This window comes from Mesorhizobium sp. WSM4976 (genome assembly GCF_029625685.1).
Taxonomy (GTDB): domain Bacteria; phylum Pseudomonadota; class Alphaproteobacteria; order Rhizobiales; family Rhizobiaceae; genus Mesorhizobium.
This window is the reverse complement of the sequence record NZ_JARTVT010000021.1, coordinates 1-55,708: the sequence shown is the minus strand read 5'-3', so window position 1 is coordinate 55,708 and position 55,708 is coordinate 1. Positions and strand designations below refer to the sequence as shown.

Annotated in this window: 54 protein-coding genes, 3 pseudogenes and 1 riboswitch (1 of these 58 cut by a window edge); of the genes and pseudogenes, 26 read left to right on the top strand and 31 right to left on the bottom strand. The window is 64.4% G+C overall.

The genetic code is table 11. The features are described 5' to 3' along the window. The 4 genes from P9272_RS24235 to rpmB all read right to left on the bottom strand — a co-directional run. Window positions 1-1,449, bottom strand: the 5' portion of a protein-coding gene (locus P9272_RS24235) for a GtrA family protein (protein WP_278162486.1). Its footprint begins 327 nt before the window's first position; 1,449 of the gene's 1,776 nt are visible here — the first part of the coding sequence; its start codon is at window positions 1,447-1,449; the stop codon falls past the left edge of the window. 85 nt (window positions 1,450-1,534) lie between these two features. Beyond that, a complete protein-coding gene (locus P9272_RS24230) occupies window positions 1,535-2,209 on the bottom strand; it encodes a hypothetical protein (RefSeq protein WP_278162485.1) in 675 nt (224 codons plus the stop codon). An 85-nt stretch (window positions 2,210-2,294) separates the two neighbouring features. Continuing rightward, window positions 2,295-2,981, bottom strand: coding sequence for a queuosine precursor transporter (locus tag P9272_RS24225; protein WP_278162484.1), 687 nt, complete (start codon window positions 2,979-2,981; stop codon window positions 2,295-2,297). Between the two features lie 110 nt (window positions 2,982-3,091). Then, window positions 3,092-3,388, bottom strand: coding sequence for a 50S ribosomal protein L28 (gene rpmB / locus P9272_RS24220; RefSeq protein WP_040989302.1), 297 nt, complete (start codon window positions 3,386-3,388; stop codon window positions 3,092-3,094). 257 nt (window positions 3,389-3,645) lie between these two features. Between rpmB and P9272_RS24215 the strand changes: the two genes are divergently transcribed. From P9272_RS24215 to P9272_RS24205, 3 genes are read left to right on the top strand one after another with little or no spacing between them, the layout of a single operon-like run. Further along, complete coding sequence (locus P9272_RS24215) at window positions 3,646-4,437, top strand: DUF3108 domain-containing protein (RefSeq protein WP_278162483.1); 792 nt, start codon at window positions 3,646-3,648, stop codon at window positions 4,435-4,437. Between the two features lie 32 nt (window positions 4,438-4,469). Continuing rightward, a complete protein-coding gene (locus P9272_RS24210; protein ID WP_278162482.1) occupies window positions 4,470-5,357 on the top strand; it encodes an EamA family transporter in 888 nt (295 codons plus the stop codon). Beyond that, on the top strand, window positions 5,354-6,025 hold the full coding sequence (locus P9272_RS24205; RefSeq protein ID WP_278162481.1) for a lysoplasmalogenase family protein: 672 nt from the start codon (window positions 5,354-5,356) through the stop codon (window positions 6,023-6,025). The genes P9272_RS24210 and P9272_RS24205 overlap by 4 nt, the downstream gene beginning before the upstream one ends. Here the strand turns inward: P9272_RS24205 and P9272_RS24200 are convergent. Continuing rightward, window positions 6,022-6,456, bottom strand: a complete 435-nt coding sequence (locus P9272_RS24200; protein ID WP_128259834.1) for a cupin domain-containing protein — start codon at window positions 6,454-6,456, stop codon at window positions 6,022-6,024. The genes P9272_RS24205 and P9272_RS24200 overlap by 4 nt on opposite strands. A 65-nt stretch (window positions 6,457-6,521) precedes the next feature. Next, complete coding sequence (gene gloB, locus P9272_RS24195) at window positions 6,522-7,289, bottom strand: hydroxyacylglutathione hydrolase (RefSeq protein ID WP_128259833.1); 768 nt, start codon at window positions 7,287-7,289, stop codon at window positions 6,522-6,524. A gap of 118 nt (window positions 7,290-7,407) precedes the next feature. On the opposite strand from gloB, the gene P9272_RS24190 reads away from it, so the two are divergent. The 3 genes from P9272_RS24190 (at window position 7,408) to P9272_RS24180 (ending at window position 10,968) form a co-directional block, all read left to right on the top strand. Beyond that, window positions 7,408-8,184: a methyltransferase domain-containing protein gene (locus P9272_RS24190; RefSeq protein ID WP_128259864.1), complete on the top strand. Its 777-nt coding sequence runs from the start codon at window positions 7,408-7,410 to the stop codon at window positions 8,182-8,184. 101 nt (window positions 8,185-8,285) lie between these two features. Further along, a complete protein-coding gene (locus P9272_RS24185; protein WP_278162479.1) occupies window positions 8,286-10,109 on the top strand; it encodes an ABC transporter ATP-binding protein/permease in 1,824 nt (607 codons plus the stop codon). Window positions 10,110-10,167: 58 nt separating this feature from the next. After that, complete coding sequence (locus P9272_RS24180) at window positions 10,168-10,968, top strand: DUF1194 domain-containing protein (protein WP_278162478.1); 801 nt, start codon at window positions 10,168-10,170, stop codon at window positions 10,966-10,968. Between the two features lie 104 nt (window positions 10,969-11,072). Here P9272_RS24180 and P9272_RS24175 read toward each other — a convergent pair whose 3' ends face one another. Next, window positions 11,073-12,002, bottom strand: a complete 930-nt coding sequence (locus tag P9272_RS24175) for a glycosyltransferase family A protein (RefSeq protein ID WP_278162477.1) — start codon at window positions 12,000-12,002, stop codon at window positions 11,073-11,075. A 324-nt stretch (window positions 12,003-12,326) separates the two neighbouring features. On the opposite strand from P9272_RS24175, the pseudogene P9272_RS24170 reads away from it, so the two are divergent. Next, a pseudogene (locus P9272_RS24170) lies at window positions 12,327-12,647 on the top strand (DUF1330 domain-containing protein). Between the two features lie 17 nt (window positions 12,648-12,664). Here P9272_RS24170 and P9272_RS24165 read toward each other — a convergent pair. The 3 genes from P9272_RS24165 to P9272_RS24155 form a co-directional block, all read right to left on the bottom strand. Beyond that, on the bottom strand, window positions 12,665-13,657 hold the full coding sequence (locus P9272_RS24165; protein WP_278162476.1) for a glycosyltransferase: 993 nt from the start codon (window positions 13,655-13,657) through the stop codon (window positions 12,665-12,667). A 224-nt stretch (window positions 13,658-13,881) separates the two neighbouring features. Beyond that, entirely contained in the window at window positions 13,882-14,496 is a 615-nt protein-coding gene (metW, locus tag P9272_RS24160; protein WP_128259828.1) for a methionine biosynthesis protein MetW, read from the bottom strand. A gap of 91 nt (window positions 14,497-14,587) precedes the next feature. Continuing rightward, window positions 14,588-15,757 carry a homoserine O-acetyltransferase gene (locus P9272_RS24155; protein ID WP_278162475.1) on the bottom strand — a complete coding sequence of 390 codons (1,170 nt, stop codon included), beginning with the start codon at window positions 15,755-15,757 and terminating at the stop codon, window positions 14,588-14,590. A 95-nt stretch (window positions 15,758-15,852) separates the two neighbouring features. Further along, window positions 15,853-15,930: riboswitch (SAM riboswitch) on the bottom strand. 147 nt (window positions 15,931-16,077) lie between these two features. Here P9272_RS24155 and hisC point away from each other — a divergent pair. Beyond that, complete coding sequence (gene hisC, locus P9272_RS24150; protein ID WP_128259826.1) at window positions 16,078-17,181, top strand: histidinol-phosphate transaminase; 1,104 nt, start codon at window positions 16,078-16,080, stop codon at window positions 17,179-17,181. A gap of 5 nt (window positions 17,182-17,186) precedes the next feature. Beyond that, a complete protein-coding gene (locus P9272_RS24145; protein WP_278162474.1) occupies window positions 17,187-18,122 on the top strand; it encodes a prephenate/arogenate dehydrogenase family protein in 936 nt (311 codons plus the stop codon). 322 nt (window positions 18,123-18,444) lie between these two features. On the opposite strand, the gene P9272_RS24140 is transcribed toward P9272_RS24145, so the two are convergent. Further along, window positions 18,445-19,380 (bottom strand): sugar kinase, encoded by a 936-nt coding sequence (locus tag P9272_RS24140; RefSeq protein ID WP_278162473.1) that lies wholly within the window; start codon window positions 19,378-19,380, stop codon window positions 18,445-18,447. Window positions 19,381-19,387: 7 nt separating this feature from the next. Continuing rightward, window positions 19,388-20,386 (bottom strand): DUF2125 domain-containing protein, encoded by a 999-nt coding sequence (locus tag P9272_RS24135; RefSeq protein WP_278162472.1) that lies wholly within the window; start codon window positions 20,384-20,386, stop codon window positions 19,388-19,390. A 119-nt stretch (window positions 20,387-20,505) separates the two neighbouring features. On the opposite strand from P9272_RS24135, the gene P9272_RS24130 reads away from it, so the two are divergent. The 3 genes from P9272_RS24130 to P9272_RS24120 all read left to right on the top strand — a co-directional run bounded on the left by P9272_RS24130 (window position 20,506) and on the right by P9272_RS24120 (window position 22,789). After that, window positions 20,506-21,027: a gamma-glutamylcyclotransferase gene (locus P9272_RS24130; protein ID WP_128259822.1), complete on the top strand. Its 522-nt coding sequence runs from the start codon at window positions 20,506-20,508 to the stop codon at window positions 21,025-21,027. A gap of 116 nt (window positions 21,028-21,143) precedes the next feature. Continuing rightward, a complete protein-coding gene (locus P9272_RS24125) occupies window positions 21,144-22,091 on the top strand; it encodes an aldo/keto reductase (RefSeq protein WP_278162471.1) in 948 nt (315 codons plus the stop codon). Between the two features lie 77 nt (window positions 22,092-22,168). Further along, window positions 22,169-22,789 carry a LysE family translocator gene (locus P9272_RS24120; protein ID WP_278162470.1) on the top strand — a complete coding sequence of 207 codons (621 nt, stop codon included), beginning with the start codon at window positions 22,169-22,171 and terminating at the stop codon, window positions 22,787-22,789. A 4-nt stretch (window positions 22,790-22,793) separates the two neighbouring features. On the opposite strand, the gene P9272_RS24115 is transcribed toward P9272_RS24120, so the two are convergent. Both P9272_RS24115 and P9272_RS24110 read right to left on the bottom strand, forming a co-directional pair. Further along, window positions 22,794-23,588, bottom strand: a complete 795-nt coding sequence (locus tag P9272_RS24115) for a 1-acyl-sn-glycerol-3-phosphate acyltransferase (protein ID WP_128259819.1) — start codon at window positions 23,586-23,588, stop codon at window positions 22,794-22,796. A gap of 81 nt (window positions 23,589-23,669) precedes the next feature. Further along, complete coding sequence (locus tag P9272_RS24110) at window positions 23,670-24,572, bottom strand: LysR family transcriptional regulator (protein ID WP_128259818.1); 903 nt, start codon at window positions 24,570-24,572, stop codon at window positions 23,670-23,672. 101 nt (window positions 24,573-24,673) lie between these two features. Between P9272_RS24110 and P9272_RS24105 the strand changes: the two genes are divergently transcribed. Further along, window positions 24,674-25,294, top strand: a complete 621-nt coding sequence (locus P9272_RS24105; RefSeq protein ID WP_278162468.1) for a pyridoxamine 5'-phosphate oxidase family protein — start codon at window positions 24,674-24,676, stop codon at window positions 25,292-25,294. Here the strand turns inward: P9272_RS24105 and P9272_RS24100 are convergent. The 3 genes from P9272_RS24100 to ftsE form a co-directional block, all read right to left on the bottom strand. Then, a complete protein-coding gene (locus tag P9272_RS24100) occupies window positions 25,291-26,019 on the bottom strand; it encodes a YdcF family protein (protein WP_278162467.1) in 729 nt (242 codons plus the stop codon). The genes P9272_RS24105 and P9272_RS24100 overlap by 4 nt on opposite strands. Window positions 26,020-26,175: 156 nt before the next feature. Next, on the bottom strand, window positions 26,176-27,168 hold the full coding sequence (locus P9272_RS24095; RefSeq protein ID WP_278162466.1) for an ABC transporter permease: 993 nt from the start codon (window positions 27,166-27,168) through the stop codon (window positions 26,176-26,178). After that, complete coding sequence (gene ftsE / locus P9272_RS24090; RefSeq protein WP_095816884.1) at window positions 27,161-27,820, bottom strand: cell division ATP-binding protein FtsE; 660 nt, start codon at window positions 27,818-27,820, stop codon at window positions 27,161-27,163. The genes P9272_RS24095 and ftsE overlap by 8 nt, the downstream gene beginning before the upstream one ends. Before the next feature lie 283 nt (window positions 27,821-28,103). On the opposite strand from ftsE, the gene P9272_RS24085 reads away from it, so the two are divergent. The 3 genes from P9272_RS24085 to P9272_RS24075 all read left to right on the top strand — a co-directional run bounded on the left by P9272_RS24085 (window position 28,104) and on the right by P9272_RS24075 (window position 29,915). Further along, a complete protein-coding gene (locus P9272_RS24085) occupies window positions 28,104-28,739 on the top strand; it encodes a hypothetical protein (protein ID WP_278162464.1) in 636 nt (211 codons plus the stop codon). A 178-nt stretch (window positions 28,740-28,917) separates the two neighbouring features. Continuing rightward, the gene (gene hpt / locus P9272_RS24080; protein ID WP_128259813.1) at window positions 28,918-29,460 is read left to right on the top strand and encodes a hypoxanthine phosphoribosyltransferase; all 543 of its coding nucleotides are present in this window, start codon (window positions 28,918-28,920) and stop codon (window positions 29,458-29,460) included. An 83-nt stretch (window positions 29,461-29,543) separates the two neighbouring features. Further along, a complete protein-coding gene (locus tag P9272_RS24075) occupies window positions 29,544-29,915 on the top strand; it encodes a response regulator (RefSeq protein ID WP_278162463.1) in 372 nt (123 codons plus the stop codon). Here P9272_RS24075 and P9272_RS24070 read toward each other — a convergent pair. After that, window positions 29,898-30,851: a DMT family transporter gene (locus P9272_RS24070; protein ID WP_278162542.1), complete on the bottom strand. Its 954-nt coding sequence runs from the start codon at window positions 30,849-30,851 to the stop codon at window positions 29,898-29,900. The genes P9272_RS24075 and P9272_RS24070 overlap by 18 nt on opposite strands. Before the next feature lie 263 nt (window positions 30,852-31,114). Between P9272_RS24070 and P9272_RS24065 the strand changes: the two genes are divergently transcribed. Continuing rightward, window positions 31,115-31,999: a LysR substrate-binding domain-containing protein gene (locus tag P9272_RS24065; protein WP_278162462.1), complete on the top strand. Its 885-nt coding sequence runs from the start codon at window positions 31,115-31,117 to the stop codon at window positions 31,997-31,999. A gap of 101 nt (window positions 32,000-32,100) precedes the next feature. Here the strand turns inward: P9272_RS24065 and P9272_RS24060 are convergent, their stop codons facing one another. The 6 genes from P9272_RS24060 to argH form a co-directional block, all read right to left on the bottom strand. After that, on the bottom strand, window positions 32,101-32,466 hold the full coding sequence (locus tag P9272_RS24060; RefSeq protein ID WP_278162460.1) for a glyoxalase superfamily protein: 366 nt from the start codon (window positions 32,464-32,466) through the stop codon (window positions 32,101-32,103). Between the two features lie 36 nt (window positions 32,467-32,502). Further along, window positions 32,503-35,091 carry a TIGR02302 family protein gene (locus tag P9272_RS24055; protein ID WP_278162459.1) on the bottom strand — a complete coding sequence of 863 codons (2,589 nt, stop codon included), beginning with the start codon at window positions 35,089-35,091 and terminating at the stop codon, window positions 32,503-32,505. Between the two features lie 112 nt (window positions 35,092-35,203). Next, window positions 35,204-36,145, bottom strand: coding sequence for a threonine/serine dehydratase (locus P9272_RS24050; protein ID WP_278162458.1), 942 nt, complete (start codon window positions 36,143-36,145; stop codon window positions 35,204-35,206). 29 nt (window positions 36,146-36,174) lie between these two features. Further along, complete coding sequence (lysA, locus tag P9272_RS24045) at window positions 36,175-37,443, bottom strand: diaminopimelate decarboxylase (protein ID WP_278162457.1); 1,269 nt, start codon at window positions 37,441-37,443, stop codon at window positions 36,175-36,177. 55 nt (window positions 37,444-37,498) lie between these two features. Beyond that, complete coding sequence (locus P9272_RS24040) at window positions 37,499-37,705, bottom strand: lipoprotein (RefSeq protein ID WP_128259808.1); 207 nt, start codon at window positions 37,703-37,705, stop codon at window positions 37,499-37,501. Between the two features lie 74 nt (window positions 37,706-37,779). Further along, window positions 37,780-39,180 carry an argininosuccinate lyase gene (argH, locus tag P9272_RS24035; protein WP_278162456.1) on the bottom strand — a complete coding sequence of 467 codons (1,401 nt, stop codon included), beginning with the start codon at window positions 39,178-39,180 and terminating at the stop codon, window positions 37,780-37,782. Between the two features lie 32 nt (window positions 39,181-39,212). Here argH and P9272_RS24030 point away from each other — a divergent pair, with 32 nt between their 5' ends. After that, window positions 39,213-39,896 carry a TlpA disulfide reductase family protein gene (locus P9272_RS24030; protein ID WP_278162455.1) on the top strand — a complete coding sequence of 228 codons (684 nt, stop codon included), beginning with the start codon at window positions 39,213-39,215 and terminating at the stop codon, window positions 39,894-39,896. A gap of 21 nt (window positions 39,897-39,917) precedes the next feature. Here P9272_RS24030 and P9272_RS24025 read toward each other — a convergent pair whose 3' ends face one another. Further along, window positions 39,918-40,958 (bottom strand): endonuclease/exonuclease/phosphatase family protein, encoded by a 1,041-nt coding sequence (locus P9272_RS24025; protein ID WP_278162454.1) that lies wholly within the window; start codon window positions 40,956-40,958, stop codon window positions 39,918-39,920. Between the two features lie 250 nt (window positions 40,959-41,208). Between P9272_RS24025 and P9272_RS24020 the strand changes: the two genes are divergently transcribed. From P9272_RS24020 to P9272_RS24000, 5 genes are all read left to right on the top strand, one after another. Beyond that, a complete protein-coding gene (locus tag P9272_RS24020) occupies window positions 41,209-42,561 on the top strand; it encodes an extracellular solute-binding protein (protein WP_128259804.1) in 1,353 nt (450 codons plus the stop codon). A gap of 165 nt (window positions 42,562-42,726) precedes the next feature. Continuing rightward, window positions 42,727-43,611, top strand: coding sequence for an ABC transporter permease subunit (locus tag P9272_RS24015; protein ID WP_128259803.1), 885 nt, complete (start codon window positions 42,727-42,729; stop codon window positions 43,609-43,611). Window positions 43,612-43,619: 8 nt separating this feature from the next. Further along, a complete protein-coding gene (locus tag P9272_RS24010) occupies window positions 43,620-44,534 on the top strand; it encodes an ABC transporter permease subunit (protein WP_128259802.1) in 915 nt (304 codons plus the stop codon). A 10-nt stretch (window positions 44,535-44,544) separates the two neighbouring features. Then, window positions 44,545-45,651 carry a sn-glycerol-3-phosphate ABC transporter ATP-binding protein UgpC gene (gene ugpC / locus P9272_RS24005; protein ID WP_278162453.1) on the top strand — a complete coding sequence of 369 codons (1,107 nt, stop codon included), beginning with the start codon at window positions 44,545-44,547 and terminating at the stop codon, window positions 45,649-45,651. A 46-nt stretch (window positions 45,652-45,697) separates the two neighbouring features. Continuing rightward, window positions 45,698-46,495, top strand: a complete 798-nt coding sequence (locus P9272_RS24000; RefSeq protein WP_128259800.1) for a phosphodiesterase — start codon at window positions 45,698-45,700, stop codon at window positions 46,493-46,495. Between the two features lies 1 nt (window position 46,496). On the opposite strand, the pseudogene P9272_RS23995 reads toward P9272_RS24000, so the two are convergent. From P9272_RS23995 to P9272_RS23975, 5 genes and pseudogenes are all read right to left on the bottom strand, one after another. Continuing rightward, a pseudogene (locus P9272_RS23995) lies at window positions 46,497-46,894 on the bottom strand (type II toxin-antitoxin system VapC family toxin). Beyond that, window positions 46,891-47,167 (bottom strand): annotated as a pseudogene (locus P9272_RS23990) (AbrB/MazE/SpoVT family DNA-binding domain-containing protein). The pseudogenes P9272_RS23995 and P9272_RS23990 overlap by 4 nt, the downstream one beginning before the upstream one ends. Before the next feature lie 53 nt (window positions 47,168-47,220). Beyond that, on the bottom strand, window positions 47,221-48,303 hold the full coding sequence (locus P9272_RS23985; protein ID WP_278162452.1) for an ABC transporter ATP-binding protein: 1,083 nt from the start codon (window positions 48,301-48,303) through the stop codon (window positions 47,221-47,223). Next, a complete protein-coding gene (locus tag P9272_RS23980) occupies window positions 48,300-49,874 on the bottom strand; it encodes an iron ABC transporter permease (RefSeq protein ID WP_278162451.1) in 1,575 nt (524 codons plus the stop codon). The genes P9272_RS23985 and P9272_RS23980 overlap by 4 nt, the downstream gene beginning before the upstream one ends. 160 nt (window positions 49,875-50,034) lie before the next feature. After that, window positions 50,035-51,039, bottom strand: coding sequence for an iron ABC transporter substrate-binding protein (locus P9272_RS23975; RefSeq protein WP_278162450.1), 1,005 nt, complete (start codon window positions 51,037-51,039; stop codon window positions 50,035-50,037). Window positions 51,040-51,244: 205 nt separating this feature from the next. Between P9272_RS23975 and P9272_RS23970 the strand changes: the two genes are divergently transcribed. The 3 genes from P9272_RS23970 (at window position 51,245) to P9272_RS23960 (ending at window position 54,533) form a co-directional block, all read left to right on the top strand. Further along, window positions 51,245-51,781 carry a sigma-70 family RNA polymerase sigma factor gene (locus tag P9272_RS23970; protein WP_278162449.1) on the top strand — a complete coding sequence of 179 codons (537 nt, stop codon included), beginning with the start codon at window positions 51,245-51,247 and terminating at the stop codon, window positions 51,779-51,781. Between the two features lies 1 nt (window position 51,782). Beyond that, window positions 51,783-52,421 (top strand): NrsF family protein, encoded by a 639-nt coding sequence (locus tag P9272_RS23965; protein WP_128259793.1) that lies wholly within the window; start codon window positions 51,783-51,785, stop codon window positions 52,419-52,421. Between the two features lie 150 nt (window positions 52,422-52,571). Beyond that, window positions 52,572-54,533 (top strand): PAS domain S-box protein, encoded by a 1,962-nt coding sequence (locus P9272_RS23960; protein WP_278162448.1) that lies wholly within the window; start codon window positions 52,572-52,574, stop codon window positions 54,531-54,533. Between the two features lie 18 nt (window positions 54,534-54,551). Here the strand turns inward: P9272_RS23960 and P9272_RS23955 are convergent, their stop codons facing one another. Continuing rightward, window positions 54,552-55,430, bottom strand: a complete 879-nt coding sequence (locus P9272_RS23955; RefSeq protein WP_278162447.1) for a 3-hydroxybutyryl-CoA dehydrogenase — start codon at window positions 55,428-55,430, stop codon at window positions 54,552-54,554. Window positions 55,431-55,708: the final 278 nt, after the last annotated feature.

Here is a 55,708-nt window from a genome sequence, read left to right as displayed (position 1 = left end):
CGTCGCGGGCAGGGCGGCCAGATCCTGGAAGTCGGCCGGCTTGCCGCAGGTCACGGCATGGTCGGGATCAGAATTGATCCGCTGCGGCGCCTTCTGGATAACGGATTGCGCCGCCACCGCGACCCCGGCCCAGGTCGCATTGAGCGAGACCAGCCACGCCATGACAATGCCCATGGAGATGCGCCATGAGGGCGCGGTGCTTGCCCTGTAACGGATCTTCGCGATCCAGGCCGAGAGCGGCAGCACGGCGAAGGCAACCGAGAAGGTCGAGCCGCGCACCTGCCAGAGGCTGACGCCGAAGGCGACGACAAGCAGGATGGCGGCGAGCATCTCCTCGCGGCGCAGGCGACGGCTTCGCAGCTGAAAGCCGATCAGCAGCATGGCGATGAAGGGCGTCACATAGCGCGCCGCCATCAGCTTTGGCTGGTGGATGGCGACGCTCCAGAAGGGCTGCGCTTCGACCACGTCGGCCAGCCAATAGGTGCGAATGCGTTCGTCCATGCCCGCATAGGGTGACCCCAGGCATTGCGGGAAGAACACGACCGCCACGGCCGCGACCATCACCGCCAGCGCCAGCATCGAGACAAGCCTGGCCCTCGCCGTCGACGTGGGCAACGCGCCGGCGATCGCGAGGCCGAAGCCGGAAAGTGCCGCAACCGCGAACTGGAAGGATGAGAAGGCGTCACACTGAGCGACGCCCCAGTCGGACGGCCGGATGGTCGCCACGAAGACCATCAAGGCGATGCCGGCAAATCCAAGGCCGAAGCCTCGCGCGGTGGCGCGCTCCTTATCGTCGAGGACGAACAGGACCGCCGCGCAGATGCCGAGCGTCGCCACATAGGGAGCGGTCTCCATACCGACAGTGAGCGTCAAGCCGGCGCAAATGCCTGAAAGCAGGGCGGCAGGCCGCCAGGAGGGCGCTTCCATCAGCAGCCAGAGGCCGGCCGCCGTCAGCAGCAGCTGGACATTGTGATGATCAATCACGCCGGGGCTGTAGATCACCAGGTAGAACAGCGCTGCCGTCGACAGGATGAGCGAGGGCATCGCGACGTCGGCGCCGGCGTAGCGCCGCGAGGCGCGCATGAGCACGAATATGGTCAGTCCATAGAGCGCGGTCGGCCAGATGATCTGCGCGGCGCGTTCGGCGGTGGCGGTGCTGGCGCCCAGCGCATCGAAGGCCATGACAAGCAATGCGAGCGGCGCATCCACGAGCCGGGACCAGTGCATGAGGAAGCCGCCCGCCGTGCCCATCCTGTATTGATGGAGATCGAACCAGCCCTGGCCGGCAAGCAGGTCGCGGACCTCGACCAGCCGCAGCATGCTGTCATTGTCCGCGCCATAATCGCGAAGCGAGGGGAAACCGGAGACAACGTTGATCGTCAGCACCACCAGGGTGGCGCATGCCGCAAGCAGGAGATCATTTTTCCAACCGGTGGCGCGCACGGTCATGGTGGTTGCAATGCCTTGGGAGCCTCCGCGATCCTCCACCATCAGCCGTAACAAAGCGTAAAGCGGCCGTGGCAATCCTGTCGGCTCAGGGCCCTTTGGCTGCAATCCAGATCATGTGGCGCGCGCCGCGCTTGCCGTGGGCGCGCGTGTTGACCTCCTCGACCGCGAAGCCTGCCTGCTTCAGTCGCCGGGTGAAGCCGCTGTCCGGCCCCTGCGACCAGACCGCCAGCACGCCGCCTGGCTTCAATGCGGCACGCGCGGCGGCCAGCCCGGCCGCGTCATAGAGTGAGTCATTGCCCCTGTAGACGATGCCCTCGGGACCATTGTCGACGTCGAGCAGGATGGCGTCCCAAGCGGCTTTCTGCGCCCTTATCAGCTGGCCGACATCGCCCTCGCGAACGGTGACGCGAGGATCGTCGAGGCAGCCGCCGAAGATCGTCGACATCGGGCCGCGCGCCCAGGCGACGACCGCTGGGACAAGCTCCGCGACCGTGACGGCGGCGTCCTCCTCGAGCGCGGCGAGAGCGGCGCGCAAGGTGAAGCCCATGCCGAGCCCGCCGATGAGAATGCCTGGCCGCTTGCGTTCGGCGATTCGCTCGCAGGAAAACCTGGCGAGCGCCTCCTCCGAGCCGCTGAGGCGGCTGTTCATCAGCTCGTTGGCGCCGAGCATGATCGAAAACTCAGTGCCGCGCTGCTTCAGGCGCAGTTCTTGGCCGCCATCGGGCGTGCGGGCTGAATCGAGCTGAACCCAGGGGATCACGGCCTGGTTCCGCTTCTCGGGATCATGCTCTCTCGTTCTGTTTGGAGCATGACCTTCTCCAAAAACCGGTTCCCACTTTTTGGGATCATGCACTGGCCGCCAATGCCGGCTGGCTCCAGCGAGCGGCAAGCAGCCGGTAGGGGATCAGCGCCACCACGGCGATGATCAGCTTGACCGAAAGGTCGCCAAGCGCCCAGGAGACCCAGCGCATCGTCTCGACCGGCAGCACCCCCATCAGCGGCGCTGACTCCAGCGCGAAACCGTCATTGGGGCCGGCAAAGGCGAAGGCGGCGGAAAAGGCGACGCCGAAGAAGACGACCGTGTCGAACACCGAGCCGACCAGCGTGCCGACGATCGGCGCGCGCCACCAGCTCTGCCGGCGCAGCCGGTTGAAGACGGTGACGTCGAGCAATTGTGCGGTGAGGAAGGCGGCGCCGGAAGCGGCCGCGATGCGCACCAGCCGGTCAGCGGCGGTCTCGAACTCGATCAGGCCATGACGGAACAGGAAGGGCGGGACCAGGATCGAGCAGGTCACCGCGGTCATGAAGCCGACGAACACAACCTTGCGCGCTACGGCCGGGCCGTAGCGGCGGTTGGCGAGGTCGGTGACCAGGAAGGAGAAAGGATAGGTGAAGGCGCCCCAGGTCAGCAGGTCCGCCAGCGACAGGCCGCCGACCTGGCCCTGCATCGGGAACTGCACGAGGATATTCGACGCCACGACGACAAGCGCCATGGCGGCCACGAAGGGCAGGTATCGCGTCAGGAAGTTCATTTTTTTATCCTGGGTAATGGAACCAGCCGAACGTCGTGCCGACGCTCGCTCTTATTCGGGCAACGGATATGGCCGGTGCCCGAGGCGGTCGTCCCCGCCCGAACGCTGCTTTAAGCGGCGGACTGCTCGGCAAGCTTCTTGGCAATCTGCTTCTTCAGCAGACGAGCGCGCTGCGACAATTCCTTGACGTCGGCCTTGACCAGGAAGGCGTCGAGGCCGCCGCGATGCTCGACCGAACGCAGCGCGTTGGCCGAAATGCGCAGCCGAACGTTCTGGTTCAGCGCTTCGGAAATCAGCGTCACATTGACCAGGTTCGGCAGGAAGCGACGCTTGGTCTTGTTGTTGGCGTGGCTCACATTGTTGCCGGTCTGGACTGCCTTGGCAGTGAGTTCGCAGGTGCGGGACATTTGTCTAACCTTCAGTTTCTAAACCTGCCAAACCATTCTGCCCGCGCCAGGCGGCGCGCGGTCTCGGTCAGGCGGCCTTTGGAAAAGTTGGCGTTCCATAGTGGCATTTCACCACTGCGTCAAGCTCCGGCACGTCGCCGGCTGTCTGTCGCGCTCCATATAAAGGCCGGATTTCACACTATAAGCCCTTCGCGAAGGGATATGCCAGGCTGGAGCCGTTGCGTTCCGGCCGAACCGCCAGGGATTCGCCAGCCGCCATGCTCCGTCCATCTCACGCATTCGCCGCCCTTCTTGCCCTTGCCGTGCCGGCAACAAGCTTCGCCGCCACGGCCCCGCAATCCTTCAAGGGCGAATATACGGTGTCCTATCTCGGCCTGTCGATCGCCAGGGCGACCTTTTCCAGCCGCTATGTGGGCGATACCTACGCCATCGACGGCACCGTCTCCGCCGCCGGGCTCGGCAGGCTGTTCGACGACACGAAAGGCACAATTTCGTCGAAAGGCATCATTTCCGACAAGCGGATGACGCCGCAGGTGTTCAGGGCCGATTACACGTCCGGCAAGAAGGCCTCGATGGTCGACATCCGCTTCAGCAACGGCGCGGTCTCCTCCACGCAAGTCGTTCCCGCTCCAGGCAAGCGCGATCCGAAGAGCTGGGTGCCGATCGGCGACGGAGACCTGAAATCGGTGCTCGATCCAATGGCCGCGACCGTCATCCACGCCGACAGCCTGGACAAGGTCTGCGGACGCACGGTCAAGTTCTATGATGGCGAGATGCGCGCCGACCTGACCTTGACCTATGCCTCCAAGGGCTCGATCTCGGTGCCCGGCTACAAGGGCGATACGGTGACCTGCAAGATGGGCTTCGAGCCGGTGGCTGGCTATCGCAAGGGGCGCAAGGCGCTGAATTACCTCAAGGACAAGAGCCGCATGCTGGTGACGTTTGCACCGGTCGGTCAATCCGGCGTATATGCCCCGATCCGCGCCACGGTCGGGACCCAGATCGGTCCGCTGACCATCAGCGCCGGCCGGTTCGAAGCGGCAAATTAGGTCAGGCGCCGCCGTGCGCCGGCGGGGGAGATATGGGGCGCGCAACACTGATCGGGTTTTCGGCGGTCGCCATGTGGGCGTTGCTGGCGTTGCTCACCGACGCTTCCGGGCAGGTGCCGCCTTTCCTGCTGTCGGCCATCACCTTCGCCATCGGCACCTGCGTCGGCCTGGCTGCGCGGCTGGTGATGCCGGCGCCCGACCGCAGCGAGAAGATCCCGCCACAGGTCTGGGTAATCGGCATAGCCGGCCTGTTCGGCTACCATTTCTTCTATTTCACGGCGCTGCGCAACGCACCGGCGGTCGAGGCGAGCCTGATCGCCTATCTGTGGCCGTTGCTGATCGTGCTGGGTTCCGCGCTGATGCCGGGCGAGCGGCTGGCCTGGAACCATGTCGTCGGCGCGCTGCTTGGCCTTGCCGGCACTTTCCTGATCGTCACCAAGGGCGGCGGGCTGGCCTTCGATGCGCGTTATGCCTTCGGCTACGCGATGGCCGCCGTCTGCGCGCTGTTGTGGTCGTCCTATTCACTTCTGTCGCGGCGGTTCCCGTCGGTGCCGACCTCGATCGTCACCTGGTTCTGCTTGGCGACGTCTGTGCTGTCGCTGGCCTGTCATTTTCTGCTTGAGAAGACCGTGCTGCCCGACGGCCCCAGACAGTGGCTGGCGGTCATCGGGCTCGGCCTGATGCCCGTCGGCGCAGCCTTCTATGCCTGGGACATCGGCGTCAAGCGCGGCAATATCCAGGTGCTGGGCGCCGCGAGCTATGCGGCGCCGCTGCTCTCGACGCTGGTGCTGATCGCTGCCGGTGTCGCAGAGCCGTCGTTGCGTATCCTCGCTGCCTGCGTGCTCATCACCGGGGGTGCCGCGCTTGCCGCGAAGTCGCTGCTGATGCGCAAGCCGGTGGAAAAAGAGGTCAACGCATGATGCCATTTCCCGGCGGCATCGAGGCCAACGCCAACGCGACGCTTCTGTTCTCGTTCGTCGCGGCCGCGATCTACGCCTTTGCGCTCGACATGCCGCCGAAATGGACGCGCACGGCGGCAAAGACGCTTGCCGTCGCCTTGCTGGCCGTGCTTGCCGCCATGCAGGGCGGTCCGCTGCTGCTTGTCGCGGCGCTGGGCTTGAGCGCTATCGGCGACGCCTTCCTGTCACGCGACGGCGAAAAGGCCTTTCTCGGCGGGTTGACGAGCTTCCTCGCCGGGCACGTCGCCTATGTGGCGCTGTTTGCGCGGTCAGGCGGCGGGCTCCGACTGTTGGGCGCCGAATCCTGGCGAGGCGCGATCGCGCTGGCCATGGCCGCGTTCAGCGTCGTCATGCTTGCCGCGCTCTGGCGCCGCGTCGGTCCGCAACTGCGCATCCCGATCGCCGTCTATGTCGCGGCGATCCTCGCCATGGGCATTTCAGCGCTCACCACGGGCAGCGCTTGGGTCATCGCCGGCGCGGTGCTGTTCATCGCTTCGGACGGGTTGCTGGCGACCGAGCGCTTCCTGCTCGCGGCGATCTCGCCGCAGCGCCTTTGGATGCGCTATGCGGTCTGGATGCTCTATTACGTCGCCCAGCTGGCGATCACGCTGGGTTTTCTGCCGAGTTAGGCATTCTCTGGCTGCCAGTCCGGCTCGGCCAGTTCGAAGGCGGCAAAATCGAAGCCCGGCGCCACGGTGCAGCCGACCAGCGTCCATTCACCTAAGCTGCGCGCCGACTGCCAACAGCCGGCCGGCACGACGATCTGCGGCCGCTCGCCCGCGGCAAGGGCTGCGCCCAGAACCTGCTCGATGACCCCGCTTGCGCCTTCCTCATGCATCGACAGCGCCAGCGGCGCGCCGGCATAGAAGTGCCAGACCTCGGCCGCGTCCTTCACCCGATGCCATGCCGAAAGCTGGCCTTGCTCGAGCAGGAAATAGATCGCGGTCGAATGACCGCGCGGGCCACCCCCGGCGTCGCGAAACGTCTCGGCGTACCAGCCGCCCTCGGGGTGCGGCTCGAGGCCAAGCGTTGCGATGATCTCGGCGGCGCTGGTCGTCATTCGCATTCTTTGCGTTGATGCAAGTGATTACCCCAAAACCGCTGCACAGTTTCGGGCGACATGGCTCAAAAATTATCCTTGCGCTTGCGGATTTCGGCAAACACCTCGGCGTCGCTGGCTTTCTCCATGCCGAGATGCTTGCGGATCGCCGGGTCGTGCCAGCGCAGGAACGGGTTGGTCGACAGTTCCTCGCCGATGGTCGTCGGCAGCGTCGGCTTGTTGTCGGCGCGCAGCGCCTCGATCCTGGCCGCGCGCTGCCTGAGCAGCGGGTTGCCCGGGTCGATCGTCACCGCGAAGCGGGCATTGGCCAAAGTGTATTCGTGCCCGCAATAGATGGCGGTTTGCGCGGGCAGCGCCGCCAGCTTCTTCAGCGATTCATACATCACCGGCGGCTTGCATTCGAACAGGCGGCCGCAACCCAACGCGAACAAGGTGTCGGCGGTGAAGGCCACTTTCGAGGCCGGCAGGTGGTAGGAAACATGGCCGGCGGTATGGCCGGGCGTCTCGATGACCTCGATCCGTTCCTCGCCAAGCCGCACGACCGAGCCTTGGCCGACCGTCTCGTCGATACCGGGAATCTTAGCCTTCTCGGCTTCCGGGCCGATGATGCGCAGCTTGAAGCGCTCCTTGAGCGCCAGATTGGCCTCGACGTGATCGGCATGATGGTGCGTGGTGAGGATCAATGTCGGCGTCCAGCCGGTGCGCTTGATCGCCGCCAGGATCGGCGCTTCTTCCGGCGCGTCGATGATCGCCGTCTCTCCGCTTTTGGGATCGTGAACCAGCACGCCGAAATTGTCGGTGCGGCACGTGAACTGCTCGATCTCGACGGCCATGGCATCTTTCTCCATTTATCGCCGCAGACATAGGGCGACCGGCTGCCGATGTCATCCGCGTTCATCGAACTTGGCGCCTTTGTTGAACTTGGCATTTATCGCGGCTACCGTCCCGCGCATGCATTCGGACATCGTCGACCTGCGCTCCTTCTATTCGTCCATGCTCGGCCGCCTGGCCGAGCATTCGATCACCATGGCGCTGTCGTCCATATGGACAACCGTGCCCAACGAGCGACTGGTCGGGCTTGGCTACACGCTGCCGTGGCTGGAACGCTTCGGCACCGATGCAGAGCGTGTCTTCGCTTTCATGCCGGCGACGCAGGGCGCGGTGGTGTGGCCGGCGACCGGGCCGGCGGCGACTGCACTGGTGTTCGATGAGGAACTGCCGCTGGTCGATTCCTGCATCGATCGCGTGCTGCTCGTGCATTCGCTCGAACATGCCGAAAACCCGCGCGAGACGCTGAACGAGATCTGGCGCGTGCTGTCGCCTGCGGGCAGGGTCGTCATCGTCGTGCCCAACCGGCGCGGCGTCTGGGCCCGCTTCGAGCACACGCCCTTCGGCAACGGCCGGCCGTTCTCGCGCGGCCAGCTGACCGAGTTGCTGCGCGAGGCGAACTTCACCCCGGCGACGTGGAGCGATGCGTTGTTCTTCCCGCCGTCGCCACGGCGTTTCGTCATGCGGTTCCACAATGTGCTGGAGCGGGCCGGCCGCCGGTTCTGGCCGATCTTTTCGGGTGTCATCATCGTCGAGGCGCAGAAACGGCTCTACCAGGGCGTGCCGGTCGCGCAGCGCGCCTCGCGCCGCGTCTTCGTGCCGGTCTTCTCGCCCCAGGGCGCGACGCGGCTTGGACGCAAGTCGACCGTCGCTGCCGCCCGACGGGTGACGCGTTCGTGATCAGAACCGCGCCTTGTCCTTTACCCCCACCGCCACCCTATCTGAGGGAAAGCTTCGCGGCGCGGCTTCGCTAGTCGCGTCCGAAATCAGGGATTTCCTTTATGGCTGACCAAATGGACTACGAGCCAGGCGCCGAGCAGGCTACGTTCTCGATCGAGACCAGCAGCCTTTCCGACCAGCTGACCACGATACGCCTGGCGCTGAAGACCTCGCCCGTGCGCTGGCCGCTTGCCTGGGTCTGCGTCGGCATCGTCGCCGTCATCATAGCGACCTCGATCGGGCAGGTTCTGCTCAACCGATGGAACCAGCCTTTCTACGATGCGCTGGCGCGGCGTGATCTGGCGGGCTTCCTGCACCAACTGATGATCTTTGCGGAAATCGCCGGCAGCCTGCTGGTGCTCAATATCGGCCAGACCTGGCTCAACCAGATGATCCGGCTGAGGCTGCGCGAGGCGCTGACGCTCGACCTCATCGATGAATGGATGCGGCCGGCCCGGGCCTTCCGGCTCACCCATGCCGGCGCCATCGGTGTCAATCCCGATCAGCGCATGCAGCAGGATGCCGCCCATCTGTCGGATTTGTCGACCGACCTTGGCGTCGGCCTGCTGCAGTCCTTCATTCTGCTGGCGTCCTTTATCGGCGTGCTCTGGCAGCTCTCTTCCGGCTTCGTCTTCCACATCGGCGGCCATTCGATCGCCATACCGGGCTACATGGTCTGGGCCGCGATCCTCTATGCCGGCATCGCGTCCTGGCTGAGCTGGTTGGTGGGCCGGCCGCTGATACGCTTCAACAGCGACCGTTACACCCGCGAGGCGGAGCTGCGCTCCTCGATGGTCCGGGTCAACGAGAATGTCGATGCGATCGCGCTTGCCCATGGCGAGGCCGATGCCAGGCGCCAGCTTGAGCTCGACCTCGGCACCGTGCTTGGCGCCATGCGGCGTATCTACAGCGCCCAGATCAACCTTTCCTGGGTCACCGAAGGCTATGGCTGGATCACCGTGGTGGCCCCGATCCTGGTGGCGGCGCCGGTCTATTTTGCGGGCGACATCAGCTTCGGCGGGCTGATGATGGCGGTGGGCGCCTTCAACCAGGTGAATTCCTCACTGCGCTGGTTCATCAACAATATCGGCGCTATCGCCGACTGGCGGGCAACGCTGATGCGCGTCGCCGACTTCCGCATCGCGCTTGGTGAAACGGACATCCTGCACGACAAGGAAAAGCGGATCGAGTTTGGCGAGAATCCGGACGGCAAGCTGACATTCGACAAGCTTGAAGTCGCCTCGCCCGACGGCTGCACCAGGCTTGCCGAGACGAGTGTCGAAGTCCATCCGGGCGAGCATGTCATGATCACCGGCGATCCGCGCGCCGGCAAGACGCTGTTCTTCCGCGCCCTTGCCGGCCTGTGGCCCTGGGGAGGGGGCCGCATCGGCATGCCCGACGGGGAGAAGCCATTCTTCGTACCGCGCACGCCTTATTTCCCGCTCGGTTCGCTGCGCGATGTGCTGAACCACGCCGAGGGCGCCAAGATCGACGACTCCGAGATCAAGGCCGTGCTCGGCGAGGTTGGCTTGGAGCGCCTGTCATCCCAGCTCGATCGCTCGGCTCGCTGGGAGCGTGAGCTGGCGGACGACGAACAGCGCCTGCTGGCTTTTGCACGGCTGGCGCTGCGCAAGCCGAAATGGGTTATCATCGACGAGGCGCTGGATACGTTGGACGGCGCGACGCTGCGGCGCGTACTGGCGATGTTGCAGGCCAGGTTACCGGATGCCGCAATCCTCAATATCGGGCGCGGCCTGCACAACACCCAGTTCTTTCCGAGGGCGTTCACCATCGTCAAGGACAGCGGCGGCTCGGCGCTCAAGCCGGCGCGCGTCCGCGCCGGGGCAATCGAACCGCCGCCCCAGGCGGCGCGCCGCAAGAAATAGCTATATTTTGCCGCGATCGCCGGGAAGAATCGCCGGCGTCGACAGAACGCCTGCAGCCATGCTTGAGATGCTCAGCCTGCTTGCCTGTTTCGCCTGCGCCGAGGCGGCTTCGTTGCGCGCGCCTGACGGCGGCACGCCGGTCGACGTGGAGCTGGTGCTTGCCGTCGACATCTCCCAGTCGATGGATGAGGAGGAGTTCGCGCTGCAGCGCGCCGGTTATGTCGAGGCGCTGCGCCATCGCGATTTCATCAACGCGGTGCGTTCGGGGACGAACGGCCGCATCGCAATTGCCTATTTTGAATGGGCAGGAGTGGTGCGCGACGACGGCGTCATTGCCTGGCAGGTCATTGACGGCGAGGACAGCGCCAACGCTTTCGCCGACAAGATTGCCTCCCGGCCGTTCCGGAGCTTTCGCAGCACCTCGATCTCTGGCGCGCTGGGCTTCGGCACCGGGCTTCTGGAGAAAAACGCCTTTTCGGCGCCGCGCCGGGTCATCGACATATCGGGCGACGGCCCCAACAATGCCGGACTGCCGGTCGCCGCGACCCGCGACGCCGCTTTGGCCAAAGGCATCGTCATAAACGGCCTGCCGATTCTGATCAGCCCATCGCCGAGCGTCGGCCATCTGGACAGCTACTATGCCGACTGCGTGACCGGCGGCCCAGGATCCTTCGTGCTACCGATCCATGCGGCATCGGAGTTCTCGACAGCCATCCGTCGTAAATTCATCCAGGAGGTGAGCGGTCTCACCGACGCCAGGCCCATGCACGTCGACGCTACGGCACCCGTCGATTGCCTGTCGGGGGAGCGCTTGCGGCAGCGCTTCTCCGATCCCTATTTCCCCCAACTCGACAGATAGAGGACACGAGAGCAATTCCAGGAAAAGTGTGAAGCGGTTTTCCGTTCGGAATTGCGTAAAACGAGATAGGGCATTTCTCCGTTTCCGTGAAACGGTGCAACGCACTAAACCGCCCGGGCACCGTATTTGGCGCGGAACTCGTCGTAACAGTCGCGCCGCCAACGGCGGCCGACGACATAGCCGCGTACGAGTTCGGCCGGCGAGTAGCCCAGCGACTTGGACGACCGGTTGGCATGGTAGCCTGAAAACGCCTGGGGCAACCTGCCCTTGAGGAGATCGGCGATGATCTGCCGCGCAATCATATAAGGCGGAACGTCGGGATAGCGGTCGGCGATATAGGGATGCTTGTCGATCAGATTGGCATAGGCCTCGACATAGCCGTCGCGGCGGCCGGAGATCGAATTCTCCGAATTGTACTTCTTCCAGTCGATGTCCTCGGACAGCAAGGCGCCGCTACGCTGGGAAAAGCGCAACAGCAATTCGCGGTCTTGCATGCGCGCGATGTCGCTGTCGTAGCCGCCGATCGCAAGCAGCGATTCGCGCCTCGCTGTGATCGCCGAGCCGGCGATGAAAATGGTCTGCGAGACCAGGGCTCGCTGCAGCGTGCTTTTGTCGAGAAAAGCGCCACGATTGATGCATTTGGTGCTGCGGTTCCCCTTCAGCGACAGGAACGAACTGATCAGCACCTCGAGCGAGGAGTTCTCGTCAAAGTGCGCCAGCGTCCGCTCCAGCCGGTCCGGCAGATAAACATCGTCCGAATCGAGGAAAGTCACCACAGGCGCCCGGGCGCGCTCTATTCCCGCATTGCGCGCTGCATTGGCGCCGCGCCATTTGGCGCCGACATAGATGAGCCTGCGGTCGCGGATTTCCGCAAGAGCGGCGGCCGTTCCGTCCGTCGAGCCATCGTCGACCACAATGTGCTCGAAGCGGGTCAGCGTCTGCGCCAGAACGCTTTCCGCCGCGCGCACGACCTGGCTGCGCCGATTGTGCGTCGGCGTTATCACCGAGATCAGCGGAGCGTCCTGGCCCGACATCGGGCTGCCACCATCGGTCGGATCTGGGCGTTTGTCGGATGGTCTGACGGCTATCTTCCTGTCCCACCTTTGATTTGCGGCCAACGCTACAAAAAAGCCACCTTTGTGTCACGCGAGGCCGGCCGAGTAATGCCGAAACCGGGGCCTTTTCCGCACTCATTGCGGTTTGATGGCAACTAAATCGACTTATCGGATCCGACAGCAGGGTCCAAGAGGACGGCTTTGTTCCGATGACGTCCGAGGTAATCGACTGGACTACCTGGATTTTTGCATGGTGATCCCACGAAGCCGCCGTTCGGCTTCAACCGATGAAGGAACAGGATCATGACCGCTTACGCCGTTGCCCATATGTGCCAACTCACGCCGGGCCCCTGGATCGTCGAGTATCTAGAGAAGATAGACGCCACTCTGGCGCCGTTTGGCGGGCGTTTCGTCGTCCATGGCGGCGATGTCGAGGTCGTCGAAAACAGCTGACCCGGGCACCTGATCGTCGTCCAATTCCCGGACAGGCACCATGTGCGGGACTGGTACAATTCGCCGGCCTATCGAGCGATTCTTGCGCTGCGCACAGGGAATTCGAACTCCGATGTGATCTTCGTTGACGGCGTCGAGCATCCGCACAAGGCCACGGACGTGCTTGGCTAAGCAGGCAGGGTCGATGTCTAGGTATGCCCGACGTAGTCCGGTATCATTTCGGGCCGGTCGCGAACGAGGCCGGTCGCGAGGCCGAAATGGCCGAAAAACGCCAGCGTGTAGAAAGCCAGGCCGACCATCGTTGCAAACGGGATCTGCCACAGCGGCATGCCGGTTTCGAACGCGAGGCTCGTCACACGTCGGATAGTGCGCCACGACATTGTTCCCCAGCGTGTGAATGATTTGACCACACGCCAGGCCCGTTTGGGGGAATGGAGCTCGGTATATTTGCGGTCGGCATCCCTGCCGGTCACCAGCGCGCGCCAACAAAAGAAACGCCATCCCCGTGGCGGGTAATGATAGACTCGCGCGCCAGCATGGACGATTTCGTGGCCCTCGCGCCGTAGCTGATGCATCAGCAAGGTGCAGGAAACCTTGAAGCCGTTGTTTGGCGGGAAGGGATGGCTGGCAATCCAGTCGCCCCGGAAGGCGACGTTGTTGGCGTTGATCGCCCGTTTCGCGGCGAATTTCTCATCTCCCCGAGCCATAGGGAAGAACCAGATCAAGGCGAAGGTTCGCGTGAAGAAGTCATCGTAGAAAAGATAGGTATAGCCATTGACGCAAACGGTCGCGGGGTTCCGAAATGGGTCGAGCAAAATCGAGAGCCAGCGCGGTTCCGGAACCGTATCGGAGTCCATGAAGATCACGACATCTGCGTCGGTCGCCCGGATGCCGTTGTTCTTAAGCTCATAGTAGCGGCCGCCGGGACAGGCCGCCAAGCGGAGCTCGGCCACCTCTTCCAGCCGGGGTGCTTGGCTGTTGATATGACTTTGCAGTGACTGCGCGTCTGCGTCGTATCCGGCGTGCGAAATAATCACTTTCGGCCTTGCGAAGCCGGACGCCGAAACGGAAGCAATTTCATTCGCCAAGGCGGTGAGCCCCACGCGGATCTCATCCCACTCGATCGTCGTGGCGTTCTCCATCTCGATGACGATCGAATAAGTTGGAAGAGTGCCGGTCATTGCTGTCTTTACAAGGCTGCCTGAGTTCAGGTCAGTATAGCTGCCACTGCTCGCTGTCAAATGACAGAGGCGGCAATATTTTGTCGCCTTCATCAATGTTCAGGGGCTAGTGAGTTTCATCGTTTCACGGAAACAATGGAACTCCCTATCTTCATTTTTGCGCAATTCCTCACAGAAAACTGCCCACACCTTGCTCGAATTGCTCTAGTGAGCCTCGACCGCCGCTAGCGCCTGAGCAGAAACACTGCCTGCTGGCCGAAGAAGTTCCAGAACCACCAAGGCATCGACAAGCCGATCTTCTGGCCGTTGGCGTCGAGCGCGGTTGCCTTCTCGACGGTCGCGCCAAGCTCCTCGCACAGGTTGACGAAGTCGCGGATGGTGCAAAAGTGGATATTAGGCGTGTCGTACCAGGAGTAGGGCAGGTCCTTGGTCACCGGCATCCTGCCCTTGATCAGCAGCGAAAAGCGCACGCGCCAGTGACCGAAATTGGGGAAGGAGACGATGGCGCGATTGCCGATCCGAAGCAGCTCGTCCAGCACCACTTTCGGATTGCGCGTCGCCTGCAGCGTCTGCGACAGCACGACGAAGTCGAAGCCCTTGTCGGGGTAGAATGCGAGATCCTTATCGGCATCGCCCTGGATGACGGAAAGGCCGCGCGCCACGCATTCATTGACGCCGCGCTGCGACAGTTCCATCCCGCGGCCGTCGACCTGCTTGGTCTCCTGCAACAGTTCCAGAAGCACGCCGTCGCCCGAGCCGACATCGAGGACGCGCGAATTGGCCGGGATGAGGTTGGTGACGACGTCGAGGTCGACGCGCTGGGCGCGGTTGACGCTCATGGGGACACCTCCGGACTTTGTTTTGATGCATGCCGTTGTCCCGAATCCACAGCGCAGCTCCGGACGAAATGCCCTAGCGATCGCCGGCCGCTCATGCGCCGAGCCCCCTGGCGCGGGCGGCCGAGGCGATGAAGCCGTTGATGGCCGCGAACAGCTCCGGCTCGTCGAGCAGGAAGGCGTCGTGGCCGCGGTCGGTCTCGATCTCGACGAAGGAGACGGAAGCGCCCGCCGCGTTCAAGGCATGCACGATCGATCGGCTCTCCTCGGTCGGGAACAGCCAGTCGCTGGTGAAGGAGACGAGGCAGAAACGCGTCCTGGTGCCGGCGAAGGCGTCCGCGAGGCGTCCGCCATGATCGGCGGCAAGGTCGAAATAATCCATCGCGCGGGTGAGATAGAGATAGGAATTGGCGTCGAAGCGGTCGACGAAGGTCATGCCCTGGTGGCGCAGATAGCTCTCGATCTGGAAATCGGCGTCGAAGCCGAAGGTGAGCGCCTCCCGGTCCTGCAGGTTGCGGCCGAACTTGCGGTGGAGCGCCGCTTCCGAAAGATAGGTGATGTGGGCGGCCATGCGCGCGACGGCGAGCCCCTTTTCCGGGCGCTTGCCGAACTCGAGATATTTGCCGCCATGCCAGTCCGGATCGGCCATGACCGCCTGCCGGCCGACCTCGTGAAAGGCGATGTTCTGCGAGGAATGGCGAGCGCCGGTGGCGATCGGCAAGGCGCAGAACACGCGCTCCGGATAGCTTGCGGCCCATTCCAGCACCTGCATGCCGCCCATCGAGCCCCCGAGCACGCAAAAGAGCTTTTCGATGCCGAAATGGTCGATCAGCATCGCCTGCGCGCGAACCATGTCGCGGATGGTGATGATCGGCAGGTCGAGCCCGTAAGGCTTGCCCGTCGCGGCATTGGTGGACGCCGGGCCGGTTGAGCCGAGACAGCCTCCGATCACGTTGGAGCAGATGACGAAGAAGCGGTTGGTGTCGATGATCTTGCCGGGGCCGATCAGCACCTCCCACCAGCCCGGCTTGCCGGTCACCGGATTGGCGTTGGCAACGTGCTGGTCGCCGGTCAGCGCATGGCAGACGAGGATGGCGTTGGAGCGCGCGTCGTTCAAGCTGCCGTAGGTCTGGTAGGCGATCTGGAATGGCGAAAGCAAAGCGCCGGCGTCGAGCTTCAGCGGCTTGTCGGCGCCGAACTGCAGCACCGGGCTCGACGGATGGTCGGCCTCGTCGTTGGTTCTTGCAGCACGCTGAGCGGCCATGTCCGTCCTCATCCTGTCCCGCGTCGGTTTGTCACGAGGCGATGTCCGGCCGGCGGCGGACAATAAAAAACCGGCTTGCCGTCGCAAAAGCCGGTTACAGGTTGCAAACGGCCCTTTAGCGAGTTGTTTAACGTGGCTGCAAGCCGACCGGCCAAATCACCACGGAAGTCTGGCTGACCTTCTAGGACCAGAGCCGCTGTTCGTCAACGGGTAGCCTCCTTGCGGGCGATACGCATGCGCCAGGCGCCGGCACTCGACATTCCAGCTCGTGGCCTGTATTTCCGCTGCGGCCTTCAAAGCCTTCTCGACGGATTTGTGACATGAAGCAGGATCAGCCCCGTCCGACGCCCCGCGTGGGCATCATGGACATCGAGGCCTATGTGCCGGGAAAAAGCACCGCGCCCGCCGGCGTGACGAAAGTCTACAAGCTGTCGTCGAACGAAAACCCGCTCGGACCCTCGCCGAAGGCGATCGAGGCGGCGCGCGAGGTGGCGGCGAAGCTCGACGTCTATCCCGATGGCACGGCGCGGCGGCTGCGCGAGGCGATCGCCGAGGTGCATGGGCTGAACGCGGCGAACATCATCTGCTCCAACGGCTCGGACGAGATCCTGGGGCTTCTGGCGCAGACCTATCTGGCACCGGGCGACGAGGCCGTGTTCACCGAACATGCCTTCATGGTCTACAAGATCTACATCCAGGCGGCGGGCGCCAAGCCTGTCGCGGTCAAGGAAACCGACGAGCGCGCCGATGTCGACGCGATACTGGCGGCTGTGACGCCCAAAACGCGTATCGTGTTCCTCGCCAATCCGAACAATCCGACCGGCACCTATGTGCCGTTCCAAGAGGTGCGCCGGCTCCACGCGGCATTGCCGAAGAACGTGCTTCTGGTGCTTGATGCGGCCTATGCCGAATATGTGCGGCGCAACGACTATGAAGCCGGCATCGAGCTTGCCGGCAGCGCCGAGAACGTGGTGATGACCCGCACCTTCTCCAAGCTCGGCCTCGGCGGCGCGCGCATCGGCTGGATGTACGGGCCGGCGCATATCGTCGATGCCATCAACCGGATACGTGGTCCCTTCAACGTAAATGCCACCGCGATCGAGGCCGGCATCGCCGCGATCCGCGACCGCGCGCATATCGAGCGCAGCGTGGCGCATAACGAGAAATGGCTGGCATGGCTCAGCGCCGAACTCACCGGGCTCGGCCTGCGCGTCACGCCCAGCGTCGGCAATTTCGTCCTGATCCATTTTCCCGACGACAAGAAACATTCTGCGGCGGCCGCGGACGATTATCTCAGCGCGCGCGGCTATATACTGCGCCGCGTCACCGGTTACGGCTTCCCCAACGCGCTGCGCATGAGCGTCGGCACCGAGGAAGCCAATCGCGGCGTCATTGACGCGCTGAAGACCTTCCTGAAAAGCTAGACACCATGGCGTCACCGATGTTCGAGAAAATTGCGCTGGTCGGCATCGGCCTGATCGGCTCGTCGCTCGCCCGGGTCATTCGCCGCGAGGGGCTCGCCAAGCACATCGCCATCGCGACGCGCAGCGCCTCGACGCTGAAGCGGGCAGAGGAGTTGGGCCTCGGCGATTCCTACACGACGGAAGCCAGGCAAGCGGCGCGCGATGCCGATCTCGTCATCGTCTCGGTGCCGGTCGGCTCGTCCGGCGAGGTCGCGGCCGAGATCGCGCCGGCGTTGAAGAAAGGCGCCATCCTCACCGATGTCGGCTCGACCAAGGCCTCGGTGATCGCGCAAATGCAGCCGCATGTGCCGGAAGGCGTGCATTTCATCCCCGGTCATCCGCTGGCCGGCACGGAAAAGTCCGGGCCCGACGCGGGCTTTGCCGATCTCTTCGAGAACCGCTGGTGCATTTTCACGCCGCTGCCCGGCACCGATCCCGCCGCGCTTGAGACGCTCTCGGAATTCTGGCGGCGCTGCGGCTCCAACATCGACACGATGGACCCGCAGCATCACGACATGACCTTGGCGATCGTGTCTCATCTGCCGCATATCATCGCCTACAACATCGTCGGCACGGCGGACGACTTGGAAGCGGTGACCAAGAGCGAGGTCATCAAATATTCCGCGTCCGGGTTCCGCGATTTCACCCGCCTTGCCGCCTCCGATCCGACCATGTGGCGGGACGTTTGCCTGCACAACAAGGACGCGATCCTGGAGATGCTGGCGCGATTCTCGGAGGACCTTGCCTCGCTGCAGCGGGCGATCCGCTGGGGTGACGGCGAGAAGCTGTTCGATCTCTTCACCCGCACGCGCGCCATCCGCCGCTCGATCATCGAGGCCGGGCAGGATATCGACGTGCCGGATTTTGGAAGGCAGGCCGTAGAGCACCCGGCTAAGCCGTAGGCTTTCCCTCGTTTTCTGGCGTGGATTGACCTGTCGGCTCGGTCAACCTTGGCAGGTGCCTGCGCTGGAGATTGGCCGAGGCACCCATCGCGATCGTCATCCTCGGGCGGAGCAAGGAGCGAAGCGACGCGCGCAGACCCGAGGATCGTTCCGTGACTTTCGGGCGCTGCCGCGGTGCAGAATTCTGCTCTGCTACATTCGGTGGCTCAGATCACGGAATGGATTCCAGGGTCTCCGCGACGCCGCTTCGCGGCTGCTCCGCCCTGGAATGACAAGGTTGAGAGGCTTCGGCCAATCCCCAGCGTTTGTGCCGATGTGCGCGCTAGCCTTGTTCCGATCGTGGCCATTGCGCCGCCATCATGGCCAGCGTCTCGGCCCTGTCCGGTGCGCCGAGGCGGCCGCCGAAGCGCAGGCATTTGAGGGCGGCGGCGGCACTGGCAAAGCGCAGGGCCTCTTCCACCGACATGGCCTCGGCGAGGCCGACGGCAAAGCCGCCGTGGAAGACGTCGCCGGCTGCGAGCGTATCCACCGCCTTGACCCTCGGTGCCTCGACATGGCGCACGCGCCGGCTTGCCCGGTCGTGCCACCAGGTTCCGGCCGCGCCGCCGGTCACCGCCACGAAGGCATCGGTGCGCGAGGCAAGGTCAGCGCAGGCGCTTTCGGGATCGAGCGCGTGGCGGCAGACGATGCGCGCCGCCGGCTCGGACGCGACGATGTGCGAGGCCAACGGCAAGAGCCTCTCCAGCACCTCGACGGGTGCTGTGTCGGCATCAAGGATCGCCGGGCGGCCGATCGATCTGGCAGCGCTCAAGGCGAGCGCCGCTGCGCCCGGCCAACGGACATCCACCAGCACGGCGTCGAAGCCTGAGAGGTCGGCGAGCGGCAGCGTTTCAGGATCGGCTTGCGCCTTCTTGTCATAGAAGGGGACGATGATGCGCTCGCCATGCGCATCCACCACGATCGCCGCCAGCGCCGATCGCGCGCCGACGACGCGGCGGATCAGGCTGCAGTCGACTCCTTCGGCCTCGATGTCGGCGATCAGCTGGTCGCCGACCGGATCGTCGCCCGCGCTTGCCCAAAGCGAGACCTTGGCGCCGAGGCGATGCGCGGCGCAGGCGGCGCTCGTCGCCATGCCGGAGGCGATCTGAACGCCATCGCTGGCGATGAACTTGCCCTGATGCGTGGGCAGCGTCTCGACGCGAAGGATCGTGTCGAGGGTGAAGGCGCCGACGCTGAGCAGTCTGACCGGCTTCGCCATCGTCGCGTTATTCGAGCGGCTTGATCTTGCCGAGCGGAATGAAGCCGAGCGAGGCCTTGCCCTTGACGATCTTCAATGGCATCGAAGGTTCCTTCCCGAGCATCGCCAAGGCGGCAAAACCCTGCTCGATTTCACTTTTATGCTCGGGGACGGCGCCGGCAAGGATGGCCGCCACCGCCTTGGGGTCCTTGAGCTTGATCATCAAACTTGCGTCGACTAGCCCTTCCGCGTCGATCGAGACCGGCCCGGACACTGTGATGCGCGCGGTCCCCGACGACAGGTCGAGCTTGGCAATCTCGATTGATTGGCCGCGCAGGCTTTTGGGAGGTGCCGCGATCAACGCCACGCCGTTCTTGAGCGTCACGTCGCCGCTGCCGTCCAGCGCCGGAAGCACGCGTCCGTCGATGGCATCCGCATTGATCTCCAGATCGCCGAAGCTGCCGACATAATTGATATCCTGGCCGGCCGGCTGCAATTGCCCGGCCGCCTTGGCGGCGCTGAACAACTGCATCGGATCCGTGTCGTCCTGCGGGTCGGTCTGACCGTTCAGGCCTTCGGCCTGCAGCGAGACACTGCGCGGCAGCGGCCACCACACTTGGACATTGGCCTGCAACTGGTCCCAGTCGATCCAGAGCGGCGGCATGCCGGGCGCCATCGTCCGCAGCGGCCCGCGCAGGTCGGCTACCGGCGACAAGGGCCCGGTGATCCCGGCTGCGGCGTTGAAGCTCCCGATGGAAGCGGCGACCTTCCGGGCGTCGTCCTCGTAGGCGATGTTGTCGCAGGAGACCGTGAAGCTCATCGGATAGCCGCTGACGGTGAGGTTGGCGCAACCGGCGGCGATACCCTTGCTGCCCAGCTGCGCCACTGCCTGGTCTGCCTCGGCCTTGAGCCTTTCGGCGAGATAGAACCAGCCGCCGCTGTAGATGGCGAACAGAACGAGGATGAACGCCGCGAGCCAAGGCAGCCGGCGGCGGGGTTTGCGCGATCGCTCGTCACTTGACGTCATGCTGCGGCTCTCGTTAACCCCGGCGAGCGGGCGTTTGCTTTTACGCAAACAAGCGGGGGACAGAAGAAGCACCTTGTCGGTGCGGTGTCGTTCACTCGAATGCGATCAGGCTTGGCGATATGGGCGATTTTTGGGTTTTTGGCTATGGGTCGCTGATTTGGCGGCCGGGATTCGCCCATGTCGAGACGCGCCGCGCCCGGCTCTACGGCTATCGCCGCTCGCTTTGCGTCTATTCCTTCGTGCATCGCGGCACGCGCGGCCGGCCCGGCCTCGTGCTCGGCCTCGACCGAGGCGGCTCCTGCATCGGCCTTGCCTACCGAGTTCCCGGCAATCTGCGCGACGAGGTGCTTTCCTACCTGCGCGAACGCGAGCTCGTGACCAGCGTCTATCTGGAACGCATGCTGGACATCCGGCTGGATGGCGGCGTTTCGGTCGAGGCGGTCGCCTACATCGTCGACCGGCAGCATGAGCAATATGCCGGCGCGCTCGATGCCGATCAGGCGGCTGAGGTCGTTCGCGGCGCCTTCGGCCAATCCGGGCGAAACGAGGACTATGTCTTGAGCACGCTTGAGCACCTCGAGGCGCTCGGCATTCGCGATCACTGGCTGGAGGAGGTGGGCCGCCAGGTCGCACCTTCGTGAAGTGCTGGTACGATCAAAAAGCAAAACCATGCCTTTGACCTTGGCCGGCCACGACCTAGCTTAGCGGCGACCCTTCCCTGGGCGTCAGGCCCGGTCCAGCATCACGGAGATCAGTCTTGCAGAAACGCCGTCTCGGTCGCACCGACCTTTCCATCGCGCCGCTGGTCCTGGGCGGCAATGTCTTCGGCTGGACCGCCGATGAAAAGACCTCCTTCGACCTGCTCGACCTGTTTGTCGGGGCGGGCCTGAACGCCATCGATACGGCCGATGCCTATTCGCGCTGGGTTCCTGGCAACAAGGGCGGCGAGTCGGAAACCATCATCGGCAATTGGATGAAAAGTCGCGGCAACCGCGACAAGGTTGTCATCATCACCAAGGTCGGTTCGGATATGGGCCAGGGCAAGCGCGACCTCTCCGCCGCTTATATCGAGAAGGCGGTCGACGCGTCGCTGAAGCGGCTGCAGGTCGATGTCATCGACCTTTATCTGTCGCATTGGCCGGACCCGGCCACGCCTTACGAGGAGACGCTCGGCGCCTATCAGCGCCTGCTCGAAAAAGGCAAGATCCGCTATGCGGGCTGCTCCAATCTCGATGCCGGGCAGTTGCGCGCGGCGCTCGACGTCGCCAGCCTGCGCAGCCTGCCGCGCTATGAGGTTCTGCAGCCTGAATACAATTTGTACGATCGCTCGTCACTCGACGGACCGCTGCTCGACCTCTGCAAGACCGAGCATATCGGGGTCATCACGTATTTCAGCCTAGCCAAGGGGTTTTTGAGCGGCAAATACCGCAGCAAGGCCGACCTCGGGCAGAGCGCGCGCGGCGAGGGCGTGGCCGGCTACCTCAACGAGCGCGGCATGCGCATCCTTTCCGCGCTCGATGCCGTGGCCGAGCGACATTCGGCCAAGCAGGCGGAAGTGGCTCTGGCCTGGATCATCGCGCGGCCGGGCATCACCGCGCCGATCGCCAGCGCGACGACGCCGGCCCAGATGGACAGCCTGATCCGCGCGGCATCGCTCAAGCTTTCGGCGGACGATATCGCGGCTTTGGACCGGGTCAGCTCGTAGCCTTCGCACGATCGTCCAAGACGCCCACGACGGTCCCTCGTACATCCTATCGGATCGCGGCAGGAGGAGGGTTCGGCATGGCTGGCAGTGTTCTGGGCGCGGCACAGCCTTGGCAACACGTGCTGGCGCTTGTCGTGGCCGCGACTGTCGTCATGGGCAGTCCGGGACCGGCGACGATCAGCGTGACCGCCGTCGGCGCGGCTTTCGGCCTGCGCCCTTCGCTGGGTTACACGTCTGGCGTCGTGCTCGGCACGATCGCCGTGCTCCTGGCGGTGGCGGCCGGGATTTTCGGCCTACTGGCCTCGGTGCCGGGAGCGGCGCCGGCGCTGGCGATCCTCTCGGCCGGGTACATCCTTTATCTCGCCTTCAAGATAGCGACCGCGCCGCCATTGGCCGAGCGCGGGAGCAGGGCGACGAAGCCCGATTTCCTCGGCGGCTTCATGCTCGCCGTCGCCAACCCGAAGGCATATGTGGCGATTGGCGCGGTTTTCGCCGGCGCCGCGTCGCAGGCCGACACGCTCGGCGCTTCCACCAGACTGCTGGTGCTTGCCGCGATGATCGTCGCCATCCACCTCGTGTGGCTGCTCGCAGGAACGGCTTTCGCGCGCTTCCTGCGCCATCCGCTGGCGTCGCGGATCATCAATCTGGTGTTTGCCGCAACCCTGGTGCTGACGACCCTGCTGGCGGTGCTCCGGTAGCGGATCAGGTCCTGGCCGCTACGCCGAGTTCCGCCAGGCGCTTGACCGCGGTTGGCGGCATGGGCGGCGGGTTCGGCGCCTGCGCTGCCTCGACAAGCATCTGGTCGCAGGCGGCTTCCGTCTCGCCGATCAGCCGCCGCATGAATTCTTCCTTGCCGAGCCCTGGCGGGATCGGCGGCAGGAATCGGGCCTTGATGGTGCCTGGATAGCGCAGGAACTTGCGGCGCGGCCAGTAGAGGCCGGCGACATGGGCGACCGGCACCACGGGCACGCCCAGTTGCGAATAGATCTCGACGATGCCGTATTTGTAGGACGGCTCGGCGCCCGGCGGGCGGCGCGTGCCTTCGGGATAGATGATGAGCTGGCGCGGATTGCGGTCCATTTCCTGCCTGGTCGCGACGACAACTGCCTTCAGCGCTTTCGAACGACTGCCGCGGTCGACCGGAATCATGCGCATCTTCATGATGTACCAGCCGAAGAACGGGATCCAGGTCAGCTCGCGCTTCAGGATGTAGAGCGCGTCGTCGAGATAGGGGAAGAAGGCGATCGCGTCCCAGAAGGACTGGTGCTTCGGCGCCAGGATGAAGGATCCTTCCGGCAGGTTCTCGACGCCCGTGATCTCGCTCTTGGTCGCGGCGATCTTGTCATAGAGCCACATCGAGGTGCGCGACCAGAATTTCGGCACGAACCAGGCGCGGTGGCGCGGCGACAGGAAATAATAGGGCGTCCAGAAGATCATCTGGACGATCAGGCTGAGATAGAAAACGAGGTTGAACGCCAGCGAGCGGATGATGAGCATGCAAGGGGCCCGTGAGGAAGTGTGCGTTGGTTACACCAAGCGGCGACAAAAAGGAAACGGCGCGATGGTCGAATGGCGACCCTACAAAGACCTTGTCAGCCGCTCCTTCAGGCGCGGCCCGGCGAAATCGAGGAAGGCGCGCAGCTTCACCGGCAGACGGCCCTGGCCGGCATGAACGAGGCTCACTGGCCAGGGCTGCGGCTCGAACGGCTCCAGCACCACCCGCAGCGCGCCGGCACGCACCGCTGCATCCGCCTGGTAGGAGAGCACCTTCGTCAGGCCGAGCCCGCCAATCGCCGCGTCGATCGCTGCCTCGGCGGTGTTGACCTGCAGGCGTGAGCGGACCGCGATGGCGGTTTCCGTCTTGCCGGCTCCGAAACTCCATGTCGCGGGTGCTGCGAGACCTTCGAAGGTGATGCAGCTGTGGCCGGCAAGCTCCGGCGGTTTCTCCGGCGTGCCGTGCATGGCGAGATAGGCCGGACTTGCGCAGATGATGCGGCGGATCGAGCCGACGCGGATCGCAACCATGGCCGAATCCGGCAGCTCGCCGATGCGCAGGGCCAAATCGATATGCTCCTCTACCAGCTGGGTGATCCGGTCGGACAAGGTCAGGCGGATATCCACCTGCGGATACAAGGCGAGAAAGTCGGTGATCACGGGCAATACATGCAGGCGGCCGAAGACGACCGGCGCGGTGATGACCAACTCGCCGGTCGGGCTCGAATATTCGCCAGCCGCGGTGCGCTCTGCCTCGCTGACCTCGGCCAGGATACGACGGCAGGCGATGAGATAGAACTGGCCGGGATCGGTCAGCGTCAGCCGCCGCGTCGAGCGGTTGAGCAGGCGTGTCCCCAAGTGCTTCTCCAACTCGGAGAGTTTTCTGCTGACGGTCGCCAGCGGCACCCCCGCGCGTCTTGCCGCAGCGGAAAGGCTGCCGGCCTCCACCGTGGCGACGAACAGGGACATGGCGTCGAGGCGGTCCATTATTCTTCCGAAATCTGGAAGGATGAATTGCAAATATGCTCTCTATATCCGGTTTTCGGAAGACGCTAAATATTGTGCGACCCCGACCGAGGAGCGTTGGTATGAACGAATTCACCAGCGACGTGGCCTTCACGCCGACCGTCAAGGCCATCCAGTCGCGCAAGGGATCGCGCGATTCCTATGCGCGCGTCGAGCAGCGCGGCGGCTGGCAGGCAACGATCACACCCGACCTTGCCGCCTTCGTCGAAGCGCAGATCAGCGTGTTCCTGGCGACGGCAAACGCCGAGGGCCAGCCGTACGTCCAGCATCGCGGCGGGCCGGCCGGCTTCCTCAAGGTGCTCGACGATCACACGATCGGCTTTGCCGATTTCTCCGGAAACCGGCAGTTCATCACCCAGGGCAACCTGCAGGATAACCACCAGGCCTTCCTGTTCCTGATCGACTATATGCTGCGGCAGCGCATCAAGGTCTGGGGCAGGGCGCGGGTAATCGAAAACGACCCGGATCTGATGGCGAAGCTGATGCATACGGGCTACCAGGCGCGGCCGGAGCAGGTGATCCTGTTCACGGTCACGGCCTGGGATGCCAATTGCCCGCAGCACATACCGCAGCGTTTCGAGGCGACGGACGTCGCGGCGGCGTTGGCCGAACGCGACCGGCGCATCGCCGGTCTGGAGCGGGAGATTGCCGGCTTGCGCGATGGTGCGGCGGCTAAGGTTTAGTTCTTCACCGCAGTCGATGCTTCGGCCAGCGTGATGCCCTCGGGCGTCGTGCGAAGCGGCAGGAAGCCGCGCGCCAGCGACAGCACATATTTGCTGTATTCGGTCAGCAGCACGCGCAGTGCTTCCGGCTTGGTCAGCCACCCACCATTGCCGAGATTGGTGTTGACCACCGGATAGGGCTCGAGGCGCGCGCCATGCAGCAGCCGGCCCATCTCGAGCAGGCTGCGCGGCATGTGGTAGTTGTTGGTGACGATGATGATGCTGCCATAGGCGTGGTTCTCCACCCATTTGGCGCTTTCCTCGGCGTTGCCGATGGTGTCGAGCGCGGCACGGTCGATATCGACGCAGCAGGAGAAGAGCTGCTTGTCCCCTCCCGTCGCCGCCTGCAACTGGCGCTTGGTGGCCGAAGGATGGACGCCGCTGATCAGCAGCCGTTGGCCCTTGCCGGAGGCCAGAAGGTCCATCGCCGCGTCGAGCCGCGACTGTCCGCCGGTCAGCACGATGATGGCATCGGCTCTGGCCGGATTGAGCGGGGTCGTCATGTGGCTGACCTTGTCGGCGAACCAGCCGAAGCCGCCGGCGAAAAGCACCAGCGCGGCAACAGTGACGAAACCGCAGATGCGCAGGGCGAGCCGCAGACGACCAAGTCCCTCGGGGGCGGCGGCGCGCACACGCACTACCGGCATCCGTCCAGCCGTCTCGATCGAATCCCGCGCTTCCATCATCCCCAGGTTAATCCTGAAAGCTTCTAATGGTTAACTCCGAAATGCGGCCTTTGATAGGTAAGGCGATGCACTTTGCGTTACGGCACCTGCCCAACCCGTGATCGTCGTCTTGTTCGTATACAACGCGTTGCGCCGGCTTTTGGCTGGAGCTCATGGTCAGCCTGCGTCCGGCTGGCGAACGTCGATGTCGGTGAGGTAGGCGACAACGGTCGCGTGCGAGGTGGCCGCTGTCAGCGCGCCAATCACCAGCACCATCAGGCCGACGCCGAAATACCCGACGGAGCCGATGGCGAAATTGCCGAACAAGGCGGTCGCCTGGTCGGCCTGGGGCGTCGCCATGTTGCGCGACGACCACCAGGAGAAGACGATGAAGACGGCGATCGCGAGCGCACCGCCGGCGGCCGCGCCCTTCATGCCGGTGACCAGGAAATGCCAGCGGAATTCGCGCGCGATGAAGCGTGCCTCCGCCCCGACGAAATGCAGCACCTCGATGATATGGCCGTTGCCGGCCATGGCGCCGCGCGTGGCGAACACCACCGTCAGCACCGTTGCCGATAGCATCAACGCCAGGACGGCGATGCCGATCGTCACCGTGGTGTGCGCCATGGCGACCAGGCGGTCGACCCAGGTGCGGTGATCGTCGAGTGCTGCGGTCGGGATCTTGGGCGTGATCGCCGCGCGCATGGCGGCGAAGTCCGGCGGGCTGGCCTCGTCAATGGTGACGATGATGAGGCGCGGCACCGGCAGCTCGTCGATGTTGAGGCCGCTGCCCAGCCATGGCTCCAGAAGACGCGCGGTCGCGTCGCGATCGATGATCTTGGTGCCCTTCACGCCCGGGAATTCGCTGGCGATCCGCGAGGCCTGCGCAAGCGCCGCCTCCATGTCGAGGCCGTCGGCCGGCTTGATCTGGATCGTCGCCTCGCGCGATATCTGGTTCTCCCAGACCGAGGCGGTGTCGCGCACCAGCGTCACCGCGCCGAAGGTGAGGCAGGACAGGAAGGTCATGATGGCGATGACCAGCACCAGCGCCCGCCCGGCGATGTTCTGCGCCGGCACGATCGGCGCGGTCTTGCGCTGTACCCGCCTGACCGTCACTGTCGCCTCGGCGCCGGCTTCGTCCTGGAGGTGGTCGGCTGGAAAGTCAGTCATAGACGTCCAACCTTCCGCCGGCCAGGATCATGCGGCGCGCATCGACCTGCTCCATCAGGCCGAGGTCGTGGGTGGCGATGACGACAGCGGTGCCTAGACGGTTGAGCTCGATGAAGAGTCTCAGCAGCCGGCGCGCCAGCGGCGGGTCGACATTGCCGGTCGGCTCGTCGGCCAGAAGGATCTCCGGCTGCTCGATCAACGCGCGCGCGATCGCGGCGCGCTGCTTCTCGCCGCCCGACAGCACCGGCGGCAGCACATGCATGCGGTCGCCGAGACCGACCCATTTCAAAAGCTCAGTGACGTCGGTGCGATAGCCAGCCTCCTCGCGCCCCCGCACGCGCAACGGCAGCGCGACATTCTCGTAGGTCGTCATGTGGTCGAGCAGGCGGAAATCCTGGAACACCACGCCGATGCGGCGGCGCAGCAGCGGCAATTCGCTGCGCGAGATGCGCGAGCGGTCCTTGCCGAAGATGGTGATCAGGCCGCGCGTCGGCTTCAGCGACATGAACAAAAGGCGCAGCAAGGTCGTCTTGCCGGCGCCCGAGGGGCCGCTCAGGAACTGAAAGGAGCGCTCCGGAATGTGCAGGGAGATGTCGCGGAGGATCTCCGGACCCATGCCATAGCGGAGGCCGACATTTTCGAAGCGGATCACGTTCGGCGACCTGAAACTTTCGGCGGCGACGCGCCACGATCTAACTCTAGAGCGCTCCACCGTTTCACGGAAACGGCGGACCGCTCTATCTCTGCGCTTTCACGCAATTCCGGACGGAAAACCGTTTCACACTTTTCCTGGAATTGCTCTAACAGACCATCGGCCGGCATGGTTAACGGTCGGTTAATTTGGGATCGATTTTGACGTCTCAAAGCGGTTCCGGTGGGGAAGCGTTAACCAATTGCGTTTACGCAAAAGAAACGAAGACTGCACTGGTGCCGAAATGGCCGAGAATAGAACCGCGCGCCCCGTTTCCGGCGAAATCATGACCGGCCCGGCAACAAATGCCGCGCTAGAGCGCGCCATGTCCAATGCGCCCGACATCGTCGATGCCGACTATGTGGTGCTGCCGCGCTTTGCCGCGCATCCAGAGCTGTCGCCGCGCCAGCCGCAGATCCCACCGACGCCGGCGATCAAAGGCCTGGGCATCCTGCGCAAGCGGGATGCTTCGCTGCCGCGGCCCTCACGTGGCGGCCCGATGTTCTGGATCGCAGGCGTCGGCATTGCGCTGGTCTCCTTCTGGGTGTCGGGCGGCCACGCGCTGGTCCGGCAGAGCACCTTTTGGGTGAACGCCGCGCCGGCGAGCGCGCTCACCATTTCCGGCGTGACGTCGCGTATCGATGAGTCTGGCCTGAAGCCCGTGCTGTTCGTCGACGGCGAAGCGGCGAATGACGGGATGGGATCGGAAACACTGCCGCCGCTCGAAATCCGCGTCACCGACAACGACAGCAACATCATCCGCTACAGGCTGGGGACATCCGATCGCGTACTGGCTCCAGGCGAAAGATTCGGCTTTTCCAGCCGGCTCGATGTGCCTAGAAACGGCGTCAGGACAGTCTCAGTAATCTTCGCCGGCTAGGTATGCCGATATTCAGGTGAGGCAGGTCTGCGAACGACGGCTTCCTGCGCTTCCGGTGCTCACGAACTTCACGTACGCTCCGCTCCGGTTCTCGGAAGCCATCGTTCTCGACTCGGCCTGACCTGAATCTCGACACACCTAGCGCCTGGCATCCCAGGTGATTTTGAAGGACGAAAGAATGCCAGTTGTGCGCGGCAAGGAAATCGAGGTCCTGTTTTCGGCGTCGGCGATCGCGCGCCGCAATCTCGAGCTCGCCAAGGAAATCGCCGGGCGCGACTATCACGACCTGCTGGTGATCTCGATTCTCAAGGGCTCGTTCGTGTTCGCCGCCGATCTCATCCGCGCCATGCATGATGTCGGCCTGTCGCCGGAAGTCGAGTTCATCTTCATCTCCAGCTACGGTGCCGGCACCACCAGCGGCGAGGTCAGGGTGCTGCGCGACATCGACAATGAGGTCGCCGGCCGCGACGTGCTTCTGATCGACGACATACTGGAATCCGGCAAGACGCTTTCCTACACCCGCGACCTGATGCTTTCGCGCGGTGCCAGGAGCTGCGCCATCGCGGTGCTGCTCGACAAGCGCATGCGCCGCCAGACCGCGCTCAACGCCGACTATGTCGGCTTCGACTGCCCGGACTATTTCGTGGTCGGCTATGGCATGGATGTCGCCCACGCGTTCCGCGAACTGCCGTTTGTCGGAGTGGTTAAGGGCGACGCCTGAAGAGGCGCCCGGGTCGCCTCGAAAAGCCGCTGATCGTTAGAATTTTCAGAAAACGTCAACGTTTCGGCGGCATCTATCTCGGCATGGCAAAGCTTCTGATCGTCGAGGACGATGAATCCGTCCGCACCCTCGCTGCCCGCGCGCTGGAGCGCGACGGCCATAATGTCACCATCGCCACCGACGGCGCGCAGGGGCTGGACACGATACGGCAGGCCCGCGGCGGCTACGATATAGTGGTGTCCGACATCCGCATGCCGGAGATGGACGGCATCGAGATGGCGACTGCCGCCGCGAGAGAGTTCCCTACGATGAAGATCATGCTGATGACGGGCTATGCCGACCAGCGCGAGCGCGCCGAGGAGCTCAACGGCATCATCCTCGACGTCGTGCAGAAGCCGTTCACGCTTGCCGAAATCCGCGCCCGCGTCGGCAAGGCACTAAGCTGCTTCGCTTGACACCGCTCCGGCCGCCGGCGCGGCGCTTCGCCGGCGCTCGCCGTTCAGCGCAAGCAGGCCGGCGCCGATGATCAGCACCGCGCCGAGCACCGTGGTCTCACGCGGCACCTCGGCGAAGAACAGAAAGCCCCACAGCGGCGACCACAGGATGCCGGTATATTCGAACGTCGCGACGCGGTTGGCCGGCGCGATGCGGTAGGCCTGCGACAACAGGATCATGCCGGCGGAAGCGACGAAGCCGCAGGCGGCCATCTTCAGGAAATCCGGCATTGTCGGCCACACCCAAGGCCGCACCAGGAACTCGACGCTCGGATGCGCCGCATGGGTGATCCCGGCAAGGTGGAAGAGGGTTGCAACCGCGATGGCGCCGCTGAGATAGGCGCCGTTCTGGTAGAAGGCCATCACCGTCGATGATTCGGTGTCGCCGATGCGGCGCGCCATCAGTTGCGAAAAGCCGTAGAGGAAGGCCGAGCCCAGGGACAGCAGCGCCGCCCAGTCGAAGACGCCGGCGCCCGGACGCACCATCACGAGCACGCCGACAAGGCCGATCAGCACCGTCGCCAGCGTCTTCCACGAGACGCGCTCGCCGAGATATGGGCCGGCCATCGCCATGATGAACAGCGGCGCCATGAAATAGAGTGCCACCGCGTCGGCCAACGGCAAGGCTGCGATCGCCAGATAATAGACCGTGTAGGACGAGAACTGGATGAAGGCGCGCAGCGTCAGCATGTGGAAGCGCTTCGACAGCAAGGCTTTCAGGCCGACATCGGCGTGGACGATGACGATTAGGATCGGCAGGGCGACGATGGCACGGATCGCCATCACCTCGGTCACCGGATAGCCGCCCGACACCGCCTTCACCAGCGGATCCTGCAGCGAAAAGACCAGCACGCCGAGGCAGAGGCTCAGAATGCCAAGCACCATCCGGTTCCGCATCAGTCTCGGCCCCCCGCGAGCCGCATCGACATTCATTTCACGCAATTCCGGACGGAAAACCGCAAGCACTTTTCCTGGAATTGCTCATCAAAAAGAACCCGCTACCGTTTTCAGGCAGCGGGTACGAGTGAGGACTCTTCGATTGGTCCGCGGTCGACTCGCGACCGCATATCCAATGGGTATGAAACTATCCCGCGGCGTTTGACATGTTGCAAACGAATTGGAATGATGCCAGCAATCAGATTTGCTTATGGCGATTTTCGATGAGACCAGTTCTCGACAGCGACCTCCTGCGCACCTTCGTGGCGGTGGCCGAAACCGGCAATTTCACCCGCGCGGCGGAAAAAGCCGGGCGCACGCAATCGGCCGTTTCCATGCAGATGAAGAAGCTGGAGGACATGGTCGGCGACGACCTGTTCGAGCGCGGCTCGCGCGGCGTGGCGCTGACTCGTCGCGGCGGCGAGTTGATCGCCAATGCGCGCCGGATCGTCTCTCTGCTGGACGAGACGGCGGCCTCGCTGGTGGCGCCGCCGCTTGGCGGGCTGGTGCGCATCGGCATCCCGGCCGAATATGGACGTTCGATCCTGTCGCGGGCCCTGGGCGAATTCGCCAAGCGCCATCCGCGCGTCGAGGTCACGGTGCGCTACGCCCATTCGGATTCGCAGGTGCGGGCGCTTGCGGCCGGCGAGCTCGATCTTGCGGTGGTGTTCGAATGGGAGGGCTCTTCCGGCGGCGAGGTGCTGATGCACGATCCGACGGTGTGGGTGACCTCGAGCCTGCACCACATGCATGAGGAGCGGCCGGTCCCGATCGCGCTTTACAGCCGCAACGGCTGGTGCCGCGACTTCGCCATCAAGTCGCTGCAGCAGCGTGGCCTCGACTATCGCGTCGCTTACACCAGCGATACCAATGGCGGCCTGACGCTCGCGGTGACATCCGGTCTGGCGATCGCGCCGATCTCGCGCAGCAACATCCCGCCCGATTGCCGGGAACTGACGAGCGCCGACGGCTTCGGCGACATCGATTCCTCCAACGTCGTCCTGCACCGCAATCCGCTTGCCACCGGCGAGGCGATCGACGGCATGGAAAACGCGATCCGCGACGCCTTCATGCTGACGAGGCAGGCGGGCGCGGCGATCGGGCTTTAATCCGGCGGGCCGCTTTCGGTCCGCGCGAGCCAATCGCATCGCTTCACCAAGGCGATCCTCGGCACGATACGTCAGCCGGCCCGAAGGACAATCGACCATGTTCAGTCGTTCTCGAAGAAAGTCAGGCGGTTGCCGAAGGGATCGATCACCGTGACCTCCTTCGTCCGCCATGGCGTCGTCTCCAGGCCGGGCCTGTTGAATCGATATTTCCTGGCCGTCAACTCGCGGTGCAGCCCCGCGATGTCGACCGCCTCCGCGCGAATGTGAGCGCCGGGCGAGCCGGCGCCGTGATGTTCGCACAGATGCAATTCGCATTCGTCGGGGGCGATGCCCAAGTAGAGCGGCGCGTTGTCGTCGGAGCGATGTTCGAAGCGGACAGCGAAGCCGAGGAAGTAGAGATAGAATTCCCGCGCCTTGGCGATGTCGAACATGCGCAGGATCGGGGTGACGGTTCCAACCTTCGGCACAGGCACGGCAATCCTGAATGAAGTAGGTGGGAAGGCTTACTTCAGCTCCAGCAGCCGTTCGAGATAGCTGCGCTCGATGTCGGGGCTCAGCGCGTTGCCGAGCCGCTTGCGAATCGCGTCGAGAATCTGGCGCGCGCGCTGGACGTCGATCTCGTCGGGAACCTTGACAGAGGTGCCGTCATCCGCGCCGTTGGTGGCGCGCGGCCGACCGAGCGGATCGCGGTCGGCGCCCTGCTGGCGCCCACCCTGCTCGCTACCGCCCTGGTCGCCCTGCATGGCCTGCATCTGCTTCATCATGTCCTTGGCGCCGCGGCGCAGCGCTTCCAGCGCGCGGCCCTGGTGGCCAACGGCCTGGTCGCCATCGCCCTGGCCGAGCGATTGCTCGGCATCGCCCATCGACTTGCCGGCTTCGCCGAAGCCCTCATTGGGCTCCATGCCCATGCCTTCGAGCCCCTTCTTCAGCTGATTGAGCTCGCTCTGCAACTGGCCTTGGCCTTCCTGCAGCTGCTTCAATGCATCGGCGAAATCCTTCGGCGACATTTTCGGCCGTCCCAGCGGATCGCGGTCCTGGCCGGGACCCGGCCGCTGCTGGTCATTGGGCTGGCCCTGTTCGCCACCGTCGCCAAGCTGCTGCTGCTCGCCGCCTTCCCCACGCTGACCGCGCTGCATCTGGTCCAAGCGAAAGGTGTCGTTCATCATCTCCTGCTGGCGGCGCATGATGTCGCCGAGCTTGTCCATCTGCTGGCGCAGCTCGCTGTCCTGCTCACCACCCGGCTGTTGGCGGCCGGCCTGAAGGTTGTTCATCATGTCCTGCAGTTCGGAGAGAAGCTGCTGGGCCTTGTCGCGATCGCCCGACTTGGCCAGATTCTCGATCTGGTTCATCATGCGGTCGATATCGCTCTGGCGCAGCTCGCGGCCGTTCTGCTGCATCTGCGGCGCGTTCGGGTTCTGCTGCGCACGCTGGGCGAATTCCTGCAGGAACTGGTTCATCGCCTCCCGCAGTTCCTTCATCGCCTTTTCGATCTCCTGATCGCTGGCGCCGTTCTTGATGGCGTCCTGCAATGCCTGCTGCGCCTGGCGCAGCCGCCGCTCGGCGGCAGACAGATTGCCTTCCTCGATGCCGAGCGCGATCTCCCAGAGATAGGATACGACGTTGCGCAGCTTGTCGTCGCTCTCGGAGAGCTTCAGCCGGCTTCTTGCGCTCATGATGGCGAGATAGTTCGACATGTTGTCGAACGTGTCCTCGGGCCGTAGCGTGATCGCGTCCATCAGATCCAGAACGCGCGGCTTGGCGTTGGTGTCGAGCGCCAGCAGCCGGCGCTGTTCGATCACCGCGCGGGCCAGCGGGTTGGCGAAAGGCCGCTCAGGCATAACAAGCGTCTTGGTTTCGCTCGTCGCGGTGTGACCGGCATCGTCGGTGACGCTCAGCGTCAGCTTGATGCCGTTGCCGGCCCAGGCATGCTCGGTCAGGTCTTTGGTCGTCTTGGCCACGTTCGTCTTGCCGCCGCGGCGCGGCAGGGTCAGAGGCAGGTCCGGCGGTCCATAGAGCGGATGCGCATTGGCGGTCGGCGGGTCCGACAGCTCGAAAACGGCCTTGGCGGAGGCGGCGCCGTAATCGTCATCGATCTCGTAGTTCAGCTCGATGGAGCCGTTGACCGCGCGCTTCGGCTCACCGACGAACCGGATAGTCGGCGGCTTGTCGGGAATGACGGCAAAGGCCCATTGGCCGAGATCGCTCTCGGCGGATCTAAGCGTCAGCGTGCCGTTCGAATCCAGTTTGCCGGAGAACTGGCGCACCTTGGGCGCGGCCTGGCTGGCGGGCACGGGGCCTTTGGGCGGCGTGGGCTCGATGGCGCGCGCATTGCCGCCGGCATCTGCGTAACTCAGTGTTTCCTCGCCGGAACCGCCCGTGACGCGCAACGAAACGTCACTGCCCTGAGGCACCGAGAAGGTCTGGACCGCCTGGTTGGCATCGGCCGTCAGGAACAGCGGCGCCTTGCCGGTATAGGCGGGCGGCGTCACCCAGGCGTCGATGCGCGGCGGCACGGTATCGCGCGCGGCGCGGGCAACGAGGCCGTCGCTGACCCTGCCGCCGAAGGGTCCGAAGGAGAAGGCCAACGCAGTGACGAACAGCAGCCCCGCCACGGCACGCAGGCCCCAGCGGTCGTAGTCCGGCACGCGGCTGCGGGGCCGGTCGGCGCCGATGCTCGACAGCCGCTCCGCCATTCGCTTCTGATGCTCACGCCACAACGCCTGCGAGAAGATGCTCTCGGTGCCGCTCGGCCGGTCGGTCTGCACCTGCACCGGGCTATGCAGCAACTGGTTCGCCGCCTCGATGCGCCTGTCGACCTCGGCGGCCGAGGGCATGCCGAAGAAACGCAGCGGATAGAGCGCCGCGAGCCCAGCCAGGGCGAACAGGATCAACAGGCCGATGCGCGCCAGGTCGGGCAGACGTGGGAACAGGCCGAACCACGAAAAGCTGAGGAAGAGGCTGATGACGATCAACAGCGGCAGCACGAGCGGCCAGCCGCGCTCGAAGACCATCGAGGCCCGCGTCGCCAATCGGCTGAGCGCCAGGCGCAAGGCCAGGCCGCGTTCGCCGCCGGAAATGGGTCGTTCCGTCATCGGCCCTTCCTGCCCGGGCATAACAGCCTGGACGTCATCACCAGAAGGATACCACCAAACACGGCGAAGGCGAGGCGAGTTCCAAAACGTGAAGCGGTTTTGCCGGTTATGATCAGAAATTGGCCGGATTCGTGTTGGAACCGCAGACCAGAACCGCCACGCGTTCGCCCTCCGCCGGCACATAACGCCCTGAAAGCATGGCGGCGAATGCCGCGGCGCCACCCGGCTCGGCGATGATTCGCACGCGGTCCCACAGCGCCTTCTGCGCAGCGATGATGTCGTCGTCGCTGACCAGGATAGAGCGCTCGACGAAGGCTTTGGCGAGGGGAAACATCATTTCGCCGACGCGCTTCGGCGCCAGCGAATCGGCGGCGATGCCTTCGGCCGGGGCATCGACCGGCTCTCCGGCCTCAAAAGCGCGATTAAGCGTCGGCGCGCCCTCGGGCTCGACGGCAACGATGCGGATGCGACCCGCGAACCAGGCGGCGATGCCGCCGATCAGGCCGCCACCGCCGACGGCGACCAGCAGGGTGTCGATCTCGGGTAAGTCGGCCTCGATCTCCAGGCCGAGCGTGCCCTGGCCGAGCAGCGTTTCCTCCTGGTTGAAGGCGTGGACTTGCAGCGCGCCGGTCCGGGCCGCGAAGTCCTCGCTGGCGGCCAGGGCCTCGGCATAGCGCGCGCCGCCGACGACCAGATCCGCGCCGTAGCCACGGATGCGCGCGAGCTTCGCCGGGGGGGTGACCTCGGGCACAAAGATGCTGGCCTTGTGCTCGAGCTTCATGGCGGCGTAAGCGACGGCCGCACCGTGGTTGCCGCCGGACGCGGCCACCACGCCAGCCTTGGGCACCTCGCGTTCGAGCAGGTTGACGAAAGCGCCGCGCACCTTGAAGGAACCGGAATGCTGCAGGCATTCAAGTTTCAGGTCGACCGGAAAGGCGGGACGGCCGAAATCCGCCATGTCGACGCGGATGACCGGCGTATGTCGGACATAGGGGCGGATGCGCGGTTCGATAGCAGCGATGCGCTCGCGCGTGATCTTCTTTTTCTCCAGCATGGCTTGCTCCTTAAGGCGTCGCCGCTCTGCTACTTCAGCCAGTCGGGAACCGAATCGAGCCCGATCAGGTCTTCATAGGTCTGGCGCGGCCGCACGACATGGAAGCGGTCGCCGTCGACCAGCACTTCCGGCACCAGGAGCCTGGTGTTGTAGGTGCCGGCCTGCACCGCGCCATAGGCGCCGGCGGTGGAAACGGCGATCAGGTCGCCGGCCTTCAGCCTCGGCAGGTCGCGGTCATGGCCTATGAAGTCACCGGTCTCGCAGACCGGGCCGACGACGTCGACCTTCATGCGCGGCGTCGAGGCGGGCGGCTGCACCACAGGCCTGATGTCGTGGAAGGCGTCGTAGAGCGTCGGCCGGATCAGGTCGTTCATCGCAGCGTCGACGATGAGGAAGTTCTTCGCATCGCCTTCCTTCACATAGATGACCTCAGACACCAGGATACCGGCATTGCCGACGATCAGGCGCCCGGGCTCGAACATCACCTTGAGACCGAGCCTGGTGACATGCTTCCGGACGATCTCGGCATAGGCGTCGGGCAAAGGCGGCGGGCTGTTGTCGACGCGGTAGGGAATGCCGAGGCCGCCGCCGAGATCGAGATGCTCGATCGCATGTCCGTCGGCGCGCAACGCGCCGACCAGCTCGACGAGCAGCGCGAAGGCGTCGTCGAAGGGCTGCAATTCGGTGATCTGGCTGCCGATATGGGTGTCGATGCCGGTCACCTTGATGCCGGGCAATTCGGCCGCGCGGGCGTAGACCTGCCGCGCGCGCTGCCACGGGATGCCGAACTTGTTCTCGGCCTTGCCGGTCGAGATCTTCTTGTGCGTCCTGGCATCGACGTCCGGATTGATGCGCAACGAGACCGGCGCCACCTTGCCGAGCGCTACGGCGCGCGCCGACAGCAATTCGAGTTCAGGCTCGGATTCGACGTTGAAGCACAGAATTCCGGCGGAGAGCGCGAAGTCCATCTCACGCGCGGTCTTGCCGACGCCGGAAAACAGGATCTTGCTGGCTGGGATGCCCGCTGCCAAGGCGCGACGCAGTTCACCCTCCGAGACGACGTCGGCGCCCGCGCCCTGCCTGGCCAGCGTTGTCAGCACAGCCTGGTTGGAGTTCGCCTTCATGGCGTAGCAGACCAGCGCGTCGAGGCCGGCGACAGCCTCCCTGAAGACGCGGAAATGCCTGGTCAGCGTCGCTGTCGAATAGCAATAGAAGGGCGTGCCGACTTCGGCTGCGATATCGAGGATGGCGACGTCCTCGGCATGGAGCACACCGTCGCGGTAATCGAAATGGTTCACGAGGGTTGGGTCCCGGAAAGTTGGAGCGCAGTGAGATCAAGCGATCCCGTTGGCTCTAGAGCAGGGGATCGAGGATGAACTTCCTGTCCTTGACCGGTTTTTCCGGCTCGGGCGGCACCGGCTGCTTGGCGCGTTCGGCATCCTTACGGGCCTGCACCGCCGCCTCATAGGGCGTGTCGAGCCCGGTCTTCCTGCCGCAGGCCGTGACGGTGACAACCGCCGCCAGCAGCGCGAGCGTCAGCAAAATCCTGCCAAGGGTCATCGATCCATCCGTTCGAAACTGTTTCCTGTGCCGCCGCTTTTAGCCGAGTTTTCGGCACTTTGCATCCGGGCAATTTAGGCCTTGGCGAGCCGCTTCTTCCAGTAGCGGATCTGCTTTCGCACCTCGGACGGCGCAGTTCCGCCGAAGCTGGTGCGGCTCTTCACCGAATTCTGCACGGCAAGCACCGAGAAGATATCGTCGGTGATGCCGGGATGGATCGAGCGCAGGTCCTCCAGAGAGAGCTTCTCCAGGGAGACCTTCTTCTCCTCGGCGAGCGCCACGGCGCGACCGGTGACATGGTGCGCCTCGCGGAAGGGCAGGCCCAGATTGCGCACCAGCCAGTCGGCAAGGTCGGTCGCGGTGGCGTGACCGGCGCCGGCGGCCTTCTTCATGGCGGCGGCGTTGACGGTCATGTCTCGCACCATGCCGGTGGTCGCCGCCAGCATCAGGTCGAGCGTCTCGGCGGCGTCGAAGACCGCTTCCTTGTCTTCCTGCATGTCCTTGCCGTAGGTCAGCGGCATGCCCTTCATCACCGTCAGCAGGCCGACGAGATGGCCGTTGACGCGGCCGGTCTTGCCGCGCACCAGCTCGGCGGCGTCCGGGTTCTTCTTCTGCGGCATGATCGAGGAGCCGGTGGAGAAGGAATCCGACAGCCGGATGAAGCCGAATTGCGGCGTCGACCAGATGATGATCTCCTCGGCGAGCCTTGAGAGGTGCGTCGCGCAGATCGCTGCGAGGCCCAGGAACTCGAGCGCGAAGTCGCGGTCCGAGACGCTGTCCAGCGAATTGCGCGTCGGTTCGCGGAAGCCAAGCGCCTTCGCGGTCATATGACGGTCGATGGAAAAGCTGGTGCCGGCGAGGGCCGCGGCGCCAAGCGGGTTTTCGTCCATGCGTTCGATGGCGTCGCGGACGCGCGAGAGGTCGCGGCCGAACATCTCGACATAGGCCATGCAGTGGTGGCCGAAGGTCACCGGCTGCGCGGCCTGCATATGGGTGAAGCCGGGCATGACGGTCGCCGCATGCTCCTCGGCGCGCTCGAGGAACGCGGTGATCAGGTCCTTCAATGCCCGGGCGACGCGCTGGCATTCCTGCTTGACCCAGAGCCTGAGGTCGACCGCCACCTGGTCGTTGCGCGAGCGTGCGGTGTGCAGGCGTCCCGCAGCCGGGCCGATCAGCTCGGCAAGCCGGGCCTCGACATTCATGTGGATGTCTTCGAGCCTGGTCGAGAATTGGAACGTGCCGGCCTCGATCTCTTCCAGGATCGTGTTCAGCCCGTGAGCAATTTTTTCTTGATCGGCCGCCGAAATAATGCCCGTTTCAGCCAACATCTCGCTATGGGCGATCGATCCGCTTATGTCCTGCGCATAGAGCTTGCGGTCGAAGCCGATCGACGCGTTGATCGCTTCCATGATTGCGGCCGGACCCGAGGCAAAACGTCCGCCCCACATCTGGTTGCTGGCCTTCTTGTCGCTCATCGCTATAACCCGTGCTCCGGAGCAGTTTGAAAATGGCAGACGGCAGTAGATTCTTCCCGGCCCCGCGCCTCATCCTGGCCGCCCTGGTGGCGGGCGTGCTGGCCGGCGCGGTCGCGGTATATGTCAGCGAGAGCGGTTCTGGCAACAACGCTCCCCCCGAGAAGGTCGCCGCTGCAACCGGCAAGGACGATACCGCCTGCGCGGCCAAGGCCGACCGGGCCAAGGCCATTGCGGCGAAAGCCGTCGGCCAGGTCGCGGCGCTGCAGCCGGCCGATCCGCCGCAGTCGCTGAAGGGCTTGGCCTTCAACGGTCCCGACGGCAAGCCGATGACGATCGCCGACCATGCCGGCAAGACGGTGCTGCTCAATCTGTGGGCGACATGGTGCGCGCCCTGCCGCGCCGAGATGCCGGCGCTCGACGCGCTGCAGAAGGAAAAGGGCAGCAAGAACTTCGAGGTCGTTGCGGTCAATGTCGACACCGGAGACGACACGAAGCCGAAGAAGTTCCTCAAGGAGATCGGCGTTCAGACGCTCGGCTTCTACCGGGACCCGACGATCGCCCTATTCAACGAGGCGAAGACGCGCGGCCTGGCGCTCGGGCTTCCGGTGACGATGCTGATCGACGCGGAAGGCTGCCTGATCGCGCATATGAACGGCCCGGCCGAATGGTCGAGCCCGGACGCCAAGCGGCTGGTGGAAGCGGCGGTGGGACCGTGATCGCCGTCATCCAACGGAGTGTCACTTCAGGCGCACCGTGACCACCAGCGCTTCGTGGTCGGCGCTCGGGCTGCCGTCCGGCAGGACCGCCGGCAGCGTGGCCGGCGCGCTTGCCGAAAGGCCGCGGGTGAAGAACCAGTCGATATGGCCGACGGGCGTCAGGTCGCCGACCGCACGCCGCTGCGTCGGGTTGTCGAACGCGTTGGCGTCGCGCCAGTCGTAGCCGCGCTCGGCCATGACCGCGAAGAGGGGCTCGTGGCGGTCCGGGCACATCAGCCGGTCCGGTTCGGCGGCGATGCGCTTTCGCCACGCGACCGGGTCGTCGTTGCGCTCCGGATAGGCGGCGGTCAGTGTGTTGAAGTCGCCGCCGATCAGGACAGGGGCTTCCGCATCATATTTGTCGATGGCGTCGAGCAGGTGGCGGGTCTGGTCGGCCCGGCCGGCGGGCGTGGTGCGGTTCTCGAGATGCACGGAGACGACGGTCACACGGCTGTCACCGGCCATCACCTGGCCTCCGAGCGCCATGCGGCTGCCGATGCGCGGCTGGCCGTGCTCCGGCAGGAACCAGGCGCCGGCGGCGTCCAGGCGAACGAGAAAAGGCCGCAGCAGCGGAACGGCGCTGGTTATGGCGTTGCCATGGAAGCCCTCCGCATTCTCGACGCCGCCATTTGCCGCCTGCTCCATCTCATTGCCGGTGCCGAGTTCTAGGAACTCGACGCCATAGGCGAAGCAATGGCCGAGGTGATCGGCAAGCCGGCTCAAAAGATGGCCGTTGCCGGAGCGTGCCATGCCCTTGTCGACCTCGGAGAGCAGCACGACGTCCGGCGCCTGGCCGGCAATCGTTTCGGCGATGGCGTCGACATGACGGAGTCGCTCGACGTTCCAGGCCATGACGGCCAAGCTTTCGCCGGCGTGATCGCGCGACGCCTTGCCGCCGATCTCGATCTCGCCGAGGGCGGGAATGGTGGTCGCGTGGCGCAGATGGGTGGCGCTGTCGCGCGGCCCGTCCCGCATCGCGTTGCGGGCGGCGACAGGCACGTGCGTCAATTGCGGGACCAGCATTCTCTTCTCATCCAGTTAGCCGGTTAATAACGAAGGGTCTTTTCGCCACTTGGTGGCGCGCTAGCTTCCTAGAGTGCCGATGTGACGTTTTCATGCCGGCATGCCGCTACGAGGGGAGGAGAGACTGGTTGTCCACAGGGGTCGCTTGGCGGTCCTGAGGCCACAACAGAACTGTCACATACCTTCTCTATGAGAGCGGGCAAGGACTTGCGCAAAACCCTTGTCACACTGCCACTCAAGAGGGAAAACCATGACGATCATCAAGCGGGGCTTCGCTGCCCTTGCCGCCGGCGCGCTCAGCACCGCGCTTGCGGTTCCTGCTATTGCCGAGCCGGTCAAATTCGATTTCTGGTTCGGTCTTTCGGGCGATCTTGCCCGCGTCGTCGACACGCTGTGCAAGAACTTCAACGATTCCCAGAAGGATTATCAGGTCGTCTGCACCAGCCAGGGCAATTACGACGCCACGCTGCAGAATACGATCGCCGCCTTCCGCGCCGGCAAGCAGCCTACCGTCGTCCAGGTCTATGACGTCGGCACGGCCACCATGATGCTGTCGGGCGCCTACAAGCCCGCCGACAAGCTGATGGAAGAGAACGGCTACAAGATCGACTACAGCGATTATTTCCCCGGCATCGCCCGCTATTACGCTACGTCGAAGGGCGAGATGCTGTCCTTCCCGTTCAACTCCTCGACGGCACTGATGTACTGGAACAAGGACGCCTTCGCCAAGATCGGCAAGACCGAGGCGCCGAAGACCTGGGAAGATGTCGGCGCCGACCTCAAGGCGCTCAAGGACGCCGGCTATGATTGCCCGATGGCGATCAACATCTCGGCCAACGAAAGCTGGCAGCTGATGGAGCAGTTCTCGGCGCTGCACAACCAGCCTATCGCCACCAAGAACAATGGCTATGACGGCCTCGACGCGCGTCTGGAAGTCAACAAGACCAAGTTCGTCCAGTACGTCACCGACTTGAAGAAGTGGTATGACGCCGGTCTCATCAAGATCAAGTCCAAGGACCTCGGCCAGGATATGGTGCAGGCTTTCGCCACCGGCACCTGCCAGGTCATCCTGACCTCGGTCGGCGACCACGGCACGGTGGGCCGCACCCAGAAGGAAGGCATGAAGTGGGATGTCGCCGAGCTGCCGGTCTATGCCGGCACCGAGCGCAAGAACTCGCTGGTCGGCGGCGCTTCGCTGTGGGTGCTGTCCGGCAAGTCGGACGCCGAATACAAGGGCGCAGCCGCGTTCCTCAACTTCATCCACGATCCCAAGACCGCTTTGTTCTGGTCGACCAACACCGGCTATATCCCGGTGACGAAGTCCGGCTTCGATTTCATGAAGTCCAGCGGCTTCTACGACAAGGCGCCTTACAAGGGCCGCGAGGTGGCGATCGAGAGCCTGACCGCGTCGGAGCCGACCGAGATCACCCGCGGCATCCGCCTCGGCAACTTCACCCAGATCCGCGCGGAGTTCGGCACGCAGATGCAGGCGATCTTTGCCAACAAGGTCAGCGTGCAGGAAGGCCTCGACGCGCTGGTCAAGAACGGCGACGCCATCCTCGAGCGCTTCCAGCAGACCTATCCGGGCAAGACCCTGCCCTGATCCCGGCTAGTGGAACGGCCGCCCGCGAGGATTCGACGGGCGGCCATTTCATATAGCTTGATTACACGCATGTCTTTGTCCCGAAACCGGTTTCCACTTTCGGGAGACATGCTCTAGTCTTGCGCCAAGAAAGCGGGCTGGCGGTTCAACGACATCGGCGGATCGATGGAAAAGCGCGTCACTTTCGGCAGATGGACCATCGGCATCCTATTCGCGGTGCCGCAGCTCCTTCTGATCTTCACCTTCTTCTACTGGCCTGCCGGCCAGGCGGTCTATTGGTCGCTCACCCTGCAACAGCCCTGGGGCGGCGGCAACATTTGGGTCGGACTCGACAATTTCCGCTCGATCCTCGCCAACGCCGACTACTGGAACTCCATCACCGCCAGCCTTGTCTTCGCGGGGATCAGCACCGGCCTGGCGATGGTCGTCGCGCTGGTGCTTGCCGCCTTGACCGACCGGCAGCTTGCCGGCTCGCGCCTCTATCGGGTCGTGCTGATCTGGCCCTACGGCATCGCCGCACCCGCTCTGGCGCTGGCGTTTCGTTTCATCCTGGCGCCGGAAGCCGGCTTCATGGCCGTCGTCAACAAGCTCTGGCCCGGTTTCTGGGACCCCGGCCTCGACGGCGCCGACGCGATGGCCTCGATCATTATCGCCTTTTCCTGGAAATATGTCGGCTATAATTTCATATTCTTCCTCGCCGCCTTCCAGGCTATCCCGCGTTCGCTGATCGAGGCGGCGGCGATGGACGGCTCCGGCGTCATCCGGCGCTTCCGGGACATCCAGTTTCCGCTGATCACACCGACCATCTTCTTCCTGCTGGTCATCAATATCACCGAGAGTTTCCAGGACTCCTTCGGTATCGTCGACATCATGACCGCCGGCGGGCCGGCCAACGCCACCAATCTGATGGTCTACAAGATCTATTCCGACGGCTTCAAAGGCTTGGATTATTCCGGCGCGGCCGCGCAAAGCATCATCCTGATGCTGCTCATCATCGCGCTCACCATCGTCCAGTTCCGCTTCATCGAGCGGCGCGTGCATTATCGTTGAGTCCGGCCATGGTCGAGCGCACCCCGATCCTCAATTTCTTCACGCATCTGATTTTGTTCGTCGGCTTCATTTTCTGCGTGGCGCCGTTCGTCATAGTGGCGATCGCCGCCTCGCACAATCTGAAGGACGTCAACGATGTGCCGATGTCGCTGCTGCCGGGGAGCGACTTCTGGGTCAACATCAAGACGGCGTGGACGACGGCGGATCTCGGCCCAAAACTGCTCAACTCCTTCATCATGGCGTTCGGCGTTGCCGCCGGCAAAGTGATCATCTCGGCGCTCACGGCCTTCTCGATCGTCTATTTCCGCTATCCCGGCCGCATGCTGATCTTCTGGCTAATCTTCATCACGCTGATGCTGCCGCTCGAAGTGCGCATCGTGCCGACCTATGCGGTGGTCGCCAACGTGTTCGAGCCCTATCAGACGATCATGGACCTGACAGGGCTGTCCTGGCTGATCGAGAAGCTGTCCGGCGTTCAGGTCCAGCTCAGCCTCGGGCTGCTCAATTCCTATAGCGGCCTGATCCTGCCATTGGTCGCCACCGCCACCGGCACCTTCCTCTACCGCCAGTTCTTCCTGACCGTGCCGGACGAACTGACCGAGGCCGCGCGCATGGACGGCGCGGGCGCGCTGCGTTTCTTCGTCGATATCCTGTTGCCGCTGTCGCGCAACAACATGGCGGCGCTCGGCACCATCATGTTCCTGTGGGCCTGGAACCAGTATCTGTGGCCATTGCTCATCACCACCGACCAGTCGCACGCGATGGCGGTGACCGAGCTCAAGCAGCTCATTCCCAATGTCGGCGGCGCGCCGGAATGGCATATCGCCATGGCCGGCACGCTGATCGTCATGCTGCCGCCGCTCTTCGTCGTGGTGCTGATGCAGCGCTGGTTCGTGCGCGGCCTGATCGCTACCGAAAAATAGGGAGACAAAAATGGCCTCCATAACCATTCGCGGCGTCAAGAAGAACTACGCCAAGACCCAGGTCGTGCACGGAGTCGACCTCGACTTCACCTCGGGCGAATTCGTCGTCATCCTGGGGCCGTCGGGCTGCGGCAAGTCCACCCTTTTGCGGATGATCGCGGGGCTGGAAGAGATATCCGACGGCACGATCGCTATCGACGGCAAGGTGGTCAACAAGCTCGAGCCGCGCGAGCGCGGCTGTGCCATGGTGTTCCAGAACTACGCGCTCTATCCGCATATGAGCGTGGCGCAGAACATCGGCTATTCGCTGAAAGTAGCGGGCGTTCCGTCGGCCGAACGCGCGCAGCGTATCCAGGCGGTGGCGCGCGTCCTGGAACTGGAGCATCTGCTTGACCGCAAGCCAATGGCGCTGTCCGGCGGCCAGCGCCAGCGCGTCGCCATGGGCCGCGCCATGATCCGCGAGCCCAAGGTGTTCCTCTTCGACGAGCCGCTCTCCAATCTCGACGCCAAGCTGCGCGTGCAGATGCGTTCCGAGATCCGCAAGCTGCACCGGCGTCTCAGCGCCACCTCCGTCTTCGTCACGCATGATCAGGTCGAGGCGATGACGCTGGCCGACCGGCTGGTGGTGATGAATGGCGGCCGCGTCGAACAGGTCGGCACGCCGGCGGAAGTCTACAGCCGGCCGGCAAGCCGCTTCGTCGCGACCTTCGTCGGCGCACCGGCGATGAACATGCTCGAAGGCGAAGTGACGCTCGACGGCATTTCGCTGCTGGGCGGCAGCCGCAAGCTCAACGTGTCGCGCGCGGGCCTTTCCGTGGGCGCGAAGGTCGCGGTCGGCGTCCGGCCCGAGGCGATGCGCATGGTCGCGCCAGGCACGCCTGGAGCGCTCGAGGCGACCGTCGATCTAATCGAGGAACTGGGCGCCGGCCGCGTCATCTATGTCGATCTCGACGGCGCGCCGTTCTCCATCGTGACGTCCGAGATTGTCCACCCCGAACCGGGCAGCACGGTCGGCCTGCAGTTCACCGAATCGGACCTGCATTTCTTCTCGTCGGAGACAGGAGGCAGGCTCGACGTGTTCAGGGCCTCGGTGCCGGAGCCGGCTCTCCAAGGGTGATCCCTTCCCGTCGGTTTTGCGAAGATTTGATTGAGAGGTTCAGGGCATGAAGATCATCCAGGTGACCGACGTCCATCTCGGCCGTCTGCGCGAGATACGATATGGCGCGAACCTGAGTGAGCGGCTCGATCATTGCATCGACCATATCAACCAACGCCACGGCGATGCGACGCTTTGTGTTTTTACCGGCGACTTGACCGACGACGGCGAGACCGACAGCTATGCCGACCTGAAGGCGGCGCTGAGCCGGCTCGCCGTGCCTTACCGGCTGCTGCCCGGAAACCATGACCGGCGCGCCAACCTGATCGCCGCCTTCCCCGAGAACGGAACCGACAGCAACGGCTTCGCGCAGTCGGTTTTCGACACGCCGGAAGGGCGGCTCGTCTTCCTCGACAGCCTGGCGGAAGGCCGCGTCACCGGCGAGTTGTGCGACGATCGGCTTGGCTGGCTCGATGCACGGCTCGCCGAGGCGGCAGGCAAGGCCGCCTATATCTTCCTGCACCATCCACCGGTCGAGCTCGGGCTCACGCTGCTAGACCCGCTCGGGCTCGAACAGCCGCAGCGGCTCATTGACGTGCTGACGCGCCACGGCAATGTCCGCTACATCTTCTTCGGGCATGTCCACCGCGACATCGCCGGCACCGTCGCCGGCATTCCGTTCTCGGTGCAGCGCGGCCTGCATGCCCGTTTCATGCTCGACGTGGTCGGCGACGAGATGGTCGAGCAGGCGCCGCCCGCCTATTCGATCATCCTGATCGACGGCGCGCGCGTCGTCATCCACAGCCACGATTTCCTGGAGCAATGGCCGCTCTGGTCGCCGGCGACGGGGCAGCGCGTGCGGTAGATCACTCGAGCAGCAGTGTGGGCGTTCCCTGTCCTTCGACCAATTTTACCGCTTTCCGATCGAAGGACACGAAGGTTTCACCGCCGAGCCACTGACCGTCGAAGGCTATCACGCCGTCCGCGAACTCTCCGCCGGCGTCGAGCACGGCCAGGCCTGCCTCGATCGTCGGCCGGTTAGCTACGATGTTGCGCATATCGAGGATGCGGCGGATCGAGGCGGAAATGTCGGGCCGCGCGACCCGGTAACTTCTGTCCAGCACCCAAACAAACTCGCAGAGCGCTTGAACGCTAATCGCGACCAGTTCGGCCCCTTCCAGGGTCTCGGCTGCGTCTGCTGTTGCGCTTCGTCGTCCCCGACAATGAGGCGCAATAGCACGTCGGTGTCGAGGCTGACCTTCACTTGCGCTCGATTGCGCGCATCCCGCTCGCGGCGCCCGCGTCGGCGATCGCATCGTTGATCTCCTCGATCGAAAGCTGTGCGTTGTTCGTCTTGCCCTTGAGCATCCCGCTCAGCTCTTGCCACGAGCCGCTGCCCTGGTCGGCTTTCAGCTCCGCTCGCCCACCAGGCAGAAGATCGAGCCTGATCTTGTCGCCGGGCCGGATGCCGAGGTGTTTGAGCACATCCTTCCCGGAACGTGACCTGGCCCCGCGCGGTAACCGTCAATGTCGTCATGAGGTGGCCTCCGCCGAAGATAATGCAGAATTGCATTATCCCCAAGGCGGAGATCAAGCAAAGACATGCGCCTTGCCGGTGACGGTTAGCCGCACGATCTCGCCGACCGCCGGCGCATCCATGCCTGTCCTGCGCAAAGTGAGCGGCGTGTTGCCGATCGCGGCCGCGTCCGGCGGATCCGGGCTGTTAAGCAGCCGTACCGCCACGGTGCAGACGGCGCCCGCAAATTCGCAGTCAGTCACCTCGCCGAACAGCATGTCCGGCGTGCCCGACATGCCTTCGCGCGAGGTCCGCTTGAGCAGGATCTGCTCGGGCCGCAGCATGATGCGCGCGACATCGCGCCGCTGCTTCGTGTCGACGGCGATGCGACCGAGCGGCGACACGGCGAAGCCGTCCGCGATCCTGGCGGGCACGATGATGGCGTCGCCGAGGAATTCAGCGACCATCCTGTCCTTGGGCTGGAAATAGAGCTCGCGCGGCGTGCCGACCTGCGAGAACAGTCCGTCGCGCATCACCGCCACCTGGCTGGCGAAGGACAGCGCCTCGGCCTGGTCGTGCGTGACCAGGATGGTGGTGATGCCCGCCTCTTCCAGAAGCTCGGCCACCGCCTTGCGCATCGAAGCACGAAGCCCGGTGTCGAGCGCCGAGAAGGGTTCGTCCAGCAGCATCAGCCTCGGCTTCATCGCCATGGCGCGCGCAAGCGCGACGCGCTGCTGCTGGCCACCGGACAATTCGTGCGGCCTGCGTTTCAGGACGGCCCTGTCCAGCCCGACGATATAGGCGAGTTCGACGATGCGCTCGTGCCGCTTATCGGCATTCCGCGCCATGCCGAAACCGATGTTGTCGGCGATGCTGAGATGCGGGAACAGGGCGCCATCCTGGGCCACCACACCGATGCCGCGGCGATGCGCCGGCACGGCCGCGTCGCCGTTGGCGAGGACCTTGCCGTCAAGCGCGATGCGGCCGCGGTCCGGCGCCTCGAAGCCGGCGATGAGCCGGAGCAAGGTCGTCTTGCCGCAGCCGGACGGTCCGACGATCGCGGTGCGGCTGCCGCTTTCGACCTGAAGGTCGACGCCGGCCAACGCCGTCACCGGACCATAGTTCTTGGCGACATCGTTGAGTTCGAGAAAGCTCATCGTCCGGCCATCCGCTTCGACTGGACGTAGAGCCACCAGGTCATCGGCAACGACATCGCCACCATGATCAGCGCGTAAGGGGCGGCGGAGGCGTAGTCGATCTCACCGCTGTATGACCAGAAGGCCATAGCCAGGGTGCGGGTACCGTTGGGCGCAAGCATCTGGGTGGCAGTGAGCTCGTTGGTGATGCCGAGCGCCACCATCGCCATGCCGGCTGCGGCGCCCGGCGCCGACAGGCGGATGGTTGTCGCCCACAGTGCCTTGACCGGCGGCCGGCCGAGGCTGGAAGCGGCGCGCTCCAGCTCCACCGGAGCCTGCGCGATCGATGCGCGCAAGCTTATCAGCGCGCGCGGCAGGAACATCAGCGCATAGCCGAACAGGATGGTGAACAGTGTCTGGTAGAGCGGCAGCGCGACGCGCACGGTGATCGTCACCAGCGCCAGCGCAACGACCACCCCCGGCAGGGCGCCGACGATGTAGTTGCAGCCCTCGAGCAGGCGCTGCAGCCGTCCCGGCGCGCGGATCGAGATCCAGGCCATCGGCATGGCGGCAACGGTTGCAAGCATGGCACCGACGATAGCAAGGAACAGCGTCTGACCGAGCGCCAGGCTGATCTCGTCCCAGCGCCAGACATCCGCGCCTCCCGCCAGCAACCAGCGGCCGACGGTGACGAAGGGGACGGCGAGCGACAGCAGCGCGGTGCCCGCGGGCAAGAACAGGCAGGCCGGCGTGGCGCGGCCAAGCCGGGCGCGCTGCTGCTTGCGCGCGGCGCCGGAACCGACGCGCGCATAGCGCTCCTCGCCGCGCACCGTCACCTCGATAGCGAGCAGGAAAAGGCAGCAAGCCACCAGCACGGCGGCCAGCATGTTCGCGGCCGGGCCGTTGAAGGTCGACTGGAACTGGTCGACGATCGCGGTGGTGAACGTGTCGAAGCGGATGAAGACAAAGAGGCCGTATTCGGCGAGCAGATGCAGGCCGACCAATAGCGAGCCGCCGCAGATGGCAAGCCTCAACTGCGGCAGGACGACGCGCGCGAAAACCCGCCACGGACCGAGGCCAAGCGCCGCCGCCGCATCCTCCAGCGCCGGGTCGAGACGGCGCAACGCGGCGGAGATCGGCAGATAGAGGAACGGGAAATAGGCGATGACGGAGACAAGCACGCCGGCCCATAGCCCGTGCAGGCCCGGAACGAAGCTGATCCAGGCATAGGAGTGCACGAAAGCAGGGATGGCGAGCGGCGCCACCGACAGCCACGACCACAGCCGATTGCCCGGCAGGTCGCTGCGTTCCGTCAGCCAAGCCAGCGCCACCGACAGCGTGATGGCGATCGGCACGGTGATGATAACGAGGAGCACGGTGTTGATCAGCAGCTCTCCGACCCGCGGACGGAAGATCAGGGCCACCACCGTATCCCAGCCGGTCTGCATCGCGATCCAGACGATGAAGGCGAGAGGCAGCAGCGCGATCAGCGAGATCAGAGCCGCGGCGAGCATGATCCACGACATTGCCCGGCGCTTCTTCATTCCGGCCGCCGGCAGCGCGGAAGGCGTGAGGTGGATCGCGGACGCCATCAGTCGGAATAGGTCGCCTGGAAGCGACGTGATGAACCGCGGACGCGGCCGCAAACGCAGATGATCGTCATCGACGAGGCCATCTCCAAAACAAAAGCGCTCCCACGGAAGCGAGTTCCCGCGGGAGCACGGTCGTTTGCCCTTTTAGGACGAACGGGAACTAAAGCAAGCCAGCTTGCGTCATCAGGTCGATGACCTTCTTGGAATTCAGCGTCGCCGGATCGATTTTCGGCGCCTGCAGGTCGGCCAGCGGCACCAGCTTCGGGTTGGACTGTGCATCCTTGCCGACCGCATATTCATATGACGTGCCCGTCTTCAGCACGTCCTGGCCGCCCTTGCCGGTCACCCATTTCAGGAACGCCTGGGCTTCCTTCTGATGCTTGCTGGAAGCCAGCACGCCGCCGCCCGACACTGAGACGAAGGCGCCCGGGTCCTGGTTCTTGAAGTAATGCAGGCCGACATTCTTGCTGTTCTCGCCGGTCTTGGCCTGATCGCCGAACCAGTAATAGTGGTAGATCACGCCCCCATCGATCTCTCCGGCATTGACCGCCTTCATGACAGTGCTGTTGCCCTTGTAGGCGGTGAAGTTCTCCTTCATCGCCTTCAGCCAGTCGGCGGTGGCGGCCTCGCCCTTAACCTGGAGCAGGGCGCTGACGATGGCCTGGAAGTCGGCCCCGGAGGGCGAGGCGGCCCAGCGACCTTTCCAGCTCGGATCGGCGAGGTCCAGCAGCGACTTGGGCAACTGGTCTTGCTTGAGCTTGTCCTGGTTGTAGGCAAATACCGTGCTGCGGGCGGCGACGCCTACCCACTTGCCGCTGGACGGCTGGTATTCCTGGGGAACCTGGGCGAGGGTGCCGGCGTCGACCGGGGCGAACAGGCCGGCCGCCTCGACAAGCGCCATCGCCGGCGAATTCTCGGTCAGGAAGACGTCGGCCGGCGAGGCCGCGCCCTCCGCGACGATCTGATTGGAGAAATCGCTGTCGCCGCCATTCCGCAGTGTCACCCTGATGCCGGTTTCCTTGGTGAAGCCTGCAGCCCATTCCTTGGCGAGGCTCTCATGCTGCGCGTTGTAGACGACGATGCCCTGATCCTCTGCCATGGCCGGGCCGGCGATCACGCCGAGCGCCATCGCGGCGCCGGCGAGCGTGGAAAGGGCAATCTTCATAGGGCATCGTCCTTAAATCTGGAGACAGGGGTCAATCGGATCGCACCTATCAATACCTGATTGAGAAAGTCAACATTGCGGGCAGCTCCAATCCGTCGCCATGCCCAGCAAACTTTCGTGATTTACCGGCAGTTTGGCTTGGACATTATTTCGCCGGCCACGTAACAAACCAGGGCCGAGATGCGAACTTCGGGGGTGAACTCTTGTGACCGGCAAGGACGAGGCAGAGCTCTCCGGGCTGCTTAGGGCCGCGATCGCGGGAGACGAAAGGGCTTATGCCGACTTTCTGCACCGTATCGCCGCCCTCGTTCGCGGTTTTGTCCGGCGCAAGGTCGTACAGGGCGGGGTCGACCCCGAGGACGTCGTGCAGGAAACCTTGCTGGCCATTCATGTGAAACGCCACACCTGGCGGTCGGACGCGCCGGTGTTGCCCTGGGTCTACGCGATCGCCCGCTTCAAGCTTATCGACGCGTTTCGCCGGCGAGGGCGCCGCATCGAGGTCGAGATCGACGAGATCGCCGAGACCTTCGCCGAGCCGGAGACGGAGACGGTCAGCGAGCGCGACATCAACCGGGCGCTCGAGGGACTGCCGCCGACGCAGCGTTCGGTCGTCTCGTCAATCTCGGTCGACGGCCATTCGATCGGCGAGACCGCCGCCAAGCTCGGCGTCAGCGAAACGGCGGTGCGCGTGTCGTTACATCGGGGCCTCGCCGCGATCGCCAAGAGGTTTGGACGACAGTGACATGAGGACTGAGGATCTCATCAAGGCGCTCGACGCCGACGCCCGCGGCAAGGCGATGCCGATGGGTAAAGCATGGTGGCTGGCGGTCGGCGTGGCGGCGGTGATCGCGGCAGCCGTGTTCTTTACGACCATCGGGCCGCGTCCCGACTTCATGCCGGCCATGCATACGATGCGTTTCATGTCGAAATTCGTGTTCACGCTGGTGCTTGCGGTCAGCGCCTTCGCGCTGATCCGCGCGCTGTCTATGCCGGGTGCCTCGACCAGGCGGGCGATGGCATGGATGGTTGCCGCGCCGCTTCTGGTCGTGCTGGCGGTGGTTCTGGAGCTTTTCGCCATACCCCAGGCTGACTGGGGCAGGCGGCTCATCGGCTCGAACATGATGATCTGCATGACTTTCATCCCGCTGATCGGCGTTGGTCCGCTGGCAATCTTCCTCGGCATGCTGCGCTACGGCGCGCCGACGCGCCCCGTGCTCGCGGGCGCCGTCGCCGGCCTGCTCGCCGGGGGGCTCGCCGCAACCTTCTATGCCGCGCATTGTTTCGACGATTCCCCGCTTTTCGTCGCCACCTGGTACACGATCGCGATCGCCTTACTCGCGCTGCTCGGAGCCATCGGCGGTCGGCTTTTCGTGCGCTGGTAGCCCGCTGGGTGGTTTCGAAACATTCCCTTAATCATGCCGGAAATTGTTTGCCGGTTAGCGGAGCGATCGCCATCATCTGCGCAACCATTCCTTAAAGCCGATCCGCCAGGGTTGTGGCACGTACAGTTGCGTGTTGGGGTGGATCGCATCGTGGCGTGGTTGAACTGGAAAGGGCTTCGCGCCGACAGGCACGCCGCGCAGGGGCTGCTGGCGGTCGGCCTGGTTGCCACCGCCGTATCGATCCTGCTGCCGCGCCTCGAGTTCGGCGCCGGCGCGCTGCGGCTCTGCCTGCAAATTTCCGTGGCCATCACCGCCGCGACGCTGTTCTTGTCGGCGCTGTTCATCCATCGCATCGTTGATGACCGCCGGCAGATCGCCGAGAGCGAGCAGCGCTTCCGCCGCGCCATGGAGGATTCGGCGATCGGCGTCGCCATCGTCGGCCTGGACGGTCGCATCCAGCAGGCCAATCCAGCTTTCGCCGCGATGCTTGGCTACAGCCGTCCGGAGATCGAGGCGCTGTCCTTCCCGCAGATCACGCATCCGGACGATCTTTCGATCGGCAGTGAGACGATGATGAATGTGCAGGAAGGCAGGATCAGCTCCTTCCATTTCGAAAAGCGCTACCTCAGGAAGGACGGGACTCCAGTCTGGGCGCAGCTCGCCGGCTCGGTCATCCTCGACGAGGACACCGGCAAGCCGCTGTATCTGGTGTCGCAAATCGAGGACGTCGACGCGCGCAAGCAAGCGGAGGCACGCATCGCCGAGGCGGAGACACGCTGGAACTTCGCGCTGACCAGCGCCGGACAGGGTATCTGGAGCCTCGATATGCGCAAAGGCGGCACGACTTATTCCGGAACCTGGGTGAAGATGCTGGGATATGCCGATGGCGAACTCGACGGTGATCCCGACCGCTGGCTGACCATGATCCACCCCGACGATCGCGAACGCGTCGCCGAGGCGGATCGCGCGCATCTTGCCGGCGAGACGCCTTTTTTCGAAGCCGAATTCCGGATGCGGCACAAGGACGGGCATTGGGTCTGGATCCTCGACCGCGGCAAGATGATCGAGCGCGACGCCGAGGGCCGGGTGATCCGCGCCATCGGCAGCCTGACCGATATCACGCAGCGCAAGGAGGCCGAGGCGCGGCTGATGGTTTCGGCGGCGATGCTGGCCGACGAGAAGGAGCGTCTGAGGGTCACGCTGCAGTCGATCGGCGACGCGGTGATCTGCACCGATGCCGCCAACCGCATCACCTTCATGAACCCGGTCGCGGAAAAGCTCACCGGCGTCGACGTGGGCGAGGCCTTGGGAAAGGTGCTCGGCCATGTTTACTGGGCGGTCGACGAGGAAAGCGGGCGGAGGATCGGCCTGACGCGCCCTTCGGCGAGCGAGCAGCGTTCATGTGATCAGAACACGCGCGCGGTTCTCGTGCGGCGCGACGATACGCGCTGCAGCATCCGCCAGGTGGTTTCGCCGATCATGAACGACCGCGAGGAGTTCTGCGGCCTAGTCATCGTCTTCCAGGACTTCACCGACGCGCGCGCCCTGCAGCGTCAGCTGGCCTACGCAGCCGCCCATGATGCGCTGACCGGGCTTGCCAACCGTTCGAGCTTCATCCGCACCATGGAGGAACTGGTCGACCAATGCCGCCTTAATGGCGGCGAGCACCAGTTCATGTTCGTCGATCTCGACCACTTCAAGGCCGTCAATGACACCGGCGGCCATGCCGCGGGCGATGCGCTGCTCAGGCGCGTGGCCGATACATTGCGCAGTGTGCTTGGCCCGGAAGATATCGTCGCGCGGCTCGGCGGCGACGAGTTCGCCATCATCCTCAAATCAGGCGCTGCTGCGCGCGGGCCGGTCGCGGCGCGCTCGATCATTGACGCCATCCGCAGCCTCAATTTCAGTTGGGACGGTCGCCCGCATTCGATCGGCGCCAGCATCGGGCTTGCGCCGATCCGCGCCGGTTGCGGCGAGGTGGACGAGATCATCGCCCGCGCCGATGCTGCCTGCTACGATGCCAAGGCGGCAGGCCGCGGCTGCGTTTCCGAGGCTCTCTATGAGGATATCAGGGACGACAGCGCGCCGGCTCCGCTCGCCGCTGCTTCCTGATCGGAAGCCGCTCTGGATTCAGCGCGTCGGCACCGGGTGATCGCCGCGATAGTCGTAGAAACCGCGCCCGGTCTTGCGGCCGAGCCAGCCGGCCTCGACATATTTCACCAGCAACGGGCAGGGGCGGTATTTCGAGTCCGACAGGCCATCATGCAGCACCTGCATGATCGACAGGCACGTGTCGAGACCGATGAAGTCGGCGAGCTGCAGCGGGCCCATCGGATGGTTGGCGCCGAGCCGCATGGCTGTGTCGATGGCGTCGACCGTGCCGACGCCCTCATAGAGCGTGTAGATGGCCTCGTTGATCATCGGCAAAAGGATGCGGTTGACGATGAAGGCCGGGAAATCCTCCGAGACGGTGATCGTCTTGTCGAGGTGCTTCACATAGGTCTTGGCCGCCTCGAACGTCTGGTCCTCGGTGGCGATGCCGCGCACGAGCTCGACCAGCTTCATCACCGGCACCGGGTTCATGAAATGTATGCCGATGAAGCGCTCGGGGCGGTCTGTCTGGGCGGCAAGCCGGGTGATCGAGATCGACGAGGTGTTGGTCGCGAGTATCGCTTCCGGATTGAGCTGCGGGCAAAGCTGCGCGTAGATCTTGCGCTTGACGGTCTCGTCCTCGGTTGCGGCTTCGATCACGAGGTCGGCGGCGGCAAGATCGGCCATCGCCGGGGCGGCGGAGATGCGCGCCATTGCTTCGTTGCGCGCCTTTTCCTCGAGCTTGCCGGAGCCGACCTGGCGGGCCATGTTGCCGCTGATGGTGGCGATGCCCTTCTCGATCCGGTCGGCCGATATGTCGTGGATCAGGACCTTGTAGCCGCCCAGCGCCGAGACATGGGCGATACCGCCACCCATTTGACCCGCGCCGACAATGCCGATCGTCTCGATCTTGCTCATTACCCCGATCCCGTCCGGAACGCCTGCACTCCTTGAAGCACAAAGACGCTCCTGCTTGTTTTGTCTCCCGCAATCCGGATGCGAAACCGCCGGATTGGCTCCGGGCCTTGATGGCCCGCTTTTTGTGCAGTGCAAACTAAAAGGGCGGGGCGACTTCGTCTACCCCACCCTTTGGATTTTAATATGCCAGAACGGACGGCGTCAAAGCGCCTTTTGCAGCTCCGGCAAAATGACGAAGAGATCGCCGACCAGGCCGTAGTCGGCAACCTGGAAGATCG

Bases quoted from the DNA above. Each gene is read 5' to 3' on its own strand.
- P9272_RS24225 (WP_278162484.1), bottom strand. From the start codon at position 2,981: ATGAACTTCCTGACGCGATACCTGCCCTTCGTGGCCGCCATGGCGCTT.
- rpmB (WP_040989302.1), bottom strand. From the start codon at position 3,388: ATGTCCCGCACCTGCGAACTCACTGCCAAGGCAGTCCAGACCGGCAAC.
- P9272_RS24215 (WP_278162483.1), top strand. From the start codon at position 3,646: ATGCTCCGTCCATCTCACGCATTCGCCGCCCTTCTTGCCCTTGCCGTG.
- P9272_RS24210 (WP_278162482.1), top strand. From the start codon at position 4,470: ATGGGGCGCGCAACACTGATCGGGTTTTCGGCGGTCGCCATGTGGGCG.
- P9272_RS24205 (WP_278162481.1), top strand. From the start codon at position 5,354: ATGATGCCATTTCCCGGCGGCATCGAGGCCAACGCCAACGCGACGCTT.
- P9272_RS24200 (WP_128259834.1), bottom strand. From the start codon at position 6,456: ATGACGACCAGCGCCGCCGAGATCATCGCAACGCTTGGCCTCGAGCCG.
- gloB (WP_128259833.1), bottom strand. From the start codon at position 7,289: ATGGCCGTCGAGATCGAGCAGTTCACGTGCCGCACCGACAATTTCGGC.
- P9272_RS24190 (WP_128259864.1), top strand. From the start codon at position 7,408: ATGCATTCGGACATCGTCGACCTGCGCTCCTTCTATTCGTCCATGCTC.
- P9272_RS24185 (WP_278162479.1), top strand. From the start codon at position 8,286: ATGGCTGACCAAATGGACTACGAGCCAGGCGCCGAGCAGGCTACGTTC.
- P9272_RS24180 (WP_278162478.1), top strand. From the start codon at position 10,168: ATGCTTGAGATGCTCAGCCTGCTTGCCTGTTTCGCCTGCGCCGAGGCG.
- P9272_RS24175 (WP_278162477.1), bottom strand. From the start codon at position 12,002: ATGTCGGGCCAGGACGCTCCGCTGATCTCGGTGATAACGCCGACGCAC.
- P9272_RS24165 (WP_278162476.1), bottom strand. From the start codon at position 13,657: ATGACCGGCACTCTTCCAACTTATTCGATCGTCATCGAGATGGAGAAC.
- metW (WP_128259828.1), bottom strand. From the start codon at position 14,496: ATGAGCGTCAACCGCGCCCAGCGCGTCGACCTCGACGTCGTCACCAAC.
- P9272_RS24155 (WP_278162475.1), bottom strand. From the start codon at position 15,757: ATGGCCGCTCAGCGTGCTGCAAGAACCAACGACGAGGCCGACCATCCG.
- hisC (WP_128259826.1), top strand. From the start codon at position 16,078: ATGAAGCAGGATCAGCCCCGTCCGACGCCCCGCGTGGGCATCATGGAC.
- P9272_RS24145 (WP_278162474.1), top strand. From the start codon at position 17,187: ATGGCGTCACCGATGTTCGAGAAAATTGCGCTGGTCGGCATCGGCCTG.
- P9272_RS24140 (WP_278162473.1), bottom strand. From the start codon at position 19,380: ATGGCGAAGCCGGTCAGACTGCTCAGCGTCGGCGCCTTCACCCTCGAC.
- P9272_RS24135 (WP_278162472.1), bottom strand. From the start codon at position 20,386: ATGACGTCAAGTGACGAGCGATCGCGCAAACCCCGCCGCCGGCTGCCT.
- P9272_RS24130 (WP_128259822.1), top strand. From the start codon at position 20,506: ATGGGCGATTTTTGGGTTTTTGGCTATGGGTCGCTGATTTGGCGGCCG.
- P9272_RS24120 (WP_278162470.1), top strand. From the start codon at position 22,169: ATGGCTGGCAGTGTTCTGGGCGCGGCACAGCCTTGGCAACACGTGCTG.
- P9272_RS24115 (WP_128259819.1), bottom strand. From the start codon at position 23,588: ATGCTCATCATCCGCTCGCTGGCGTTCAACCTCGTTTTCTATCTCAGC.
- P9272_RS24110 (WP_128259818.1), bottom strand. From the start codon at position 24,572: ATGGACCGCCTCGACGCCATGTCCCTGTTCGTCGCCACGGTGGAGGCC.
- P9272_RS24105 (WP_278162468.1), top strand. From the start codon at position 24,674: ATGAACGAATTCACCAGCGACGTGGCCTTCACGCCGACCGTCAAGGCC.
- P9272_RS24100 (WP_278162467.1), bottom strand. From the start codon at position 26,019: ATGATGGAAGCGCGGGATTCGATCGAGACGGCTGGACGGATGCCGGTA.
- P9272_RS24095 (WP_278162466.1), bottom strand. From the start codon at position 27,168: ATGACTGACTTTCCAGCCGACCACCTCCAGGACGAAGCCGGCGCCGAG.
- P9272_RS24085 (WP_278162464.1), top strand. From the start codon at position 28,104: ATGGCCGAGAATAGAACCGCGCGCCCCGTTTCCGGCGAAATCATGACC.
- hpt (WP_128259813.1), top strand. From the start codon at position 28,918: ATGCCAGTTGTGCGCGGCAAGGAAATCGAGGTCCTGTTTTCGGCGTCG.
- P9272_RS24075 (WP_278162463.1), top strand. From the start codon at position 29,544: ATGGCAAAGCTTCTGATCGTCGAGGACGATGAATCCGTCCGCACCCTC.
- P9272_RS24070 (WP_278162542.1), bottom strand. From the start codon at position 30,851: ATGCGGAACCGGATGGTGCTTGGCATTCTGAGCCTCTGCCTCGGCGTG.
- P9272_RS24065 (WP_278162462.1), top strand. From the start codon at position 31,115: ATGAGACCAGTTCTCGACAGCGACCTCCTGCGCACCTTCGTGGCGGTG.
- P9272_RS24055 (WP_278162459.1), bottom strand. From the start codon at position 35,091: ATGACGGAACGACCCATTTCCGGCGGCGAACGCGGCCTGGCCTTGCGC.
- P9272_RS24050 (WP_278162458.1), bottom strand. From the start codon at position 36,145: ATGCTGGAGAAAAAGAAGATCACGCGCGAGCGCATCGCTGCTATCGAA.
- P9272_RS24040 (WP_128259808.1), bottom strand. From the start codon at position 37,705: ATGACCCTTGGCAGGATTTTGCTGACGCTCGCGCTGCTGGCGGCGGTT.
- argH (WP_278162456.1), bottom strand. From the start codon at position 39,180: ATGAGCGACAAGAAGGCCAGCAACCAGATGTGGGGCGGACGTTTTGCC.
- P9272_RS24030 (WP_278162455.1), top strand. From the start codon at position 39,213: ATGGCAGACGGCAGTAGATTCTTCCCGGCCCCGCGCCTCATCCTGGCC.
- P9272_RS24025 (WP_278162454.1), bottom strand. From the start codon at position 40,958: ATGCTGGTCCCGCAATTGACGCACGTGCCTGTCGCCGCCCGCAACGCG.
- P9272_RS24020 (WP_128259804.1), top strand. From the start codon at position 41,209: ATGACGATCATCAAGCGGGGCTTCGCTGCCCTTGCCGCCGGCGCGCTC.
- P9272_RS24015 (WP_128259803.1), top strand. From the start codon at position 42,727: ATGGAAAAGCGCGTCACTTTCGGCAGATGGACCATCGGCATCCTATTC.
- P9272_RS24010 (WP_128259802.1), top strand. From the start codon at position 43,620: ATGGTCGAGCGCACCCCGATCCTCAATTTCTTCACGCATCTGATTTTG.
- ugpC (WP_278162453.1), top strand. From the start codon at position 44,545: ATGGCCTCCATAACCATTCGCGGCGTCAAGAAGAACTACGCCAAGACC.
- P9272_RS24000 (WP_128259800.1), top strand. From the start codon at position 45,698: ATGAAGATCATCCAGGTGACCGACGTCCATCTCGGCCGTCTGCGCGAG.
- P9272_RS23985 (WP_278162452.1), bottom strand. From the start codon at position 48,303: ATGAGCTTTCTCGAACTCAACGATGTCGCCAAGAACTATGGTCCGGTG.
- P9272_RS23980 (WP_278162451.1), bottom strand. From the start codon at position 49,874: ATGGCGTCCGCGATCCACCTCACGCCTTCCGCGCTGCCGGCGGCCGGA.
- P9272_RS23975 (WP_278162450.1), bottom strand. From the start codon at position 51,039: ATGAAGATTGCCCTTTCCACGCTCGCCGGCGCCGCGATGGCGCTCGGC.
- P9272_RS23965 (WP_128259793.1), top strand. From the start codon at position 51,783: ATGAGGACTGAGGATCTCATCAAGGCGCTCGACGCCGACGCCCGCGGC.
- P9272_RS23955 (WP_278162447.1), bottom strand. From the start codon at position 55,430: ATGAGCAAGATCGAGACGATCGGCATTGTCGGCGCGGGTCAAATGGGT.